The organism is Trichocoleus sp. DQ-U1 (genome assembly GCF_039961925.1).
In the GTDB taxonomy this organism is placed as follows: domain Bacteria; phylum Cyanobacteriota; class Cyanobacteriia; order Cyanobacteriales; family FACHB-T130; genus FACHB-T130.
In genome coordinates this window covers 1-57,671 of record NZ_JAMPKB010000027.1, presented here as the reverse complement: position 1 = coordinate 57,671, position 57,671 = coordinate 1, and the positions used below count along the sequence as shown (strand labels likewise).

Annotated in this window: 51 protein-coding genes and 2 pseudogenes (1 of these 53 running past the window's edge); 25 read left to right on the top strand and 28 right to left on the bottom strand. The window is 47.7% G+C overall.

Going from position 1 to position 57,671, the window contains the following annotated elements; translation table 11 throughout:
- On the bottom strand, positions 1–611 hold the 5' portion of the coding sequence (locus tag NDI34_RS13485) for a DUF928 domain-containing protein (RefSeq protein ID WP_190985035.1). The gene continues 202 nt to the left of window position 1, outside the view; only the first 611 of its 813 coding nucleotides appear in the window; it begins with the start codon at positions 609–611; its stop codon lies off the left edge, out of view.
- A gap of 547 nt (positions 612–1,158) precedes the next feature.
- Between NDI34_RS13485 and NDI34_RS13480 the strand changes: the two genes are divergently transcribed.
- From NDI34_RS13480 to NDI34_RS13470, 3 genes are all read left to right on the top strand, one after another.
- Positions 1,159–3,516, top strand: a complete 2,358-nt coding sequence (locus NDI34_RS13480; protein ID WP_348232900.1) for a CHASE2 domain-containing protein — start codon at positions 1,159–1,161, stop codon at positions 3,514–3,516.
- Positions 3,517–3,633: 117 nt separating this feature from the next.
- Positions 3,634–3,960 (top strand): ArsR family transcriptional regulator, encoded by a 327-nt coding sequence (locus NDI34_RS13475; protein ID WP_348232899.1) that lies wholly within the window; start codon positions 3,634–3,636, stop codon positions 3,958–3,960.
- A 287-nt stretch (positions 3,961–4,247) separates the two neighbouring features.
- Positions 4,248–5,009, top strand: a complete 762-nt coding sequence (locus NDI34_RS13470; protein WP_190412602.1) for a MinD/ParA family protein — start codon at positions 4,248–4,250, stop codon at positions 5,007–5,009.
- Between the two features lie 121 nt (positions 5,010–5,130).
- Here NDI34_RS13470 and NDI34_RS13465 read toward each other — a convergent pair whose 3' ends face one another.
- The 3 genes from NDI34_RS13465 to NDI34_RS13455 all read right to left on the bottom strand — a co-directional run bounded on the left by NDI34_RS13465 (position 5,131) and on the right by NDI34_RS13455 (position 6,933).
- Positions 5,131–5,349: a hypothetical protein gene (locus tag NDI34_RS13465; protein WP_190412601.1), complete on the bottom strand. Its 219-nt coding sequence runs from the start codon at positions 5,347–5,349 to the stop codon at positions 5,131–5,133.
- 215 nt (positions 5,350–5,564) lie between these two features.
- The gene (locus NDI34_RS13460) at positions 5,565–6,497 is read right to left on the bottom strand and encodes an SH3 domain-containing protein (protein ID WP_348232898.1); all 933 of its coding nucleotides are present in this window, start codon (positions 6,495–6,497) and stop codon (positions 5,565–5,567) included.
- Between the two features lie 136 nt (positions 6,498–6,633).
- Positions 6,634–6,933, bottom strand: a complete 300-nt coding sequence (locus NDI34_RS13455) for a hypothetical protein (protein WP_190412599.1) — start codon at positions 6,931–6,933, stop codon at positions 6,634–6,636.
- Between the two features lie 484 nt (positions 6,934–7,417).
- On the opposite strand from NDI34_RS13455, the gene NDI34_RS13450 reads away from it, so the two are divergent.
- Together NDI34_RS13450 and NDI34_RS13445 are read left to right on the top strand one after the other, a co-directional pair.
- The gene (locus tag NDI34_RS13450; RefSeq protein ID WP_190412597.1) at positions 7,418–8,671 is read left to right on the top strand and encodes an FtsX-like permease family protein; all 1,254 of its coding nucleotides are present in this window, start codon (positions 7,418–7,420) and stop codon (positions 8,669–8,671) included.
- A gap of 568 nt (positions 8,672–9,239) precedes the next feature.
- On the top strand, positions 9,240–9,932 hold the full coding sequence (locus NDI34_RS13445) for an ABC transporter ATP-binding protein (protein ID WP_199292335.1): 693 nt from the start codon (positions 9,240–9,242) through the stop codon (positions 9,930–9,932).
- A gap of 202 nt (positions 9,933–10,134) precedes the next feature.
- Here the strand turns inward: NDI34_RS13445 and NDI34_RS13440 are convergent, their stop codons facing one another.
- Positions 10,135–11,151 carry an SDR family oxidoreductase gene (locus tag NDI34_RS13440; RefSeq protein WP_190430524.1) on the bottom strand — a complete coding sequence of 339 codons (1,017 nt, stop codon included), beginning with the start codon at positions 11,149–11,151 and terminating at the stop codon, positions 10,135–10,137.
- Between the two features lie 397 nt (positions 11,152–11,548).
- Between NDI34_RS13440 and NDI34_RS13435 the strand changes: the two genes are divergently transcribed.
- From NDI34_RS13435 to NDI34_RS13425, 3 genes are all read left to right on the top strand, one after another.
- Complete coding sequence (locus NDI34_RS13435) at positions 11,549–12,136, top strand: Uma2 family endonuclease (RefSeq protein ID WP_348232897.1); 588 nt, start codon at positions 11,549–11,551, stop codon at positions 12,134–12,136.
- Between the two features lie 135 nt (positions 12,137–12,271).
- Positions 12,272–12,628 carry a hypothetical protein gene (locus NDI34_RS13430; RefSeq protein ID WP_190412593.1) on the top strand — a complete coding sequence of 119 codons (357 nt, stop codon included), beginning with the start codon at positions 12,272–12,274 and terminating at the stop codon, positions 12,626–12,628.
- A gap of 470 nt (positions 12,629–13,098) precedes the next feature.
- Positions 13,099–13,815 carry a class I SAM-dependent methyltransferase gene (locus NDI34_RS13425; protein ID WP_190412592.1) on the top strand — a complete coding sequence of 239 codons (717 nt, stop codon included), beginning with the start codon at positions 13,099–13,101 and terminating at the stop codon, positions 13,813–13,815.
- 249 nt (positions 13,816–14,064) lie between these two features.
- Here NDI34_RS13425 and NDI34_RS13420 read toward each other — a convergent pair whose 3' ends face one another.
- The 3 genes from NDI34_RS13420 to purS all read right to left on the bottom strand — a co-directional run bounded on the left by NDI34_RS13420 (position 14,065) and on the right by purS (position 16,462).
- The gene (locus tag NDI34_RS13420) at positions 14,065–15,177 is read right to left on the bottom strand and encodes an iron-containing redox enzyme family protein (RefSeq protein WP_348232896.1); all 1,113 of its coding nucleotides are present in this window, start codon (positions 15,175–15,177) and stop codon (positions 14,065–14,067) included.
- A gap of 214 nt (positions 15,178–15,391) precedes the next feature.
- Positions 15,392–16,066 (bottom strand): phosphoribosylformylglycinamidine synthase subunit PurQ, encoded by a 675-nt coding sequence (gene purQ, locus NDI34_RS13415; protein WP_348232895.1) that lies wholly within the window; start codon positions 16,064–16,066, stop codon positions 15,392–15,394.
- 108 nt (positions 16,067–16,174) lie between these two features.
- Positions 16,175–16,462 carry a phosphoribosylformylglycinamidine synthase subunit PurS gene (gene purS, locus NDI34_RS13410; RefSeq protein ID WP_190412878.1) on the bottom strand — a complete coding sequence of 96 codons (288 nt, stop codon included), beginning with the start codon at positions 16,460–16,462 and terminating at the stop codon, positions 16,175–16,177.
- Positions 16,463–16,624: 162 nt separating this feature from the next.
- On the opposite strand from purS, the gene NDI34_RS13405 reads away from it, so the two are divergent.
- Positions 16,625–17,032, top strand: a complete 408-nt coding sequence (locus NDI34_RS13405; RefSeq protein WP_190412589.1) for a Fur family transcriptional regulator — start codon at positions 16,625–16,627, stop codon at positions 17,030–17,032.
- Here the strand turns inward: NDI34_RS13405 and NDI34_RS13400 are convergent.
- Both NDI34_RS13400 and NDI34_RS13395 read right to left on the bottom strand, forming a co-directional pair.
- Complete coding sequence (locus tag NDI34_RS13400) at positions 17,029–18,012, bottom strand: SPFH domain-containing protein (protein WP_190534665.1); 984 nt, start codon at positions 18,010–18,012, stop codon at positions 17,029–17,031. The two genes, NDI34_RS13405 and NDI34_RS13400, sit on opposite strands and share 4 nt — an antisense overlap.
- Positions 18,013–18,057: 45 nt before the next feature.
- Positions 18,058–18,492: an NfeD family protein gene (locus NDI34_RS13395; protein ID WP_348232909.1), complete on the bottom strand. Its 435-nt coding sequence runs from the start codon at positions 18,490–18,492 to the stop codon at positions 18,058–18,060.
- 263 nt (positions 18,493–18,755) lie between these two features.
- Here NDI34_RS13395 and NDI34_RS13390 point away from each other — a divergent pair, with 263 nt between their 5' ends.
- Positions 18,756–20,903: a protein phosphatase 2C domain-containing protein gene (locus NDI34_RS13390; protein WP_348232894.1), complete on the top strand. Its 2,148-nt coding sequence runs from the start codon at positions 18,756–18,758 to the stop codon at positions 20,901–20,903.
- A 184-nt stretch (positions 20,904–21,087) separates the two neighbouring features.
- Complete coding sequence (locus NDI34_RS13385) at positions 21,088–21,312, top strand: ferredoxin-thioredoxin reductase variable chain (protein WP_190412587.1); 225 nt, start codon at positions 21,088–21,090, stop codon at positions 21,310–21,312.
- 63 nt (positions 21,313–21,375) lie between these two features.
- On the opposite strand, the gene NDI34_RS13380 is transcribed toward NDI34_RS13385, so the two are convergent.
- The 6 genes from NDI34_RS13380 to NDI34_RS13355 all read right to left on the bottom strand — a co-directional run bounded on the left by NDI34_RS13380 (position 21,376) and on the right by NDI34_RS13355 (position 26,902).
- Complete coding sequence (locus NDI34_RS13380) at positions 21,376–21,600, bottom strand: hypothetical protein (RefSeq protein WP_190534657.1); 225 nt, start codon at positions 21,598–21,600, stop codon at positions 21,376–21,378.
- Positions 21,601–21,662: 62 nt separating this feature from the next.
- A complete protein-coding gene (locus tag NDI34_RS13375; protein WP_348232893.1) occupies positions 21,663–22,454 on the bottom strand; it encodes an ElyC/SanA/YdcF family protein in 792 nt (263 codons plus the stop codon).
- Between the two features lie 186 nt (positions 22,455–22,640).
- The gene (locus tag NDI34_RS13370; RefSeq protein ID WP_348232892.1) at positions 22,641–22,940 is read right to left on the bottom strand and encodes a hypothetical protein; all 300 of its coding nucleotides are present in this window, start codon (positions 22,938–22,940) and stop codon (positions 22,641–22,643) included.
- Between the two features lie 179 nt (positions 22,941–23,119).
- Entirely contained in the window at positions 23,120–24,700 is a 1,581-nt protein-coding gene (locus NDI34_RS13365; RefSeq protein ID WP_348232891.1) for an AAA family ATPase, read from the bottom strand.
- A 127-nt stretch (positions 24,701–24,827) separates the two neighbouring features.
- The gene (locus NDI34_RS13360; protein WP_190412582.1) at positions 24,828–25,436 is read right to left on the bottom strand and encodes a 50S ribosomal protein L25/general stress protein Ctc; all 609 of its coding nucleotides are present in this window, start codon (positions 25,434–25,436) and stop codon (positions 24,828–24,830) included.
- Between the two features lie 125 nt (positions 25,437–25,561).
- Entirely contained in the window at positions 25,562–26,902 is a 1,341-nt protein-coding gene (locus tag NDI34_RS13355) for an adenylosuccinate synthase (RefSeq protein WP_190412581.1), read from the bottom strand.
- Positions 26,903–27,071: 169 nt separating this feature from the next.
- Between NDI34_RS13355 and NDI34_RS13350 the strand changes: the two genes are divergently transcribed.
- Complete coding sequence (locus NDI34_RS13350) at positions 27,072–28,115, top strand: adenosine deaminase (protein WP_348232890.1); 1,044 nt, start codon at positions 27,072–27,074, stop codon at positions 28,113–28,115.
- 152 nt (positions 28,116–28,267) lie between these two features.
- Here the strand turns inward: NDI34_RS13350 and NDI34_RS13345 are convergent, their stop codons facing one another.
- From NDI34_RS13345 to pheT, 5 genes are all read right to left on the bottom strand, one after another.
- Positions 28,268–31,021 (bottom strand): EAL domain-containing protein, encoded by a 2,754-nt coding sequence (locus tag NDI34_RS13345; RefSeq protein ID WP_348232889.1) that lies wholly within the window; start codon positions 31,019–31,021, stop codon positions 28,268–28,270.
- A gap of 510 nt (positions 31,022–31,531) precedes the next feature.
- On the bottom strand, positions 31,532–33,676 hold the full coding sequence (locus tag NDI34_RS13340; RefSeq protein WP_348232888.1) for an ATPase domain-containing protein: 2,145 nt from the start codon (positions 33,674–33,676) through the stop codon (positions 31,532–31,534).
- A 3-nt stretch (positions 33,677–33,679) separates the two neighbouring features.
- Complete coding sequence (locus tag NDI34_RS13335) at positions 33,680–34,099, bottom strand: hypothetical protein (RefSeq protein WP_190436898.1); 420 nt, start codon at positions 34,097–34,099, stop codon at positions 33,680–33,682.
- A gap of 344 nt (positions 34,100–34,443) precedes the next feature.
- Entirely contained in the window at positions 34,444–34,713 is a 270-nt protein-coding gene (locus NDI34_RS13330) for a YciI family protein (RefSeq protein ID WP_190412575.1), read from the bottom strand.
- A gap of 71 nt (positions 34,714–34,784) precedes the next feature.
- Positions 34,785–37,328 (bottom strand): phenylalanine--tRNA ligase subunit beta, encoded by a 2,544-nt coding sequence (gene pheT, locus NDI34_RS13325; RefSeq protein WP_348232887.1) that lies wholly within the window; start codon positions 37,326–37,328, stop codon positions 34,785–34,787.
- 579 nt (positions 37,329–37,907) lie between these two features.
- On the opposite strand from pheT, the gene NDI34_RS13320 reads away from it, so the two are divergent.
- Positions 37,908–39,548, top strand: coding sequence for a serine/threonine-protein kinase (locus NDI34_RS13320; protein WP_190985020.1), 1,641 nt, complete (start codon positions 37,908–37,910; stop codon positions 39,546–39,548).
- Between the two features lie 94 nt (positions 39,549–39,642).
- Here the strand turns inward: NDI34_RS13320 and glp are convergent, their stop codons facing one another.
- The gene (glp, locus tag NDI34_RS13315) at positions 39,643–40,884 is read right to left on the bottom strand and encodes a gephyrin-like molybdotransferase Glp (RefSeq protein ID WP_348232908.1); all 1,242 of its coding nucleotides are present in this window, start codon (positions 40,882–40,884) and stop codon (positions 39,643–39,645) included.
- A 293-nt stretch (positions 40,885–41,177) separates the two neighbouring features.
- On the opposite strand from glp, the gene NDI34_RS13310 reads away from it, so the two are divergent.
- From NDI34_RS13310 to NDI34_RS13290, 5 genes are all read left to right on the top strand, one after another.
- Entirely contained in the window at positions 41,178–41,720 is a 543-nt protein-coding gene (locus NDI34_RS13310; protein ID WP_190412571.1) for an RDD family protein, read from the top strand.
- Between the two features lie 50 nt (positions 41,721–41,770).
- Entirely contained in the window at positions 41,771–41,965 is a 195-nt protein-coding gene (gene rpmG / locus NDI34_RS13305) for a 50S ribosomal protein L33 (protein ID WP_190412570.1), read from the top strand.
- A gap of 85 nt (positions 41,966–42,050) precedes the next feature.
- On the top strand, positions 42,051–42,266 hold the full coding sequence (gene rpsR / locus NDI34_RS13300; protein ID WP_190412875.1) for a 30S ribosomal protein S18: 216 nt from the start codon (positions 42,051–42,053) through the stop codon (positions 42,264–42,266).
- Positions 42,267–42,395: 129 nt separating this feature from the next.
- The gene (locus NDI34_RS13295; RefSeq protein WP_348232886.1) at positions 42,396–44,456 is read left to right on the top strand and encodes a ribonuclease R family protein; all 2,061 of its coding nucleotides are present in this window, start codon (positions 42,396–42,398) and stop codon (positions 44,454–44,456) included.
- 181 nt (positions 44,457–44,637) lie between these two features.
- Positions 44,638–45,441, top strand: coding sequence for a tetratricopeptide repeat protein (locus NDI34_RS13290; protein ID WP_348232885.1), 804 nt, complete (start codon positions 44,638–44,640; stop codon positions 45,439–45,441).
- A gap of 120 nt (positions 45,442–45,561) precedes the next feature.
- Here the strand turns inward: NDI34_RS13290 and NDI34_RS13285 are convergent, their stop codons facing one another.
- Positions 45,562–45,741, bottom strand: coding sequence for a ssl1498 family light-harvesting-like protein (locus tag NDI34_RS13285; protein WP_190412567.1), 180 nt, complete (start codon positions 45,739–45,741; stop codon positions 45,562–45,564).
- Between the two features lie 183 nt (positions 45,742–45,924).
- Positions 45,925–47,913 carry a glycine oxidase ThiO gene (thiO, locus tag NDI34_RS13280; protein WP_348232884.1) on the bottom strand — a complete coding sequence of 663 codons (1,989 nt, stop codon included), beginning with the start codon at positions 47,911–47,913 and terminating at the stop codon, positions 45,925–45,927.
- A gap of 828 nt (positions 47,914–48,741) precedes the next feature.
- Between thiO and bchL the strand changes: the two genes are divergently transcribed.
- The 3 genes from bchL (at position 48,742) to NDI34_RS13265 (ending at position 51,916) form a co-directional block, all read left to right on the top strand.
- Positions 48,742–49,608: a ferredoxin:protochlorophyllide reductase (ATP-dependent) iron-sulfur ATP-binding protein gene (gene bchL / locus NDI34_RS13275; protein ID WP_190412565.1), complete on the top strand. Its 867-nt coding sequence runs from the start codon at positions 48,742–48,744 to the stop codon at positions 49,606–49,608.
- Between the two features lie 25 nt (positions 49,609–49,633).
- Complete coding sequence (locus tag NDI34_RS13270) at positions 49,634–50,218, top strand: DUF5331 domain-containing protein (RefSeq protein WP_190666968.1); 585 nt, start codon at positions 49,634–49,636, stop codon at positions 50,216–50,218.
- A gap of 291 nt (positions 50,219–50,509) precedes the next feature.
- The gene (locus tag NDI34_RS13265) at positions 50,510–51,916 is read left to right on the top strand and encodes a ferredoxin:protochlorophyllide reductase (ATP-dependent) subunit N (RefSeq protein ID WP_190412562.1); all 1,407 of its coding nucleotides are present in this window, start codon (positions 50,510–50,512) and stop codon (positions 51,914–51,916) included.
- A 217-nt stretch (positions 51,917–52,133) separates the two neighbouring features.
- On the opposite strand, the gene NDI34_RS13260 is transcribed toward NDI34_RS13265, so the two are convergent.
- Positions 52,134–53,036: a hypothetical protein gene (locus NDI34_RS13260; RefSeq protein ID WP_242031415.1), complete on the bottom strand. Its 903-nt coding sequence runs from the start codon at positions 53,034–53,036 to the stop codon at positions 52,134–52,136.
- A gap of 371 nt (positions 53,037–53,407) precedes the next feature.
- On the opposite strand from NDI34_RS13260, the gene NDI34_RS13255 reads away from it, so the two are divergent.
- The 4 genes from NDI34_RS13255 (at position 53,408) to NDI34_RS13240 (ending at position 55,159) form a co-directional block, all read left to right on the top strand.
- Positions 53,408–53,638 (top strand): hypothetical protein, encoded by a 231-nt coding sequence (locus NDI34_RS13255; protein ID WP_190412561.1) that lies wholly within the window; start codon positions 53,408–53,410, stop codon positions 53,636–53,638.
- 56 nt (positions 53,639–53,694) lie between these two features.
- The gene (locus NDI34_RS13250; RefSeq protein ID WP_277878948.1) at positions 53,695–53,820 is read left to right on the top strand and encodes a hypothetical protein; all 126 of its coding nucleotides are present in this window, start codon (positions 53,695–53,697) and stop codon (positions 53,818–53,820) included.
- A gap of 53 nt (positions 53,821–53,873) precedes the next feature.
- Positions 53,874–54,431 (top strand): hypothetical protein, encoded by a 558-nt coding sequence (locus NDI34_RS13245; protein ID WP_190688006.1) that lies wholly within the window; start codon positions 53,874–53,876, stop codon positions 54,429–54,431.
- 83 nt (positions 54,432–54,514) lie between these two features.
- Positions 54,515–55,159, top strand: a complete 645-nt coding sequence (locus NDI34_RS13240; RefSeq protein ID WP_190429385.1) for a DUF3318 domain-containing protein — start codon at positions 54,515–54,517, stop codon at positions 55,157–55,159.
- A 158-nt stretch (positions 55,160–55,317) separates the two neighbouring features.
- Here the strand turns inward: NDI34_RS13240 and NDI34_RS13235 are convergent, their stop codons facing one another.
- From NDI34_RS13235 to NDI34_RS13225, 3 genes and pseudogenes are all read right to left on the bottom strand, one after another.
- Complete coding sequence (locus NDI34_RS13235) at positions 55,318–56,796, bottom strand: esterase-like activity of phytase family protein (protein WP_348232907.1); 1,479 nt, start codon at positions 56,794–56,796, stop codon at positions 55,318–55,320.
- A 198-nt stretch (positions 56,797–56,994) separates the two neighbouring features.
- A pseudogene (locus NDI34_RS13230) lies at positions 56,995–57,549 on the bottom strand (radical SAM protein); the annotation flags it as partial.
- Between the two features lie 26 nt (positions 57,550–57,575).
- Positions 57,576–57,671: pseudogene (locus NDI34_RS13225) on the bottom strand (IS5/IS1182 family transposase); the annotation flags it as partial.

The following is a 57,671-nucleotide window of genomic DNA, read 5'->3' as shown; positions in this document are numbered from 1 at the left end:
GCTGCTTTCGCTAACGCATTGCTCAGGAGGGAACTCGGTTGGACTCGTTGAATCCATCCTTCTACAAGAATATCTGCCCCCCGATCTTCGGGGTCACAAATTAGTGATAACGACCAACGGTATGTTTTGCCAACAACTAGCGGTGGTGCATCCTTTTGAGGAAGGCGAATACTAACAACACCTGCCTTATTCGGAATCGGAAATGTTGTTTCGTATTTTGCCTGCGTACTTTTTTCCCCGTCATACAGCGCAAACTCTGCTTCCTGTGCGGAAGTTCCGGGAACGGCAACAAAGAAGGTCGGGTGAGCAGCTACACTCAAGCCTACATTTGTGCTGGGCAACAATGCCATGAGCGACTTTCCTTGGGCGGTGCAGCTGCTGCTGCTGCTACCACGCGATGCTCCCGGTTCTCTAGTTTTGGGTGCCCCAACCCTTGGCAGCCTAAATCTTAAGCGACCTGCCACACGCATTTCCCTACGGTTCAGGCTGGGTTGTTGAATCGGTTTGCTTTTTGTGGTGGCGGTGGCTGGAAAGCTGGTAGCGATCGCACTAAGCCCCACAAACAAGGCTAAGGAGAGTGTTGTGAAATACACAGAAGACTTGTTCACCATAATCTTTAAGTTGTTGCAGTGGGTTTACCTAGCGAGCAGCAAGCGGAGTGCATACAAAGGGATCGAAACACTTTCCAAAGGGATCGCCTCCATGAGGCATCGTGCTTTGTAAATAAACTCGATCGCGACCGTAGTGGTTTTAGACAACGACTCTTTGATCTTCAACAAAGTTTCCCACTTTTCCTGGTAAATCTCTAGAAATTAGCGATTAATTTTGTCATGTTTCTTGCCTTAGTGGGTACTTAAAAGCGCTGGTTTTTGCTTAGTACAAAATTTGATGTTATAACTACTATAAAATTATCTCTCAAGTTGGCACTTTTTCTTTTCTCAATCAAAAAAAATTATCTATTTGTCCGATTTCTTTTCAAAAGCTTCATAAAGTTTTGTGGTCAATTAATTTTTTGGTTTTTGACGGCTCAAATTGCGGCTTAAACAATTTTCAAGGACACAAGGATACATACAAATTCTTAATCTTAATTTCCTCTGTTTAAGCTACACATTGAGCGAAGATTAAAACTCTAGCCCCTAGAGAGGAGGCGGCAATTATATGGTTTCTCAGCTCAGTTCAAAGATTCGCTCCCTGCTATCAAACACAAACAACCTACGCACAGCAGCTTTAAATTTTGGTGGACAAGTTGTTCTGACCAGTGTGATGGCGACAAGCTTGGTCGTGGGAGCTAGGCAACTAGGGATACTCCAAGGACAAGAGCTGGGTGCTTTTGACCAGCTGACTCGGATGCGTCGTGATGAAGGTCCAGATAATCGCCTGTTGCTGGTGGAGATTACTGAGGGAGATATCCAAACTGAGAAAGGGTGGCCTATCTCGGATGCCACAATTGCCAAAGCGTTAGAGAAACTAGAGCAGTATGAACCGAGAGCCATCGGTATAGATATTATTCGGGATGTTCCGGTCAAAGAGGGGAATGCCAATTTATTGAAGATCCTCAAAGGAAGCGATCGCATTATTACGATCTGCCAACTCAGTGATGGTAAACAGGCAGGATTTCCGCCACCGCCTGGAATCTCACCAGACCAAGTGGGATTTGCTGATTTTGTCAAAGAACCTGATGGATGGGTTCGCCGCAGTCTCTTAGTGGCAAATCCTCCAGTCCCGAACGCTCCCTTAGAGAACCCCCATCTTTGTAGCGATCCCGAAGAGCAACTCACCTCCTTGGATTTGACCCTAGCACTCATGTACCTGCAAGCTGAGGGAATCGAAGCAGAACCTTCAGATGACGGGAACCTGAAGATCGGTTCCACTCTCTTCAAAAGCCCCGACCCGAATGCTGGCGGATACCGGAACGCCGACACGGAAGGGTTGCAGATGTTGATTAACTACCGTTCGGCAAATCTGCCTGCCCAAAAGATAACGCTTACAGATGTACTCAAAGGCAAGATAGATCCAGCTTTAGTCAAAGATCGGGTTGTTTTGGTTGGCTACACCGCAGTTAGCGTGAATGACGACTTCAACACGCCCTATAGTGCTGCTCAAGAAGGCACTCAGAAAATGCCCGGAGTGGTCATTCATGCTCAGGTTGTGAGTCAAATCCTCAGTGCAGTTCTGGATAAACGACCGCTATTTTGGTACTGGAATGAGTGGGGCGAAATTGGGTGGATTTGGGTCTGGTCGTTGGTGGGAGGCTTAGTAGCATGGCGGATTCGGCGTCCCTTGCTCTTGGTGATTGCGGGAGGGGGAGCGATCGCCCTCTTGTTTGGAACTTGTTATGTTTTGTTTCTCAAAGCAGGATGGATACCCCTCGTGCCCCCAGCATTGGCACTGGTGACAACGGCAGTCGGCGTCGTTTTGATAGATAGAGGATACGCCAAAGCCATCTATCAAGGCGTCAAAGGGTTTTTAAAAATCGATATTGAGATTGACCAGGAAAAGAAAGAACGCCAAGTAGCGGAAATTACAGAAAGTGACTACTTCCAAGAATTGCAGGAAAAGGCGAAAAATCTCAGGAGTCGAGAAAGCAATCCTTCTGAAAAAACAACTTCTAAATTAAAAGTCGAGAGGTCAGAAGCGGCTGAAACAACGGCAGAAACTGACTACTTACAACAGTTGCAGCAAAAGGGAAAAAGTTTCAGGAATCGATCCAATGATGGGGAAGCAGAAGCTACCACTGAGTCAACCGTTGAAATCCCAGAAGCCGCTGAAACAACCACAGAAATCGACTATTTACAGCAGTTGCAGCAAAAGGGACAAGAGTTAAGAAATCGCTCCAATGATGGGGAAGCAGAAGCTACCACTGAGCCAACTGTTGAAATACCAGAAGCTACACAGGCAAGCCAAGCCACTGAAACAACAGCAGAAATCGACTACTTACAGCAGTTACAGAAAAAGGGTAAAAAGTTAAGAAATCGGCATCATGATGGGCAAGCAGAAGCTGTTGCGGAATCAAACGTTGAAATACCAGAAGTTGCATTGGCAAGCCAAATTACTTCTCCTGTCGAAGAATTAAGCAATCAGCAGGACGGACAGGGAGAAGCCGCAATTGAGTCCAATACCTCCACCCCAAAAGTCCTCCAGCCAAGCCAAGAAGTTGAAGAAACCGAAGAACTCGACTACTTCCAGCAGTTGCAGCAACGAGCAACCTTGAGAAATTGGGAGGAAGATAGGCGAGCACAAGCTGCCACTGAGTTAAATACCTCAATACCAGAAGTCACACCAGCAAGCCAAGAAACTGAAAGCGAAGAACTCGATTACTTTCAGCAGTTGCAGCAACGAGCAAACTTAAGAAATTCGAGCAGCGACGGGCACGCAGAAACCACTACCGAGTCAAATTCCTCAACAATAGAAGTTCTAGAGATTAGCCAGGAAGCTGAAAGCGAAGAACTCGATTACTTCCAGCAGTTGCAGCAACGGGCAAAAACCGTGAGGAATACAGAGACTGAATCTACCTGATGGCGGCGAGATAAAGCGCTATTAGAGGACATCTATCGATACATCGAACTGAGGATGCTACGCCGGATGCGTAGGCTCGCGATTCACATCATTAGCTGAAGAACAAGGAAGGAAAAGATGAATCAGGATCGAATCGATCAATCACCCACCGATTCCAGCGGACACCAAACTGATATTGGTCTGAATATGCTTGATATGATGAATTTGCCCGATAACCTGCAAAAACTCGTCAACTGGATGATGCGTCAAAAAAACGTGACCTTGCCGGAAGTGGCAGCTCACACTGGCGAAAGTGAGGAAGTTGCCCGCACCCAGTTAGAAGCTCTAGTCGCTCAAGGCGTCGTGCAAGAACTAGAAGAGGGAGAAACACTCCGCTACCGACCTCGCCTTGCCTCTAAACAGCGAAGCAAGCTATCTACAAATATCTGGCAGAACCTGGAGTGAGTAAACGAAATAAGTGTCTATCAAGCTGTGGGAATTAGCCTAAATGCAAGTTTCTATTACCTTGATAAGGTTGTAATCCTATTTGGGTCGTGAGGCGCTAGATTAACACTTCTTCCAGCCCCTCCCTAACGATTGAAAAAAGAGCAGCTGAGAATCTATATGTTGCAACCAAAAGACAAAATGGTATAGCGTATAAGCCGCACGGTTCATTCCCCGCGCCCTTGAGTGGGCTTTCTCGATTGTTTTCTGTTAAGGATGAAGAATCCTCTCACATATTGAGGTAAACCATGTCAAAAATTGTGTCCATCCACTCATTCCGGGGTGGCACCGGCAAATCAAATTCGACGGCGAATCTGGCAGCTTTAGTGGCTCGCTTTGGGTATCGCGTTGGTATCGTTGATACCGATATTCAATCGCCAGGAATTCACGTGCTTTTCGGTTTCGATGAGCAGAAGATGGAACACTCTCTCAATGACTACCTGTGGGGTCGCTGTTTAATTGAAGAAGCTGCTTATGATGTCACCTCAGTTTTAAGAAAAACTGGCGTTAAAGGCGGCAGCATTCATCTGATTCCTTCTAGTATCAAAGCAGGGGATATTACTAAAGTTCTGCGCGAGGGATTTGATTTTGGTCTCCTCAATGACGGTTTCCAAGAGATAATGGAAACCTTAAATCTGGATTACTTATTTATTGACACCCACCCAGGTCTTAACGAAGAAACTCTACTTTCTATTACTATCTCTGATATCTTGGTGCTAATTTTGCGTCCAGACCGCCAGGACTTTCAGGGGACTGCTGTGACGGTGGAGGTGGCTCGGAAATTACAGGTGCCTAAGATGTTGCTGCTAGTAAATAAGGCGCTACCCGTTTTGGATTTTGATGCCTTGAAGCAACAGGTAGAAAAAACCTACAATGCTCCGGTGGCTGGAATTTTGCCGCTTTCAGAAGAGATGATTCAAATGGCAAGCAGCGATCTTTTTTGCCTGCGGTTTCCAGATCATCCCTTGAGTAAGGTGATGGAAAAGGTTGCCAAGATGATTATGGCTTAATAGGTAATTGTCAGTGCAACCGAAAAAACAACTGAATTTGTAGGGACGGGTTTGACAAAATATTGGTGATTAGCTAAGCATATTGATAAACTCCCCTACACTATGGACTTTTGCTATTTAATTAATTGCCCGTAACCATTCGCAAAATAGTTTGGGGAAGTTGGGTTATCTGCTGCCAAAGGTCTTGGGGGCCAATGCCAAAGAAGAGTTGTAAAACGAGAACAACTGCCGCAATTAAAATGGCTGTGCCGATGCTGGCTTTCACTACCTTAATGAGTAAGGTGAAGACTAACCAGGATACAATGAGTGCGGCAATTAGAATGATTAAATCTACTGGCATGGACGTTACTCTCAAAGGTATTCATCAGGCTGGAGAATTTTGACAAGGTAACAGAATCTTTGCTTTGCTAGCTCGAAAATACAGAGATAGTTTTCGTGAAGTCACCTTTGCGAACTTCATTTACCAGGCTTCAAGCTTTAGTCTGTAGGAAACTTGCTTTTAATTCCCGATCGCCTGTCTAATTTTCCCCGAAATAGCGATACTTTTACTTTGATTTACTCTCCACCGGGCATATAAAGCAGACGCCATTGCCCCTTCACTGTGCCAAAGACGGCTTGATATTCAAGGGGAGAATAAGCAAAGCGATTGGAAATGTAGCCCGGTTTTCCATTTGGCAAAATTACCGCAGTCCACCCGTTGATGGAACTGTAATCTTCGCCTCGTTGCGCCCGTTCTCTGGCGCGTTGTTCTTCGATTTGACGATTGACTTTGACGACTTCGTTTGAGAGTAAGCCGACTACTGGACTCTCTACGCTGGGTTGCGATCGCACGTTCACATTTTCACCTACAACGATGACGCGGCTTAATTCGTAGGAAACGCCATCGGCAGAATTCGGTGCGGGATACTGTTGAGCAAAATCGCGCGGTACGGTGTTACAAATCCAACCTGGAGATTGGGGGTCAACGTCCGGTTGCCCCTGGTTAGTGGTTTGAAAACAACCGGCAGCTAGGGCTTTTTCTAGCCATCCCCAGATTGGGGCATTGTGATTTTCTAGCTTCAAATCGGGGAGGGTGCTGATGCCGTGACCAATGCCAATTTGGTTGGGGGGCAAAATGGATTGCAGAAACTCAGCATCGCGCGATCGCACTGCTTCCCGCAACTGTTGCCGAAATTGAGCGAAGTCACTTCCTGGGTTTACTTCATCTACCAGAACGATGCGTTGATGGGGAAAGTTATCCAGCTTTGGCTGTATTGCCACATCCGTTTGAGTCTTTATCTGTGGCGTTGTGGCTTCAACTGCATCGTTGTTGGTTTTAACGGTGGAAGCGATCGCAGTTGCTTGTGAGGTCGAAGTTGATTCCGGTATATTTGTTTCTATGCTTTGTTGGTTCTGTGCCCCAGTTTGGCGACCGGCTGTTGCTAGAGTGGCACCAGTAATTGCCGAAATCGCAACTGCCCCCATAATCAAAAAGTATATTTTTTTCATAACTAATGCCGATAACGTCTTTTTGTTACCTACAGTTGAGACGCTAGGATTTCAGGCAAAGTTATTAAATTTTTGTTTTTAAATACATGAATATGCCGGGAGGCTGATGATTGGCGCTCCCAGCAAAGGTCGTATATTATTTCTCTTCTACATACATTGGAGGCTCAATCGCAAAATTGTTTAGCTGCCCCGCTTCATCCAGGATGTAACCCTCGGTCGTATCTAAACCAGTTCCTTCTTCTTGTTCTCTAGCTGCTTCAACTTGGTGTTTATTCAGCTCTTTGTCCACATTAGATGGAATCACCGCATCTGCTGCATTCACGCCCAATACTGATTGCGATAATTGAACTCCAATGTGGTTGTTTCCTGGTGCCCCTCTTCCCGGTTCTGCTTCGCTGGGATCTTCTGGCAATACTGGATTTTGTTCGTCGCTCATGAATTTTTCTCCTATGTTATTTTAAGTTGAGCGTAGTCTGTTTATTACGATGTTTCTATTTATGAAGGTAGCTTAGTTAGTATCGCTCTTTACTCTTTCGCGGGTATTAAATTGGTAAAGGCAAAGGTAGAGAGCGCAGCGGCATTGCTTGATAGCAGAGGCTTGGCTTGACGCTGGATAGGCGAGATTTCCTCTGACACGGAAAAGACGCGATCGCATTGAACTCCTCTCAGCACGTCGGTAATTATAGGGAAATCGCAGCCAGAACCAAGCTTAATCCTTTCACAGTAAAATAAATTTAAAAAATCCATCTTAGTGCGGATATATCGGTAAGCACAATGAATAGGATTAGCAAATCTGATTGTTCTAAGAAATCGGGTTTGGGGTACTGTAACGCAATTTTCAGTTTATTTCGCTCGTTTTGCGGAAATTGTCTTTCAATTTTCCGGTTTTATAATAAACACGCTAGTAAACAACTCCTTTCATGGCATCAATCGCCCGCAAAAACCTATTTGAGGATATTCCCCGCTTCCTGGCAGCTCAGGCGGGGATTATGTTTGCAGTTAGCTTAGTCACTATTCAAACGGGTATTTTCAATGGATTTACTCGCGCTACGACTTTGCTAATCGACAATTCCAATGCTGATATCTGGGTATCCTCAGCGGATATGATTCACATGGAGCTGACACTACCTATACCCGCGCAGCGAGTTGTTGAGGCTCGACGGGTAGAAGGCGTAGAACAAGCTGAACCCCTGATTGTCCAAGCCTCTTTGTGGCGAGATTCTCGGAACAAGATTTCACCGATGAGAATCATCGGATTCAATCCAGCCGGAGAATTATTTAGTCCAGGGAAAGTTATTCAAGGAAGTTTGAGTGCCTTAAAGCAGCCTTACACGGTGATGCTGGATAAATCTAATTTGCGTCCTTTGAACATCAAACAAATTGGCGATGTTGCTGAAGTTGGCTCATTTAAGGCACAGTTAGTTGCTCTGACGCAAGACACTCAATCAATTACATCGAATACTTTTTTGTTCACCTCGTTGGAGACTGCCAACGCTTACGCAAATTCCCGCGTAACGACGAGTTTAAACTGCAAGCTCCAATCGGGTGACATAAAGTGTACCAGTGCGTCGGCGAGTTTTAATAACCCACCCGCTGCGAATAATCTATCTGCTCCTGCACCCCAGAAATTAACTCCTACTGATTTAATCACCTATGTATTGGTGCAGGCAAAGCCCGGTCAAGATTTACAGCAACTCAAGAAAAAGTTAGAAGCAGCACTACCAGATACCCGCGCTTATACGAAGGCCGAAATGGCATCGCAGACGCGGGTTTTCTGGCAGCAGCGCACGGGAATTGGGTTTATTTTGGGCTTGGGTGCCGTTGTTGGCATTATTATCGGGATGGCGATCGCAGGTCAGATCCTCTACGCTTCTGTATCTGACCACTTAAAGGAGTATGGTACGCTCAAGGCGATGGGAGCTTCTGATTGGAAAATTTACGGTGTGATTGTCGAGCAGGCGCTCTGGATGGCGGTTCTGGGCTATATTCCTAGCATGGTTCTTTGCCAGGGGTTGGGAGCTTGGACGTTTGCTACTCAGGGAATCATCATTTTAATCACGCCTGGAAGTGCGATCGCCATCTTTGGGATTACGACTCTGATGTGTGTTGGTTCAGCTATCTTCGCTATCCAAAGAGTGACTCGTGTCGATCCGGCTATTGTTTTTAAGGCATGATTTCAGAATTTTGCCGCTTTAGGATAATAGTCGATGGTTTTCAGGAACCTGATATACTCAATGACCATCAATAATAAATGTAGATGTCTGTTTTATCCTAACTGATAGTGAGTTGAACTTTATATTGGCAACAGGGCAGAACAATTAGAAATTAAAACATTATACAAACCTATTTTGGAGAGTATGCGTACTTTAAGTAGGTGAGTGTAATTCAATCTCACTTAAAACGGTGAGGGGAGCAGGGTTCGTACTACCTAAAGTCACACCTACTATTTAGTCTCTAATGTCAATCTCTATAAAATAGATTGATTCCTGCTCGCTATTCAATAGTCGAACAGCCTTTATCTAGAGTAGGAGGCATTAATGTTCGGTTTCTTCTTAAAGTCTGCATCTGATTCTTTCCTTCGATGCTTCCGTTGAAATTTTGTCCGGAGTATGGTTACTTAAGACAGATTGCATTTAGTAACTCGTTGTAGTTTAGACCTAACGAATAGAAATTTTGATGATTCTTTCCCAAAGCAACCGTACTCAATTTGCCAGTGTCCGAAATCTAGATGCTATTCCTTCTATGAGTTCGCTTCAGGCTCACAGAAAAGCCATTATCGGCATCGGAGTAGAAATGGTATTCCAGTCGGGAGGATCGCGTTTCCAAGCCCTTAAAAGAGTCAATCTGGAAATCTTCAAGGGCGATATTCAACTATTGATGGGGCCATCTGGATCGGGTAAAACGACCTTACTCTCAATTTTGGCTGGGATTTTGACGCCGACTGCTGGCAGCGTACACTTGCTGGGGGAAGAGATTACAAGGATGTCTCGGAGCCAGTTAGCAAAGTTCAGACTGGAAAATATTGGCTTTATTTTTCAAGGATTTAACTTGTTTCCGGCGCTGACTGCGGCTGAGAATATAGAAGTAGCGCTGAATCTGAAAGGGATTCGGGGACGAATGGCACGGCAACAAGCACAAATTTTGCTAGAACAGGTGGGATTGGCGGATAAGGCGAAAAATTTACCCCGCGATTTATCTGGGGGACAAAAACAACGGGTAGCGATCGCTCGTGCTTTAGCTGGCAATCCTCAGTTGATTATGGCAGATGAGCCTACGGCGGCTTTAGATTCTCACTCCGGACACGCTGTGATTGAGTTACTGCGTCAGCTCGCCAAGGAAGGCGGTTGCACGGTTCTGATGGTGACACACGATAGTCGAATTATGGATGTTGCCGATCGAGTGTTGCATCTAGAAGATGGAAGGTTGAAGGCATAACATCTAATTTGTGAATCGGGTCATTGATAGTTTGTTGCTGTTTGGGAATGGGGAATTGGAAATGACATTAGGCGTGCCTTCTTTCCAATTCCCCATTCCTTTTAAGAATTATGAGAGCGATCGCAACTTTAGATTTAGATGAGAAGGCAGCTGAGGTTGGATGCGATCGCTTCAACCGAGTAGTGTCCCTGATGCGATCGCCTTAAATATTATTTCCTGGGAAAAACTCTTTGACGACTGCGGCAACTCCCAACGCCGCAGCTGCTACAGCGCCCCATTTAACCGGCGGATTCTTATCCAGCCAGTCAGTAAAGGAGGGAATCGTTAGATTGCCAAAATCTCCTTCTACTTTGTCATGGCTGAGAATCGGCTCGTAAAGATTATCTGGCGCATCTTCAGACTTTGGCTCGTTGGTTTTCTGAAAATTGAAGCCGATGAGAACCAAAATTTGATCCACCAGTCCCGGTGAGATGCGCTGAACCACATCTAATAGCTTGCCCACATCCCCCACAATAAAGTCACGAGTGGGGTGTTCGGCTACGTAGAGGATCGCATCAGCAACAAGGTTCGGCTCATAGTACGGCGGTATTCCCGTCGGCTTGACGCCTAATTTTGTGCGACCGTTGTTGTAGAAGGGCGTGTTGATCACGGATGGCTTCACACTCGTCACACTGATGGGGATTCCCTCATGTTGCAGCTCGACGCGCAGGGATTCTAGAAAGCCCTCAACCCCGTGCTTTGCTGAGGAGTAGGCACTCTGGAGCGGTAATGAACGCCTGCCTTCCATTGAAGAGATGTGGATCAGCGCCCCGCGTCCCTCGCGCTTGAGATGGGGTAGCGCCGCCATTGCACCGTATACCTGCCCCATCAGGCTAATATCGATGATCCGCTTAAACTCTTCCGGTGTTGTATTGTCGAAAGTGGCAAAAACGCCCGTGGCGGGGCAATGCACCCAGGTATCGAGTCGCCCGTATACCTGCACGGCTTTATCTGCGATCGCTTTTACTTGCTCGAAATCCGTGACATCAGCAACGACTGCGACTGCTTCACCGCCTTGTTGCTGTATCTCATCCACCAAAGACTTTAACCCTGGTGCGCTGCGAGCTGAGACGACTACTTTTGCGCCTCGGTGGGCAAACTGCAAAGCTGTCTCGCGCCCGATGCCGCTAGAAGCGCCAACGACGGCGACGACTTGCTCTGTGATTGGCTTTAATTGCATTGTTGCTCATCCTTTTATTAAAGTTGCTGACGACAAACCATTCACCTTTGCAGCTCAATTGCATCCAGGAACGTTGCCTTAGTTGTCGAATGTTAAGTTCTATTAACTAAATTAATCGACTCACGGCGGGTTACATCAGTCTCAGGGTTGACCTCAAGGTTGACAATGGGGATGGGAGTAGCGCCCTTTGCCTAGATTTTGCGATCGCTGGATAGCTGACTTTTACAGAAGTCAGCTCCGAATTCGTGCAGGTAGTCCACGACTAAATTTTCCAGAATGAGAAAAAAAGAAAACAATTTATTTAGCGCCAATACAGAAGCAAGAAGAAGCGAACAAATTTTATAACAGAGCGATAATAGACTAAAAAATATAAGCAAGTGAATACTTTAATAACTTTATGAACACAGCAACAATTACTTTACCTTCTACCCTCAAATTAACGATTGACTTGACAGACGAGCAGTTTTTCCAGTTATGTCAGAACAATCGGGATTTAAGATTTGAGCGCACAGCATCGGGCGAATTAATCATTATGCCCCCTACAGGTAGCGAAACTGGAAATCGTAATATCGATTTATCGTATCAACTCCAAGCTTGGAGCCGACAAAACAATTTAGGGCTTGCCTTCGACTCTTCGAGTGGCTTCAAACTGCCGAATGGTGCAGATCGTTCACCTGATGCGTCTTGGGTAAGACGCGATCGCTGGGATGCTTTGACCCCCGAAGAACAACAGGGATTTGCACCGCTATGTCCTGATTTTGTGGTTGAGTTACTCTCTCCTAGCGATTCGCTGAAAATCGCACAGGCGAAAATGAGAGAGTATATGGAAAATGGCGCTCGTTTGGGTTGGTTGAGCAACCGGAAAAACCAGCGAGTAGAAATCTATCGTCAAGGGCAGGATGTGGAGATTTTAGAAAATCCGGCAACTTTATCAGGAGAAGATGTGTTACCTGGGTTTTTATTAGATTTAAAACAAATTATGTAGTTTTAGACAAGGTCGTGCAGTTTTAGTGGGAAAGCGATCGCAGTCGTATGTGAATAAATGTGACCAACAGCCGTGAGTGTTTACAGGCGATCGCAAAAAGTCTTGTAAAATCTTGCCATTCGATATAATGAACAGATGTTGGACTTTAATTCCCTCTCTGAGTTTTCACGCGCCCACTGTATCGCCATTTGCGCGTTTCTGGTTCCAGCCAACTTGGGTGCTACCATCTGGACAATGATTCTGGCTGCACTCTGTCGCCCTCAAGTTCAGGTGTGGCGGAGTGCTGGAGTGGCAACCGTCTTTGCTCTGGTGATGGTGCTACACGTCTTTACTTGGTTCCAGGTTGGGGTAGTGCTGCCTCCCACCTATATCCTGCTATGTTTGGGAAGCACCTGCCTGGTCATGAATATTCTAGCGATCGCCTACAACTACAATACAGTTGTCCTCCGCAAACGCTACCCTAATGCTTCTAGCGCTATCAACCACCCCTAAAACAGCTTCCTATCGTCAGTGTTGCCTCGCCTTTAGTTTGATGCTTGTAGGAACAACGTTAGGCAATGCTGGCTTCTGATAGATGTGCGCTCACACAGATGTCATCCCAGGTTGTGTCAACAAAGATATTTTGTAGCTTGCTAGCCAAACTCCAGGTACTCATCAAAGATTAGTTTATACCTGTGGATTGAATGGCGATCTTAACCAACTGGCAGTAGTTGCTTAACTTTTTATAGCTCCATTTATTACTTTAATGATGACTCATGGTTAATTGCTAAGTGTTGAAAAGCAATTAGCCATTTGTTGTTTTTTGTTCAGAAAAACAGTGTTTTTTAAAAGTCTGTAAAAACACCTTAGAAAATTATAAATAAATGTAAATGCTTGTCAATGCCTTTGGGTATAATTCTCTTGATAGATCACAAAAGCATAGAGGATGAATTAGCTTTGTTATAGTTATCACCGAGAAAACTATGCTAATTTCATCCAGGCCAGTAAAAGATGTATTCTATTGCCCAGAAGAATCTAATTTTTATTCTCAATGTTTAGAAAGTTTAGTTTTAAATGAGGGCGCTCATGGTAAAACTATTATCGAATTTGGTTCAGGAGATGGAACCCCAGTCATTAACTCCTTAATGAGAACCAGATTTGATGGAATTATACATGGATTTGAACTCAATGACTTAGCCTGGAAAACTGCTAAATCAAATATTCAGGAATACGAACTTAGCGCCCAATATATCATTCACAATACTTCTTTCTTTGAGGCATCTCTTCCCAAGGCTGATTATCTGATCTCAAATCCACCATACCTTCCAGCGCCAGATGAGAATATTTATCAACCCCTGTTACATGGGGGTACAGATGGGTCTAAAATTGCCAAACGGCTTTTATCTTTAGATTATGAAAACGTCTTACTAATGCTCTCTAGTTATTCTAATCCGGAGGGCTTTATTAATTATGCAATCATGCAAGGCTACTCGATTGCTAATTTTATCGTCTCCCCTCTAAACTTTGGTTATTACAGTTGTGAGCCAAAGGTTAAAAACACAATTAGAGAGTTGCGAGAAAAGAAAATGGCTTTTTACTCAGCGAACATCTATCTTTTAGCAGGTGTTTTGTTTAGGAAGCAGCAGAAATGTCAAGTGGATTTATCTACTGAGCTGATTCAGATCATGACATCTTTGTAAAAGCTTGAACAGGGAGGGGGAGAGCGATCGCTAAAGAATCTTTCCTAAACCCAAAAGCCACTTTAGACGGGAACGAATCAAGGGTATTGAGAAGTTAACAGTTCTCAATACCCTATTCTTATTGTTTAATTTCTAACTAAAACTAGAAAAATTCAAATTTATTCTCGTTCTCAGGGTTCAACCTAGAGAACGAGAATGGAAGACGACTGACTGTTAACAAGTCGGCAAGTATTTTAGGCAAAATGTATTTTATCGATTGGCCTCTCGATCCGCTTCTTTTGCCGAACGCGCGATCGCTACACCAGCGCGATCGCCCATTAGCTTCTCTTGGTCATATCCCAGGACAATTTCCCAAGCATCATTCGGGTACTTGTCAACCAACGGCATTGCCACATCATCTAACATCCATTGACCGTGACGTTCGTCTTCCCGAATGTGCAGTTCCCAGTAACCCATTGCTGCATCAGAAAGGTTCAACCGTTGCGCTGCGGCTAGATAGGTTTTGTATGCCGCAGGACCTGCCACTTCAAAATAAGTCAATCCACCGCAGTAACGCAAGAAATAAATTTTGCGCTCGGTAACGAGAAAGTTATGATTAGCGCAGGCTAGCACTTCCCAAGGTACTAAATCGAAGTAGCCCTCTGGCTCTGTGTTCATGCCAAACTCGTCAAGCATCTGGGCAAAAAAGGTAGAGTGCTTGCGGGAAAGGCGACCGTTGCCGTACTCTTCCAACAACACTTTGACGAGGGTACATTGTACTGCGTTGGCGGTGCCTCCCAGAATGCGCGACAGGCGGCTGCCTTCAACTAAGCCATCAAAGGAACCAATTGCCAAGATTCGGCGATAACCAGCCTCTGTTGTCTGCTCCCGCAAGTAGCGACTACCTTCCGATAGGGGAGGATCTAAGTCGGCTGCACCCCGCTCGCTCAGCGCTTGCTTAACATCGGCTGGGGAAAGTTTTTGGAGTGCTTCTACATCAAAGTGTGCCAGTTCCCACTGCTGCCAAGCGGACTCGATTTGGTTGCGAACTTTTTGCAACCAAATTGAGCGTTCGTTGGTGTAATGGCGCAGATCGTCATACCAAAACAGCTTGAGCCGATTGATGCGATACAGCACGCGCTGCAAAAAGAGGTGTGCGGCTTCAACTGGCTCATCACCACTTCCTACCTTGTAAGCCGCCTCAATTGCGGTAGCGATCGCACTTTCAACGTCGCTTGCTAGTTCAGGTTGTGCAGCTAGCTTGTTGTCTAAATCTTCCATTTCGAGCAATTTTATAAATTGCTGCTCAGATTCGTTGTAGCTTGTGGCTGTTTCTTGACTCGTTGCCGTATTCGTTGGTTGAAAATCAGTAATCGCGACCATAATTGCCCATGAATTCCGTCTTTGCACTTTTTTGATGCTAGTGCTGTCCGGTTGGAACAATTGTCGGTCTGTGGGGGGAACTTGCCACAGCCAAACGTATTTCTACCTAAATATATAGGTGTTTGAAGATTAACCACAAAGACATGAAGACACAAAGAAAGTACGAAGTTTTCTTTGTGTCTTTGTGGTTCAACAAAACATTTTTGCTATGGCACTATGCGATCGCTGCCACCGCAGACAGTAATCCTTGGAACAACCCAATGCCATCCGTACCGCCTAAAATCGGATCTGAGGCGCGTTCTGGATGAGGCATCATTCCTAGCACGTTGCCTTTTTTATTGCAAATACCCGCAATATTATTTAAAGAGCCGTTATGATTCTCGCCGTGATAACGGAAGAGAATTTGCTGGTTGTCTTCCAGCCTTGCCAAAGTATCGGCATCGGCGTAGTAGCGCCCCTCACCGTGGGCAATCGGGAGGGTAATGACTTGTCCGGTAGAATAGGCTTGCGTCCAAGGGAGATGGGTGCGTTCGACTTTCAGGGGAATGCGATCGCAAATAAAATGCAACTCTTGATTTCGGGTAAGCGCTCCTGGCAAGAGTCCCGCCTCCGTTAGCACCTGAAACCCGTTGCAGATACCCAAGACAAACTTCCCTTGCTGGGCGTGTTTAATCGTTGCTTGCATCACCGGAGAGAAACGAGCGATCGCGCCACAGCGCAGATAATCGCCGTAGCTGAAGCCACCCGGAATCACTACCACATCGAGATCGGAAATATCCGTGTCTTCATGCCAAACCATCCGCGTCGGCTGATGTAGCAAATCGCGAGTCACATAGGCGACATCGCGATCGCAATTAGAACCCGGAAACACAACAACCCCAAATTTCATATTGCTAATCGCTAATGGAAGACTGGCTAGCCAGAAGTCATCAGTAGCGATTGGTTCTTCACAAATGACCCATCGCTACTAACTACCAACTACCTAGCCCCTATTATCCTAAAAGAATATCTCCGTCTCTATCTGACCCGACATCTCAGTTAGGTCAAACCGATAGTTTTCGGTTACCGGATTCGTCAACAACTGATCGCACATCCGATCTAATTGATGCCGCGCCTCATCCTCACTCTCTGCCATCAGAGTCAGTTCAATATACTTTCCGATTCGCACCTGTTCAACATTGGCATATCCCATATGCCCCAACCCAGACTGTACCGCCGTGCCTGCTGGGTCTAAAACTGAAGGGCGCAGAGTCACGTAGATTTTCGCTTGATATTTCCGATTCACAGCCATTCCTATAAATTATTCCCTTAGATAGGTGATATTTGTTTTATTCTAAGGGGGGAAGGGTGTGAGCTGCGTGAAGTTCTCGCAATTTAAGCTGGAAAGAGATAAAGGTATCAGCGACAACCTGAAACATATTAAGGATATCTTGCAAAACTGAAGACCATGAAAGCCCAACGCACCCGCAGTCAAGAGCGTATTTTGAATCTGCTCAAGACGATGAACCGAGCTGTCTCAGCTCAAGATATTTATGTAGAACTTCGCAATCGTAGCCAAAGCATGGGACTAGCAACCGTCTATCGTTCCCTGGAAGCCTTAAAACTGGATGGTGTCGTCCAGGTACGGACATTGGCAAGTGGCGAATCGCTCTACAGTTCCGTGCAACAAGACAAGCACCACCTAACTTGTTTGCAGTGCGGAGACTCGATTCCCATCAATCAATGTCCAGTCCATGAGTTGGAGAGCCAGCTGCAACAATCGCACTCGTTTAAAATTTTCTACCATACTCTGGAGTTTTTTGGACTGTGCGATCGCTGCTGTGTTGCTCAAGTTGCTAGCGATGCCTTAGATTAACTATCGTCGCCTAAATCTAAAAATTGAGCTTGGTTCGTGTCTCCGACAATCGAGCGAATGCCTTCCAACGTAGCTGGGATAGTGCGCGGGTCCATAAACATCACCTTGCTGCTACCGCTCTTGCCAATCGCCATCCCCATTTCTAGATAATTCTGAGCGAGTAGGTACTGAAGAGCTTCCTGGGCGTTGGGGTCGGTTTTGAGCGTTTTAGAAATCACTTGGAGCGCTTCAGCAGTAGCCTGAGCCTTGAGAACTTGCTGCTGCCGTTCCGCCTGCGCTTTGAGAACAATCGTCTTTTGTTGCCCTTCTGCCTCCAGAATCGCGGATTTTTGACGGGCTTCTGCCTCCAGAACTTGCGCCTCAGCCTTCCCTTTCGCAGAGTTCACAGCTGATTCGCGTTCGCCCTCAGAGGTAAGAATTGCCGCCCGCTTGCGACGTTCCGCCGACATTTGCAATTCCATCGATTCTTGTACAGCCTTGGAAGGAACGATATCTCGCAGTTCTACCCGCGTCACCTTCACTCCCCAAGGATCGGTAGATTCGTCCAGTTCTCTGAGCAAAAGTTCGTTAATTTGAGTCCGGGCAGTAAAGGTTTCATCCAGTTCCAGTTTGCCCATTTCCGAGCGAATCTGCGTCAGCACCAAATTCACCATTGCTGACTGGAGATTTTCCACTTTGTAGTAGGCTTTCTCCAAATCCAGAATGCGCCAGTACACGACAGCATCAGCGGTAATCGAAACGTTGTCGCGGGTAATACATTGTTGGGGAGGAATATCGAGAACTCTTTCCCGGACGGTTGCTTGGTAAGCGACTCTTTCGTAAACCGGGATCACGAAATTCAGACCGGGTTTTAGTTTTTTGCCGCTATATTTACCTAAAGTTTCGACTAAAGCTTCGTTTCCTTGAGTAACCACTTTGACGCCTGAGAGGGCAGATCCGCCTAAAACTAAAGCAATTAGTAACCCAAAAAATCCTTCCATTGTGAACCTCGTTTTTACAATATCGCAGATTGATAAACCCTAAAATTAGGATTTCAATAGGTGTTCTGGAAGCACGATGAGAGTTGTGCCTTCCCGTCTGACGACGTACACTCTTTGATTGGGAGCGATCGCCAGTTTCTCATCTTCACAGCGTGCCTTCCAAGAATTTCCTTCGTAGAGTACCCGCCCCATCTCTCCTGGCAAAATCTCTGTTAAAGTCTGACCCTCGGTGGCATCTTCAATCGAAGATACCTTTCGTCTTGGCATCAAGCGATGACCCAGGTAAACGAAAGCAATTGAAAACACTAACCAAAGCACCACCTGTAAAGCCGCCGGTAATGGGAGCAGCATGACTAACAGTGCCACCACGAAGGCGCTGATTCCCATCATGAAAGCAGTAAAAGCTGTTGGTACAACTAGCTCTATCGAGCAAAGGATCGCTCCTACCAGTAACCACAACAAAGTTGGGCTGAATCCCAAAGGCTGGAGCGCCAGCTGGATGAGAAAAAGAGAATCCAACAACCCTGCTAGAAACCAAATCGTCATAAAACTCAATCCCTTCTTGATATCCCGGTAAGGATAGTTATCAAGGTAAGATGAACTATTCCAATGAAAGCCAGTTAGGATTGGGAAGGCATCTTGCCTGTTTGTTTACTACAACATTTCAGCTATAAATTTCCCAGAAACCAGTGGAATTTTTCCTTAAGAATCTCTTGGAAGCTTTTTTATAAAAATTTCGGTTTATGAACAGTTCCCAGTTGAAGAGCGATCGCTATCTTTGGGCAACTGGCTCAGTTGCTGCAACGATCCCGGTCGGAGAATTCGTGCAAGACAGATATCAAGTTGTTGCACCTCAAGTTTGGCTCGATACTCAACCGACACAGCCGCCTCAGATCCCCGAACAGTTCCCGGAAAATCTTTACCCTTACCTGCGCTTATATCCCCAGCGGTTTCATCTCCCCGAAGTCTATGGATATGCAGCAGTGGGAAATTCTCCATCCCCGACTGAGATTCTGTTGCTAGAAAATGTCCCGATGGATGCCACAGGCAAGCTATTTCCTTCCATTTTGGACGCTTTGCCCCAAGCATCGGCAGTACGCCAGATTTACTGGCTCTGGCAGATTCTAGAACTTTGGACGCCCCTAGAGGAATTTGGGGTAGCTTCTAGCCTTTTAGTTGCGGACAATCTCCGAGTGGAAGGGTGGCGGTTGCGGCTGTTGGAACTTTACGCCAATCCCGTCAGCGACCCAGAGATGGAAGTTGCCCATACAAACAATGGGAATGGCATCTCCGACCACAGGCAAGTTGGAGGAAGTCGGCGGGAAGAGAAAAAATTTCTGCCTCTCACCTTGAGCCTTGAGCCTTTTGCCGCTCACGCCTTAGCGGAACCGACCGGGGATCAAATGGTCGCGGGGTTTGGCCCAAGTCTCCGGGATCTGGGCCTTGTTATCGCGAGTTGGTGCCGATTAATCCAGGCATCAGCGGTGACGCCACTGTTAGAAATTTGCGAACTGATGCAAGCCGAAGATGCGACCGAAAGCGCGATCGCCGAACGGCTAAATCAGCTATTACTGGAGCAGGCAGCTGAACTCCCCTTGCGCTTGCGGGTTGCCGGTGCCACCGATACGGGTCCCCAACACGATCATAACGAAGACACCTGCTATCCCACGGCGCGGGATTTGCTAGCAGCAGACTTCACCCAAACAACTGACCCGCTGATTCCCCACTTGAGCATCGTTTGCGATGGGATTGGCGGTCATGAAGGTGGAGAAGTTGCCAGCCAGCTAGCAGTACAATCCCTGAAACTGCAAGTTCGGGCGCTTTTGGCGGAAGTGGCAGAGCAAACGGAAATCGTGCCACCGGAACTGGTGAAAGAGCAACTCGCAGCAAGTATCCGGGTAGTCAATAACCTCATTTGTGCCCGCAATGACGAACAAGGACGAGAGTCTAGGCGGCGGATGGGAACGACGCTGGTGATGGCTCTCCAGCTGCCCCAGAAGGTGACGACGGCTAACTCTGGTGTGGGGAATGCCCACGAACTCTATATCGCCCATGTTGGGGATAGCCGCGCCTACTGGATTACCCCCCATTCTTGCCAGCTGCTGACCGTAGACGATGACGTTGCTGCCAGGGAAGTGCGAATGGGGCGCAGTCTCTACCGGGAGGCGTTACAGCGACCCGATGCCGGGGCCCTCACTCAAGCGCTAGGCACGCGGGATGCCGAGTTTCTTCGTCCGAATGTGCAACGCTTCATTGTGGAAGAAGACGGACTGCTGCTGCTGTGTTCTGATGGTCTGAGCGACAATAACTGGGTTGAGCGTTCCTGGGTAGATTATGTGGAGCCGGTGCTTCAGGCTAAAATTCCCCTGGAGGCGGCAGTACAGTCCTGGATTGACTTAGCGAATCAGAAGAACGGTCACGATAATACTTCAGTCGTGATTACTTACTGCCGCGTTTCCCCAGAGTATCCGGTGCTACTCAATTTTGGCGAGATCGGGAATCTCACCTTGATGCCGAAAGCTAGTCTGCAAGCTGAAGCTGAAGACGTGAAGTATGCTGAAGCGGTGCCGGTAGAGATCGTTCCGGCAAAGCCAAACCGACTGCGCCGAGGGAAAGGGTTGGTCGTCGCACTGGGAGTCTTCCTCCTACTGCTGGGGGGCAGTGCTGCTGGGTTATATGCTTGGTGGAAATACAATCCTCAAGGGTTCCAGCAAATACGCGATCGCTTGTTCAACCCCACACCGTTGCCCGTTCCAGTCCCCGAAACTCCATCTCCCGCGTCGAGTGTGCCACCATCGCCGCAGAACTCTCCTTCTCCATCCACACGAGTGCCGCCCCCTCCCGAAAATTCAGCGTCACCAGTTCCGTCAGCACCCCCTCCAAGTCCATAAAGAGGAAGTTACCGTCCTGTGCAAGAATATTAAGGTTGTTCACAATAGCACAATGCTTGGGTACTGGTAAGAGCCAAGCGTCTTGATAGGCAACGCTCCCAGCTCACCACGCTTGGTGGAAGCAGTTATTCCTCAAAAGAAGGCTGCACCAGTTTGACTCAGATACCCAACCGGAGATCAAGAAATGAAAGTAGGCGATCGCGTCCGCGTTATCAAATCTGTGATTGTTTACCACCATCCTGAAAATAAGGGTAAGCCTTTTGATGTCAAGGATCGGGAAGGAGAAGTGGTCTCAATCATTCACGAATGGCAAGGCAGACCCGTCAGCGCCAACCTTCCAGTTTTTGTCCAGTTTGACAAAAAATTTAAAGGTCACTTCCGCGAGGATGAGCTAGAAACTCTAAATTAGGCTCATGGTCAATGGCTCATATTCGCGATTAGCTATGAGCCATTGACCATGAGCCATTGACTATCATCGCCTACCGCGATTAAACCAGCCGAATATATTGATGTCACCCCGCATTCTCTGCAACTCTTGCCGGTTAGCTTCTGCTGTCATGTGATACCACTGGCAGTAACGCTCAAGTTCCTTTCGGTACTCGGCTTCCCGGTAAAAGTCATGAGTCATTTGGTAGGTGGCAAAGATGTCCGCTACGGGGGGAGGTGCTGGAATAAAGTGTGGGAATTCTTTTGGCATTTTTGAAGGTTGGAAGGTTGAAGGTTGGAAAAATAATCGCTTCAAACTACTGTCTAAACTTTTTAAAGCCAGCCTTTAAGGCGATAGATCCCTGTTCCAATGTATTCCTTTAACGCTCTGGTTGACCTGTGTAACCGCTCGGCATCTGGTAAAACATTCAGGATTCGAGCTTGCAGGCTCCTGTTGGATTCGAGAAGGTCGGCTTCTGTCACCAAAAAGTCGGTGGGTGCGGGGATGGCTTGAATTCCCTGACGCTTGAAAATCAGGAGCGATCGCGGCATATGCATTGCCGAAGTCACTAATAATACTCGGCGAATCCCCTGCTTTTCTAAAATTTGCCGCACATTCACCGCATTTTCATAAGTGTTTAAAGAGCTAGGATCTTGAAGAATGGCAGATTTAGGGACGCCTAATGTTTCTAAAATTACAGCCATATCCGCAGATTCCGGTGCCCCACTGCCCCGCCAGTCGATGCGTCCGCCGCTAGCAATCACGACAGGAGCTTTGCCTTCGCGGTATAACTGGGCACCATAGAAGACGCGATCGCCTTCTTCGCTCAAATCTACACTCGGTCGAGGCGGCGAAGCCGATTTCGTAGCACCGCCCAAGATAACAATCGCCTCAGCAGTTGGGAGTTCGGCTGGTGGGAGATTTTGCCATTCTAGCGATCGCAATAACGAGTTCTCCACCCAGCCATTACTCCCCACCAGCAAGGCAATCAATGCCAAAACAATCGGCACCGCCGCCCAACGAGGGCGTTTCCACAGCAACACCAGTGCCACAATCATTAGCACGCAGGCAATTCCCAAGGGATAGATAAATAGCGGTAGCAGTTTTGAGAGAAACAAAAACATAGAACAAGGTAATTAGTAATTGCTATACCATTTCACCTTAAAGCCGCTAAAAATCCATGCCTCGGCGTGTCTATGGACACGCCCAGTACGAGCCAAAATCTAAAATCCAGAATCTAAAATCCAAAATCTAAAAGAGGATAACTTCCTGTCCCCCTTTTGCGCCTCTGCTTTTCATCCCCAGCAGAATCATTCTTCCCGGTTATCTTCTGTGTTGTCTTCCCGGCTATCTTCTGTGTTGTAGGCTGTATTGTTTTGTTGGTTATTTCCTAGGTTGCTCCGGTCGCGACGACCACTTAAGCCACGATATTGTTTTTTGGGTTTACCATAGCGTTTTCGGTTTGCCGAATTATTCCGATTCCGCCCATTGGAACCTTCTTTCGTCTCCTCTGAGCGTACCTGCCGGGGTTCATCTTTGGCTTTTGACCAGGCAACCACCCATGCCCCTGCAAAACCCCCAACCGCCCCTAGAAAGATGCTCAAGGGCACCCGATACCCCAGCATTACAAAGCAAATCAGAAAAAACAACCAGTACTTCAACCCAGCAGAGAACCCACTTGAGAGTCCCAGGGATCTGAACCCATTGCCTTTGTTCGTCATAAGTGTCTGGCTAATCCAAGAGTGGCTAATCGAAGAGTGGTTGAATCCTTCAATTAGCCACTTTTCGATTAGCTATTTAATTGTGACTCCCAATCCTGAGTCGTGTCTAAAGTTTTCACGTAGGCTTGTTCGGATTGAGTAAAAGGTTCAGCAGTGGCTTGTTGCTTCGCTAATAGGTCAACGGTAGCATCAGAAACATCACCAGTACGGGAGGCGAGACGATTCTGGCAAACTTCCATTGGTGCCGTGCAGTGGAGGATTTGCAAAGGGATTTGGTGAGCAGTGGCTTGAGCGATCGCATCTTCTCTCAACTTCTGCCGATCGTACTTCGCATCCAAAATCACCGACCAACCTTGGCTAGTCAGCATTATCCCCAATTCCAACAACCGGCTGTAGGTCTTCTGAGTCATCTCATCGGAATAAAGGTCTGCCCCTCCTGGTTGTTCTAAGGGAACGCCGCCTAAATGTTTCCGCAGCGCATCCGAACGGATGTGAATTGCCCCCAAGCGTCGCGCCTGGAGCCGCGCTACCGTACTCTTTCCAGAACCCGATAGCCCCGACATCAAAAACAGCTTTCCTTGGCGGGAGGAGCCGCTAGAGGAGCCACTAATAGTGGCATACGCTGGGGACGGCGATCGCGTGTATTCCCACGCCAGTTGGTAATATTGGGCAGCAGTGGCGGCGGCTTTTTCCTTATCCGCTGCGGGAACAGCCGGATCGTTCAACAAGAAAGAAGTCACCTTCGCCCGTACATAAGCTTGACGGCTCAAGTACAAAGGCAACACCTGCAACCCCTCCCAATCTCCCATCTGCTCGACATAAGTATTCAAATAGGCATTGCCGAGGTCTGGACGCGATCGCGCATCCATATCCATCACCGCATAGGCAATGTCGAACATGACATCGACAAAGCGAAACGGCTCGTTAAATTCAATGCAATCAAATAGCAGAATCTTGTCTTGCCAGAGACAAATATTTCTCAGATGCAAATCTCCGTGGCATTCCCGAATCCAGTTATTTTGAATTCTGCTTTTAAATAACTTCTCTCGCTCAGCAAAGAACGAGTCTGTATACTGCCTGGTTTCCTCGTAATGTTCCTGAGTTTGCGGCCCACCAATATAGTTTTCAGTTTGCCGATAATTTTCATCAATGGCATCCCGAACTTGAGTTACTTCTCCAAATTTACGAATATAGTCATCTGTGTGCGCTTTTTCATGGAATTTGGCAACAACCCGTCCCAAATCCTCCATGAGTTTTTCCGTCAGCAAGTCTTGCTCAAACAGATTGCTGAATAAGCCATCTTGGGGAAACTGGCGCATTTTCAGCACATATTCCACCGGCTCGCCCGAGCCATTTAAATGAAATTGGTCGTCTGTCTGAGTAATGGGCAAAATTTCTAAATAAATTTCCGACGCACCGCGCTGATTCAGGCGGATTTCTTCATTACAAAAATGCTGCCTTAGCTCTAAGGTTGAATAGTTTAAAAAGCCAAAATTCATCGGCTTTTTAACTTTATAAACCAAATCACCCGTCAACAACACATAAGAAACGTGTGTTTGAATCAGCTCAATTGGTTGCGTCACCGGATGAGGATAAAAACTCGGCTGCAACATCTGCTGAATTAAAGGGGGAAAAGAAGCTTCTGTCATATTTTTTGCGTTCTATAGCGCGATCGCGCATGGCTTCACTAATGTGTCTTTACGGTTAAAAAAAAGCCAGGGGCTTAACCCCTGGTTTTCAAGGCAATGAGAAACAAACTGGCAAAAAGCCATCGTCTCATGCTTCAGATTCAGTTTCCGACTCAGTTTCTTGATCTTCAGCTTGGACTTGAGGTTGGAGGACACTTACAGTCACTTGATCTGGCTCACCAAGCGCTGTCACCCCAGGTGGCAAAACGAGTTCGCCGATATGCAATTTATCTCCAATATGTAAATTAGAGACATCAATCTCAATCGAATCAGGGATGCTTTCGGGCGCACACCGTACCTGAAGTTCGTTGAGTACGGGGTCTAATACGCCGCCTTCTTGCTTAACACCATAGGCTTCTCCTACATAATGCAGGGGCACTTGCACATCCAGATCGCCATGAGCCGCGACCGCAAAAAAGCTGAGGTGATACAGGGAGGTTCTTTTCCAAGGATGCGTCTGCACTTCTTTGAGCAGTGTTTTACCACTCCAAGAAATCTCAGGAATGTTGAGCTGAATCAAGGTGTTATTAACAGAGGCACCTTTGAGTAAGGTTTCAGCCTTTTTGGCTTCCAAAGTCAACTCAATAGATTCAGTTCCTTTGTGCCCGTATAGGACGGCTGGGACTAATCCACTGCGACGAAGGGCATTCGGCTTGCTCCCTTCAGGGCGCTTTTGACATTCAACTGTATGTTCCATCTTCGTTGTTTGTGAGTTGCTAATAGTGACTTGGTAATTGGCATCTTCATGAAAAATTAGAAATTAAAAATTAGAAAATCGTCTTTCTTCAATTTTTAATTTCTAACTTTTAATTTTTTCGCCTATTACCGATGTGATGTTACCGGCGTGCCATTGGCGTGCAATAGCGCCCGCTTGGGTCCGTGGATCGGATCTTCTACTATAATCGTTTGATCGCGGCTAGCACCGAGGGAGACGATCGCAATTGGGACATCCATCAGCTCTGCCAGGAACTTGAGATAATCCAACGCCTGCTGGGGTAAGTCTTCCAGGGTACGGCAGTCAGCAGTGGATTGTTTCCATCCGGGCAGAGTTTTGTAAACCGGCTGACAGCGGGAAAATTGACGAGAGTTGGTGGGGAAGTCTTCGGTGCGATCGCCATCAATTTCGTAGGCGACGCAGACCTTAATTTCCTCTAGTTCGTCGAGAACATCTAGTTTGGTGATCGCGAGACAGTCGAGACCGTTAATTCGCACAGCATAACGACCGATCACCGCATCAAACCATCCACAGCGGCGCTTGCGCCCTGTGGTGGTGCCAAATTCCGCCCCGCGATCGCACAACATTTCTCCGACGCTGCCATTCTGTTCGGTGGGAAACGGCCCTTCTCCTACCCGCGTCGTGTACGCTTTCGCCACCCCAATCACGCGGTCGATCATCGTTGGTCCCACCCCAGCACCCACGCAAGCTCCCCCGGCGACTGGGTTTGAGGAGGTAACGTAAGGATAGGTTCCGTGATCTAAGTCTAAGAGCGTTCCTTGGGCACCCTCAAACAAAACATTGCGCCGTCGCCCAATCGCGTCGTAAATCTTTAGGGAACTATCCACGATATGCGGACGCAAGCGCTCGGCGTACCCCAGGTACTGCTCGATCACGATTTCTGCATCCAGGGGCGGTAAGTTGTAAAGCTTTTCTAAAATGACGTTTTTATAATCGATCGTCCATCGCACCTGTTCGCGCAACCCTTCGGTATCCATCAAGTCTAAAACCCGAATGCCGGTTCGCTCTGACTTATCTGCATAAGTGGGGCCAATCCCGCGTCCGGTGGTACCGATTTTATAGCTACCGCGTCGCTCCTCGGATGCCTGGTCAATTAACCTGTGGTAAGGCATCGTGACGTGGGCATTCTGAGAAATCAGTAGATTACGGGTAGATATCTTCAGAGCTTCTAATTGATCCAGTTCTTCAATCAGAACCTGCGGATCGATGACCGTCCCACAACCAATAATGCACTCGGTGTCCGGATATAAAATTCCAGAGGGAATCAGGTGCAGTTTAAAGGTCTGATCCTCCACCACGACGGTGTGCCCAGCGTTGACACCCCCTTGGTAACGTACTACGACATCTGCTGATTTACTCAGTAAATCAGTTATCTTACCTTTGCCTTCATCGCCCCACTGGGCACCGATCACAACTACGTTAGCCAAGGGTTTATTAAAAGAGCTAGAGTTTTCACAAATTACAATTATTAACAGATGGTGCTACCGCTGTCAACTTCAGATTAACAATTCGCAGCTTCACATCTACAAGGGGCGCACCGCGCACCCTTAGCAACTAACAAGATAACAACTCCACAATTACTGGCAAGAGGTTCCTGTGTCTTTATATGCTGAATTACATCGCCATCTTGGCGGTTCTGTTGTGCCTCGCATTCTTTGGCGGTATTTCCATCGCAGCGATTCTGAGCTGGCTCAACGATTTCCGAATTACCCAGAGTTTGAAGAATTTTACACGCGACCCCGCAACACGCTGGATGAGTATCTAGAACTACATACGCTGGTGGAAAGTACGCAAACGGCAGAAACTTTGCCCTACTTCATTTATCGGCTGATTCGGGGTGCTTATATCTTTGAGAATTTGGCTTATTTGGAGCTGCGATATACACCGTATCTGCGAACGTCCGAGCATTTAAGCCAATCAGAACGAATTGACCAAATGGCGACAATTGTGGATATTGTCGGCAAAGCCAGTCGGGTGCCTGAGTATCCGATTGTAACCAGTCAAATTCTGTGTATGCACTCGCGGCTCCCTTATGAGGTGAACCGGGCGATTGTTGATTTGGCAGCACAGAAGAAGGAGTATGTCTGCGCGGTGGACATGGCGGGAGGAGATGCCCAAATTTCCGAGCGTTTGGATGAGTTTGTCCAATTGTATAAGGATGCGCGATCGCTCGGTGTTAAAACCACGGGTCATCTCTACGAAACCCCTTCTGGCTGTTATCCGGAACTGCTGCCGTATTTGATGCGAATTGGTCACGGCATCCAAATCCCCCTGCAATACCCAGAATTATTACCACAATTGGCTCAACAAAATCAGTGTTTGGAAGTATGTCCTACCACGTACTTAAAAACAGGCACGTTGGAGGATATGCGTCAACTCAAACTGGTGTTTGACCGCTGTTTTGAAGCGGGTGTAGATATTGCCATCTGTACTGATAATGCTGGATTACACAATGTGCGTCTGCCTTTTGAGTATGAGAATCTGCTGACACTGGATATTATTGATTTTGAACAGTTGCAAGCTTGTCAAGAGGCGGCATTCCGTCATGCCTTTGCTTGGCCTTACAGCCAACGTCCGGCATCACTTTTGACAGGATTGCTGCACCCTGCATCCACGAATGTTTTAGCAGCCAGTAGTTAGGACATTAATCGAGAAATCGATAGCAATTCTCATTTGAATTAAATACGGCACAAGAACCTAATTTATTCTTCTTCTCGATGCTGACTTATCTCCAAATCGCTAAAGTCGAGTTGTCAGAAATGAGTGAATTCAATACTTGCGAGTTGGAGGAATCAATGAGTGTTTGAGCTGGCGATAAGCGATCGCGCCGTGTCAGCATCGACCGGCTTCGAGAAGAAATATCCTTGAGCGTATTCACATTGAAGCGATCGCAGTTGAGCCAGTTGCTCTACGGTTTCCACACCCTCTGCGATCGCATTCATTCCCAGATTGTGAGCCAGCATCACGATTGTCCGGACAATCTCCAGACTCTCATTATCCCCTGCCATCTGGGTGACGAAAGATCGGTCAATTTTCAGCTTATCGATTGGAAACCGCCGCAGGTAACTTAAGGATGAATAACCTGTTCCGAAGTCATCCATATACAACTGAACGCCCAGCTTTCTCAGTCGCCAAAGCATCGCTGATGCAGATTCAACATTTTCCATAATGGCGCTTTCAGTAATTTCTAGTTTTAAGCTGCTAGCATCCACGCCAGTTTCCGCGAAAATCTCAGCGATGCGTTCCACTAAATCTGGTTGAGAAAACTGTTTACCTGAAAGATTTACGCTGATACTCAAAGGGATAGAACTCGGAAATTGCGTCTGCCATTCGCGCAATTTGGTACAAGCTTCGCGCAGTACCCACCAGCCAATCCGAGTAATCAATCCGGTTTCTTCTGCAACCGGAATAAACTCTCCCGGAGAAACGAGACCGCGTTCTGGATGTTGCCAACGTAACAGCGCTTCAAAACTAACAACCTGGTTAGTTTGCAGAGATACAATCGGTTGATAGTGAAGGAGAAATTCTCCCCGTTCAGTCGCTCTTTGCAAATCAGTTTCTAACTGAAGCAGCGCCACTGCACGGGCGTGCATATTTTTATCAAAGACCTCATAACGAGCCTTTCCTAGTGCCTTCGCTCGATACATGGCGATATCGGCATCGCGCAGGAGATCCTCTGGCTGGTCATAACCCGCATAGTCGGGGTAAGAAGACCCCGCCCCTACAGCAATGCCAATACTGGCGGTAGTAAATACTTCATGCCCGTCTAAATTTAACGGCAAGGTTAGTTCCTGATGGATGCGATCGGCAACGTGGGTAGCATCGCCGATCCCATTGATATTTTCCAGCAGAATCGCAAACTCATCTCCACCCAGACGCGCTACCGTATCGCCGTGGCGAAGGCTTTTTTCTAAGCGTTTAGCGATCGCTATCAGCATTTGGTCGCCGACAATATGCCCAAGACTGTCGTTGACATTTTTAAATCGGTCAAGATCCAAAAACAGGACGGCAAATAAATAATTCTCAGAATGCTTTGCCCGTTCTAGCGCCCGATGCAAGCGCTCCATGAACAAAGCTCGGTTAGGCAAATCCGTGAGAACATCATAAAACGCATTGTGCAGCAGTTGCTCTTCCGCTTGCTTGCGCTCTGTAATATCCATTTGAATGCCGACAAAATGAGTCACAACGCCCTCGCTGTTGTAAATTGGCGAGACATTTAACTCATTCCAAAACGGGGTGCCATCTTTACGGTAGTTGCGTAAAATTACACTCGAAGTTTTTCCCAACCGCAGCGCCGTCCGCAGTTCCTGTAACCCTGATTGATTGATGTCCTCTCCTTGCAGAAAACGGCAGTTTCGTCCGGTGACTTCCGTCGCCGTATAACCTGTAATCCGTTCAAAAGCCGGATTCACATAGATAACAGGTAAATCGGGCAGTCTGGCGTCAACGATGACAATTCCATTACTACTAGCAGCGATCGCGCGATCGCGCAATCGGGAAGTTTCCTCGACCCGCTGGCGTTCTGTCACATCCCGAATCACCAACACCCAATTGCTCGTTCCTAAACCTGCCTTGGCGATCAACGGTTGAGCAACGACTTCAAAAACTTGGCGCTGTACCCCCTCCAGCACAACCTCATGGCAAAACTTCCCCTCGCTGGGTGGCTGTAGCAGCATCTCCAAAGACTGCTCTCCTAAAGAAGTCACAATATTGCTCGGACTAGAACTCTGATTTTGGAGGAGTGCCAGATACTTCCAAGCCGCCTGGTTTGCCAGAACAATCCGCTGATTGGCATCCAGTAGCAGCACTCCCTCCGGCAAATTTTCTACCAAGCTCTCTAAATGCTGTTGTTCGGCAGCCAGCAGCGTCCGCAAGCGCTGGATAGAGACCGAAGCCTGGTTCGCCACTGTGTACAACAATCGTACCTGCTCTTCAGTAAATGCTCCCTCCGCTTGAGCCGCTACGAATAGCAGTCCCACCACTTGGTTGCCTTCAGAATTAATAATCGGAACTTGGAAAGACGAACCAATACTGCGAATGGGCGATCGCGTTTCATCAAATCCCTGTGGCTCTATCGTTGTAATTGGGCATTGCTCTGCCTCTAGTTGAGTATTTTTCCCCCTCATGCGGACAAAAGTTTTGAGCAGCCGCTGTTGAATTTCCTCCTGAACTTCCGGCGCGAGGGTGCAATTCGGTTGTATGAAAACATGGCACAAGTCCTCAGTCATCAAGATGCTCGCTGAGACATCATGAGGCACGGCACGATGCAGGTGTGCCAACATCAGTCGCACTAATTCTTCGTAGTTTAAGGTGTAACCCAGTTGCCAAAAAAGCTCGTACAGCATCTCCAAAGTGCGGAAGCGCATCTGACTCGCCTCCAACTCCCGTGCCTGCTGTTCCAAAGCACTGACCAAACGCTGTCGCTCCATCACGGACTCTATATACTTCAACTCGGAGCCATCCACGGGTTGCAAGGCCCGATAATCCTGAATTTCTATTGGATCTATCTTTAGGAGGAGGTCTTCCTCATCGATTTTTTTCAACATAATACGAGGATTTTTATAATTTCAGCAAAAATTTTAAGGAAAGCAGCAAAGCTACAAGCAGATAGTCCTCAAGCAAGTAAGAAACAGCGTCAAGGGCGCTCTTTACTAGATGCGAAGAAAGCGATCGCCAGTCCGCCAACTTACTGGAAATCTTGGCTAGCAATAGATGCAGCCAAAAATCCCAGAATTTAGCAGACAGCCTTGGCGTTGTCTTTACGGAATAACTCCCCGATCGCGATATTTATCCTGGCAGGTACTCCCTTAGCGCTTTCCGGGATAGCCTACCAAAGGCTTTTTATTGATTTTGGCGCTTCAACAATCTGACCACGGTCAATTTGTCTAATGATATTGTTCCCTGTTTTGTAGTATTCGTCGATACACTACGTCAAGAATGGGGGTTTCTACCCATACCGGAGTTGATTGGGTTGGGCGACAGGTATACAACCTTTCCAGTCCTCTTTGTCGTTACCCGTAAGAAAGCGCTCTTACTAAAAGCAACCCGATATCAATTCAAATGTCTCCGTAGAAGCCTTCTTGGACGCTAATACCCTTGCCTTGGCGAATCGTGTAGGGATAGGGGCGGGTGTCAGCGTGAGTGCCTCTAGATTTACGGACTTGAAGTACCCGAAAACCTTGCCCCGTCTGCCCCATCTCCCCCCAGTTCGGAACGTATACATCCAAAACGACATCGTAACTATTGAGCAGGCTGTAAAGAATGCTCTCATTGAGTGTTTTGGGGAGAATCGTGTCAAATAATGCCACATCCAGTTGCCGCAGCAGACGGTTCTTGCGTTCGATGAAGGCAATCAACTCATCCGGAGCATACTGGACAGCAAGCGGGGTGAGAGAATCTGTAATCAACCGACAGGGTTTGGGCATTGCCCGTAGGTGACGCTCGATATCGTAGAGAAAGCGTTCCATATCAGTCAGGTCAATATATTCTTCGCTAGAGAAAGGATGAGTATCTAAAATACGCAGGTGTTGCGATCGCAAATAGGACTCGATCTCGACTCCGAACACTTCCATTTGTTGGCGTAGCAAGTAGCTAGGAGCCTCTGTAGCAATGAAAAGAGCGCTTTCCCCTCGTTGCAATCCCTCAATGGCAAACTGCTGGGCAAGCGTCGTCTTACCGACTCCCTGTTCCCCGCGCACCAACCAAGCAGAACCGTAGAAAATGCCCTCCCGCGCGATCGCATTTAACGGCGAGAAAGCCAGTAGCGGCGGTGTCTTCATTCCGCTAGTTTTCTGCTCAGTCGGTGTCAGATATAACACCTCAATCCCCTGATGGGTAATTTCCATCCGGTAGCGACCCGGCACATGGTCAGCGGCACGCATTTTGTAAACTTCAATGTAGCGTCGGCGCTGAAGACCATTTACATCTGTGGAAAGAACAATCGTGCCATCCACTACGGTTTCTTCCACCCCAAAGCGAGAAAGGCGGTTCACCTCGCCTGCGGGAATATTCGAGATCAGGAAACCCACCGCACCAACGCGCTGCACTAGCGTAGACAATTGGAAAGTTTTTTCCCGCTGTACTGCCAAATCTTTCACTTTGTGCAGGAAGACAGAAAAAGAATCGACGACAAAGCGTGAAGGCTGGAAACTGGCGATTTCCTGAGCCATGTACTCTAAGTGTTCCTCGACCCGAATCTCCGTCTGCGGAATAAAAATGATCCGTAACAAGCCTTTAGCTTCCAAATCTTTAGGGTTCCAGCCGAAACCCTCAGCCATTCGGAACAAGCGATCGCGCGTTTCCTCAAAAGAAAACAGCAGTCCCTTCTCTCCCTGAAGAGCGCCATTAACTAGAAACTGCATGGCAAGCGTCGTCTTACCCGTTCCAGAGACGCCAGAAAGGAGGATAGAACGCCCCTGCGGGATGCCGCCCCGAAGAATGCTATCGAGTCCAGTAATTCCTGTCGATGCCGTCTCGCTCTCCCGCTCCAAACTTGTCTCCCGACGTTTGAGCGTCAGCATCGAACCCAAAACCCGAACCCCCCCATCTGTGAGCGCAAACGGGTAAGGCACCATCTCCGTCGCTCGACCGCGCATTTTATATACCTGGAGAAAACGCTGCTGTTCCCCCTCCTGGAGTGCAATGTTCAGATAAACAATGCCATCAGCTACCGCAAACTCTGCCCCTTCGCCAATATCCGAGCGGTCATACTCCCCTAATAAAAAGGCGGTACACCGCGCACTCGCTAGACGAACGGAGAGGTCATAACAGAAACGACGAAAATCACTCACGTCGTCAGACAAATCGCGGATGGCTTTAAAGGAATCAATCGCCAGAATTTCCGGTTGGTGTTTTTCTACCCTGGCGAGAATCTCGTCAGCTAATTCGGTCAGGGAATGCTCGCGGATAAAAGGCCCGATATCCTGAAAAAGTACCTGTTCCCCAAAAACTTCTACATCAAAGAAGCTGAAGCACTGCATATAGCGCACCACCTTCAACGTCGGCTCCGAAAGGGTTGTCAGGTAAAGAACTTTGGCAGTGCTGTGATTCCGGATGTGGTTAAAGAGCATTTGCTGCACCAGGATTGTCTTACCTGTCCCCGGTTGTCCAGCAACAATATTTAGTGAATAAACAGGGATGCCTCCGCCCATTACGGCGTCTAAGTTGGGAACACCTGTCGGCATTAGTTTAATATTGCTCATCCCTCAGCCCTTTTCCAGTTGTTGTTTTAACTGCTGCACGAGGGGTTCCACCTTCCGCAACAGAATTCCACCCGTTAAATCGATTAGTAGAGCCATTACGTTATCAGTAAAAGCCATCAGTCCGGCTCGGACGGCTGTACGCTCGAAGGCATCCAAATTGTTCTTCAGTTGCTTAAGGCAAATTCCATTGCTATCGATATTAATTTCTTGGCATAGCGGATGGTCGCGACTTGCTTCTAAGAGGGCACTCCGAAAAACAGCAACCGTCGCCGTCTCGCCAATTAAACCGACAATGCGTTCCCACAGCCGCTCTAAAAGTTCGCTAAAGATGTCTAAAGTCTCCTGTTTGCCTGCTTCTAGCATCTCTGCTTGGGCTTGACGCAGTGTTGTCTTTTGGCTATCTTCATCCGTGGATTCTGTCATCTCCAACCTTCTCACGGCTCCTGTTCGCCGACGCCAGACTCTCAAGTAGACTCCTGTTCAGTCTGCTTGAGAGTCTACAGAACCCTAGCCTGGTGGCGTTTTTGTAAAACTTACCGTGCTTGTTATTACTGGTTTCTACCATAGTCCTCACCGCTAGGGTTAATTTAACGGTGATTTCTTTATTTTATGCTCAAAATTCTATCGGAAATGGCAACTGGCGGTGGTTGTGGGGCTGGCTTTGCCTGAGTAAGGAGAGGTAGAAACCCCTCAATTTCCTACTTCTCAGGAGAATTGAGGAGCTTCTCAGTAAATCTGCTCAATTGAGATGCGCTTGATTGGTGGAATTAGATGGCTTGAATCCACTCTTTGACATCGTATTCAGTCCAGATGCCGTTTTGCCAGTAGGGGTCAGCTTCAATTAACTGGCGCACGGCGGCTTCATCTTCCGCCTCATAGATGCCGAAGACTTTAGTGATGTCCTTCGTCGGGCCAATCGTCATCAGAATACCCGCTTCTTTTTGGGCAGCAAGACCGTCTAGATGCGCTTGCCGGTAAGGCGATCGCTTTTCTAAAACATCTTCGCAATAGCTTCCCCACATTACGTATTTAGGCATGGTTAATAGCAGTAAAGTTTTGAGTTTTGAGTTTTGAGGGTTAAATCAACATTCAACCCTCAAAACTTTATTTAACTTCTCAGATTAACGCCGAATTTTTCGACGAGAGCTTCGCGGACTTTTTGATGCACTGGCTCGACATCTTCATCGGTAAGCGTGCGATCGCTTGCTCTGTAAACTAAGCGGAACGCTAAGCTGCGCTGTCCTTCTGGGACATTTTTACCTTGATATTCATCAAACAACTCGACGGATTCTAGTAGGGATGTCCCCTTGTGTTTGTCTGCAATGGCAGCTTTCGCGATCGCTCGTTTCAAGTCTGAGACAGAAACCTGAATCGAGGCGAACAAAGCCAAATCTCGGCTGGATGCGGGGAAGGTAGAGTAAGGCTTGAACAGAGGCGTCCGGTTTTCCTCTGCATCCAGGTAATCTAAAACCACATCCAAATCCAACTCGAAGACGTAGACTTCATCCGGCAAGTCCCGTTCTTGGCGGAGTTGCGGGTGGAGTTGCCCAAACGTTCCTAATCGGTTTCCCTGCACCCATAAAGACGCCGTGCGTCCAGGATGCAGCCGTGGATCGCGGCGGTCTGGTTGATATTCGACTGGCAGGCTGAGTTGCTCAAATACACTTTGCAACACTCCTTTGGCTTCAAACCAAGTCATCGGTTGTGGCTTTCCTCCCCGCGTCCAAGTGCCTTGGGTAAAGGTGTCGCCTCCTAAAATTCCAGCAACGGAATCAGCTTCGATCAGTCCATCCTCTTCCCGCCAGAAGATCCGACCCATTTCAAACCCGTTCAAGGGGCCGTTACCTTGTTCTAAGTTGTACTGGAAGGAGTCAATCAAAGCGGAGATTAGCTCAGTTCGCAGAGACGAATATTCTGCAAACATGGGATTTGCGATCGCGACTTCTGTATCGTTCTTAGTTTTCGCGACTGAGTAAGAGTAGTGCATAACTTCTGTCAATCCGGCTGCGCGGAATGCTTCCCGCATCTGACGCATCAGCATCTGATCGACCGAAAGATACCCAGGTTCAGTCTTGTCGGGTAGGGTATCGCAGAATTTGTTATAGCCGTAGAGGCGAGCTACTTCTTCAATGAGATCGATTTCTCGCTCCAAGTCTCGGTAGCGATAAGGCGGTACTTTCACCGTCCACTTCAGGGATTCCGAAGGCTGAAGCTTAGAATCTTCTCGATCCGTCCGCATTCCACCTTCATCCTGCTTCGTCACTGGCTGTAGCTGACACCCTAGTGCCGTTAGGATGCGCTCAACATCTTCAGCGTGAACTTCCCCTGTAGTTTCAGTCTCTCCCATCTCTACCGGGCCTAAAACGTGATTTACCCGGTCTAGACGCAGTTCAATCGAACGACTCCAAGTTGAGGGGTCGGGTCTTGTGTCGGCAATTTCTTGTGCTACGGGAGTGCCCCCTGCAAACTCCGAGAGCAGCGCGATCGCTCGTTGACAAGCAATTCCCAATTCTGCCTGATTGACGCCCCGCTCGTAGCGCCCAGAGGCTTCTGTCCTTAAGTTTTGGCTGCGTGCCGACCGGCGGATTGCCACCGGGTCAAACAAAGCGGCTTCTAAAATTAAATTTTCAGTCCCTTCATACACTTCGGTTTCTTCACCGCCCATGACTCCAGCGAGTGCTACTGGTTGGTCGTTGGCAGTAATCAGCAGATTTTGCGGTTGCAAGGTACGGGTTTGACCGTCCAGGGTTTTGAGGGATTCCCCTGTATTGGCAAAGCGTACCCCGATCTGTAGCGGTGAGGTTCCCCCGCCACCACTTGCCACGGATTGCAAGCGATCGCGGTCAAAGGCGTGGAGCGGCTGACCCCATTCCAGCAAAATATAGTTGGTAATATCTACCACGTTATTGATGGGTCGGACTCCAGCGGCTTGTAATCGCCCCTGCAACCATGTCGGAGAAGGCGCAATTTTGACCTTTTCGATGACCGTCCCCATATAAGCCGGACAAGCTTGACCCGAAGCAATTCGCAACTTCAGACCGCCATTCCCCTTCGGGATTGACACTTCTGGCGCTTGTGGAAGTCGCAGGGCGGCACCCGTCAGCGCCGAGACTTCCCGTGCAACGCCAACCATACTCAAAGCATCAGCACGATTCGCGGTAGATGTCAAGTCTAAAATTACATCATCTAAGCCTAGGAGCGATCGCACATCGCTACCCAGTTGAAGATTTTCTTGCCCAAAAATATGAATTCCTGCGGACTCTTTTGCTAAACCTAATTCCGCTAAAGAGCAAATCATCCCCTCGGAAGGAACCCCCCGGAGTTTAGCCGGTTTAATTTTCAGGTCAACAGCAGGCAAATAAGTCCCGATGGTGGCGATAGGCACATAAATATCTGCTCTGGCATTGGATGCCCCACAGACAATATTCAAGGGAGACGCTGCCCCTACATCGACCGTACACACCCTGAGTTTATCTGCATTCGGATGGGGTTGAATCTCTAGAACTTTCCCGACCACCACCCCATCCGCCCAAGTGCGGCGGTCTTCAATATCTTCTACTTCAAACCCAGCCATTGTTAGCGTGTGCGCCAACTCCGCCGGAGTCATCGTCAAGTCAACCAATTCTTGTAGCCAGTTCAGAGAAATACGCATTTACGCTTAAGCTTTTACTTACCTCAGCCCGATCATTTTACCGTTTTGTACAGCTGAAGCATTCCGGCGACGAGTGGGGAAAGCCAAAGATAGAAATGCCCGCAGACGCAGCCTTCTAGGAGGGCCTTCGGGGAGGGTGAGTGCGATCGCTTCTCCAGGTGAGCGTGTTGCTTAGCACCATCCCCCTCAGCTTCTTTGCTCCTTTGTTCTGCTGTTCTGCCAGAATTTTGCCCTCACTTCCAGATGGCATGAGTGTTTTAGGGGTAACACCAATCACATCTAGCGCTTCTGGATGTGCTATCAAAGATATGGAAACAATTTTTGTGCTTAATCCCGACCCGCTTCTTCTGTTCGCTAGTTGTTTGATTACAATTTAATACCGTCTCTAACTGCAATGTTTGAGAAAAATCTTGGCAGTTGCAGGAGTACATCGTTTTTCAATTCTTTAAGCAAAGATTAATCGTCTTTAGCAACTCTTTAAAGAATTGTCCGTAAATGTACCATGCTTATTGTTTATTAATGCCTCGATAATTTAAGTTAGGGTAGCAATATCCGGTTTCAGCATCCCGGTGAGTCTGAATGAGCTACTGCCTCAATCCCGCCTGTCCAAATCCGCAAAACCACGACCACGCCGAAGTTTGTCGGTCCTGTGGCTCAGAACTCCTATTACGAAAGCGCTATCGAGTCAGTCAAGCGCTGGGGCAAGGAGGTTTTGGAGCGACCTTTTTAGCTGAGGATGAGTCTTTGCCTGGGGAGCCAAGTTGCGTAATCAAGCAACTAAGACCAGCAACGACTGTAGCCCACGTTTTACAAATGGCACGCGAGCTATTTGAACGAGAAGCCAGAACCTTGGGGAAAATCGGCAATCATCCCCAAGTGCCACGGCTGCTGGATTACTTTGAAGACAACCAGCAGTTTTACTTAGTGCAGGAGTATATCAGCGGCTTGACGCTACAGCAGGAGGTTAAAGGATCGGGACCTCTAAGCGAAGCTGGTGTCAAGCAATTCTTAAGCGAAATTTTGCCCGTCCTGCACTACATCCACAGCCAGCAGGTGATTCACCGGGACATTAAACCCGCCAACTTGATTCGCCGCGAACAAGACCGCAAACTGGTTCTGATTGACTTTGGAGCAGTGAAAAACCAAGTCAGTCCGACAACGGCAAACAGTAGCTCCGAGCAAACCGCTTTGACGGCTTACGCAATTGGAACACCCGGATTTGCCCCGCCCGAACAGATGGCAATGCGCCCGGTTTATGCTAGCGATCTGTATGCATTGGGGGTCACTTGCGTTTATCTGCTGACTGGAAAATCGCCAAAAGACTTAGATTACAACCCGTCAACGGGCGAAATGCTCTGGCGAAAGCAACTTCAGATCAGCGATCATTTTGCCGATGTTCTCAAGAAATTGCTAGAGGTTTCGGTTCGTCATCGCTATCAGTCTGCTGAGGAAGTGTTGAGAGCGCTTGACCTTGAACCGTATCTCGACAGCTTGGAGCAAGGCTTAACGACTAAACCCAATAGCTCCCAGCGACAACCACAAACAGGCAATCGCTACACCAACTCTGGAGACTTAAGCAGTCCAACGCTTTCCTCAGCCCCTTCGACTGGCACTTCCGCCTCAGAACGTCTGGCGATGGCAATTCGAGCACGTCGAGAAAAGTTAGGCATGACCGGACCGCAAACCGGGGGAAGTATGTATAAACCAAGTCCTGCTACCGGCTCTGGTTATCCGCCGACGATGCTCAAAAATAGCGGTTCTAACGGCAATGCTAAGTCAAAACTTCCTCCCAAGTTGGATGCTGTTGGCGTGTTAACTGCCTACACCAAAGGTAGACGAGACTTTGCCTCTCAAGATTTAAGCTCGCTGAACCTGCAACGGGTTAACCTATCAGGAGGCATTTTTCATCAGGCTAAGTTAGCTAAAACCAACCTTCAGGGCGCTGACTTGTCTAGTGCCGATTTTGGCAGGGCGAATTTAGTTGGGGCAATTCTGAAGGAGGCAAATTTGGGCAGGGCTTACTTCAGCACGGCAAATTTGGAAGGAGCTGACCTACGCGGTGCAGATTTGAGCTTTGCCTATCTCAATCATGCGAATCTCCGAGGTGCAAATTTGTGTGGCGCTAATCTCACGGGGGCAAAAGTTAGCGAGGAACAGCTATCGCAGGCAAAAACGAATTGGGCAACCGTTTTACCCACTGGCAAAAGAGGTTTTTGGTAATTGGAAGGAACTAAGCGCAATAAGTTTTGAGTACGAAGAGAGTTCTGTAATTCAAAACTCAAAACTTTAAAGTTTTTACCAATGACTCTTTGGGTTAACCAATTGGTAAAACTTGCACCGGATCTCCAGATGCAATGAAGGTTTGACCTGCTGGTAAAACAGCCAGACCATTAGTTTGAGCAAGATTAATTAAATTACCGGAACTGTGACTACCGCCAGCCAAATGAAATTCATAAGCACCGTTTACTAAATTCATTTTGCCCCAAAGGTAACTTTCTCGTTTACCGTCTGAACGCAAATTGTGATGCGATCGCGCTTGTACAAACTTTGGCTCCCAGCCATCAGCTAGACCAGCAAGTTTTCTCACGGCTGGCTGCACAAATCGCCAAAAACTCACCAAGGAAGAAACTGGATTTCCCGGTAGACCAAAGTATAGAATCGGACGCTGGGCGTTGGGAAATCTGGCGACGGTTAAAGGTTTACCGGGTTTAACCGCAACAGCACGGATATGAATCTCAGCACCGAGTTGGGCAAGAATTTCATCCACATAATCGTAGTCGCCTACGGAAACGCCGCCAGAAGAAATGACCACGTCAGCGGTAGCGATGGCTTGCGCGATCGCTTTCTTGAGTGCCTCTGGTTCATCCCTGACAATCCCCAGCATCTGAGGTTCTGCGCCCGTCTGTGCCACTAATGCAGCGAGGGCGTATTGATTGGAGTCCACGATCTGACCGGGCTTCAGGGGTCGATCCGGTGTCACCAATTCGTCGCCAGTGGACAGAATTGCCACGCGAGGGCGTCGGTAAACGGGCAATTGAGTACACTGAGCCGCTGCTAAAATAGCGATTTCCGGAGCATTGAGTCTAATTCCCCCTGGCAAAAGGGCAGTTCCCGCCTGGTAAAAAGCTGCCCGGTGACGCACAAAGGCTCCTAATTCTGCTGGCGCAGCGAAGATAAACACTTGCTTTTCCTCCCGCCGCGTCACTTCCTGCATCACTACAGTATCAGCGCCCTCTGGCATCACCGCACCTGTCAAAATGCGGGCGGTTTGCCCAGTTTGGAGCGATCGCTGCGGTTGATATCCGGCTGGAATCTCTTCTACAATTTCCAGCACCACTGGCTGTTCGGCGCTAGCTCCCTGCACATCGGCAAATTGCACCGCATACCCATCCATTGCTGAATTCGTCCAGTGGGGAAAATCCAACTCGCTCGTCACCGCAGCCGCTAGAATCCGACCATTGGCACCAGAGAGGTCTACAACCTCAGCATCCATCTGGTTATCTAGAGGTTGCACTAAATCGAAAATGATTGCCTCTGCTTCTTTAACCAACAGCATCGCCATCAATCCAGCCTCTTCTCAAGAATTGTCTAAAAAAATGTCAGTTAGTAGAGACGCTGATTCATCGCCTCTACAGGTTAGTTGCATTGCCTAGCGGCTCTTTTAACCAAGATATCGGTGAGTCGCTTTTGTCTATCCAATGAAACCCGCCGATGCCAGTTAGTTGGTGGGCACTGTTTGGAGAGCCGTACCCCTAGAGTCGTCGCTATCAACACATTCACGGACAACAGACAAAAAGCGGTTAGGTGAAAGCTTAATATGGAAATAGACCGTCGGAAAAGCTATTTTTCATGCGTAACGAACTGACCAACCGCCGATTACCTAAGGTGCCAATTGAGCGACGGTGTATTGCTTTTGCGATTGATTTTCTAATTATTTGGCTCTTTAGCTTGCCCTTTGGGGCAAATACTCCGGGTATCCCGATTGCACAAATCTTAGTTTTCATTATCGCATGGCTAGCTGGGCGAGTGCTTCTGGTTGCGCGAAATCAGGGACAGAGTGTGGGACGCTGGGCTTTGGATATGAAAGTCGTCGATCCCAAATACCGCAAAACTCCTGGGCTTTTTGAGTTATGCAAGCGCGAAGGGATTCTGGGATTCGCTGCTGTTTTGGCGATGGTGGGACTGACCATTGGGGTGTCGAACGGGGTCTCTTTACTGCTGCTGATCAGCCCTCTAGCAGTGGATTGTGGAGTGGCTTTTGCAGATGCTGAGTGGCAACAAGCTTTTCACGATCGCGTTGGGCGAACTTGTATCGTGCAGACGCGCCGAGGTTATTCTTTAGATATCCGCGTCAAAAAATTACTTGCTCAAGTGACTCGTCGTATGAAATAATATTGGTTTGTGTTTAATTTTGTCCTCTTGAATTTTGTAGAAATAGCATTATGGCAAGTAAGAAGGGGGCGCGCCTGATTGTGACGTTGGAATGCACCGACTGTCGCACCAACATCGCCAAGCGATCGCCGGGTGTTTCCCGATACACAACCACCAAGAACCGCCGGAACACGACGGCGCGGATTGAACTGAAAAAGTTTTGCACCCACTGCAACCAACATACCGTCCACAAAGAAATTAAGTAATCATCAGTCCTGAGTCATTAGTTTTGATTAATGACCAATGACTGCTGAGTGCTGAGTGCTGACAATTAACAACGAATCACCAACGATGACTTACTTCCGTCGCCGCCTTTCCCCAATTAAACCTGACGAACCTATCGACTACAAAGATGTCGATTTGTTGCGGAAATTTATTACAGAGCGGGGTAAAATACTGCCTCGCCGAATTACAGGTTTAACAGCAAAGCAACAACGAGATTTAACCGTAGCAATTAAGCGGGCACGCCTTTTAGCTCTGTTGCCCTTTATTAACCCTGAAGGTTAACTCAATTTTGGATTGGGGATGGGTGGATTTTGGACTTAGATCGAAAATCTACAATTTACAATCGCCACGCCGCTAAACTGGTAGATAGATGGGCTGTCCAATGAATGCTACTGCGTAAGCCAAAAACTTGTGGAGAAAGGAACGTTAATTGAGTTTCGGCTGCATGGAGAGCGGCGTCTTGCTGTTGCAGAACGTCAAGAAGGCAAAACGCACTGGATTGTGGTAGACGAGAAAGGTCAATCCCACACCATCCATCCCCGACAAATGACCTATAAGATTGCAGGTGAAAGCTATAAACCTGCACAAATTTCCAGCTTCCTCCAAGAGGTACAGCGCTATCTGGACCCAACTGGCTTGGAGGTAGCATGGGAATTATTGGTAGAGGATGGAACGAGCGTTACAGATGTGGAAATGGCGTCAGTGCTGTTTTCTGACAAAAGTGCCCCCCTATGTTACGCAGCGTACTATTTGCTATCTGAAGATAGACTTTATTTCAAGCAAAAAGGCGAGCGCTACGAGCCGCGTCCTGCTACTCAGGTAGCAGAACTAAAACATCAGATAGAAGTCGAAAAAGAACGGCTCTTGCGGCGACAAGAATTTGTAGAGCGCGTGCAAAAGGCGCTGGCTGGCGAACAGGTAGAGTGGGAACGCCGCGAACGTCAACGCCTGGAAGCCATTGAAAAATATGCGGCTCTATTGACAGATGTCGTTCGTGCTGGACTCAATCAAGAATCTCTGAATCGCGCCTATCCCCCTCCAGCACCTGTTTTGGAAACAATGAGCGAGCTTGGACGCCCCGGAACTCCCCAAGCTGCGTTTCAACTGCTGGTGGATTTGGGATTGTGGAGTCCTCACGAAAATCTATATCTGCGGCGCAGTCAGATCCCCGTTCACTTTCCAGACAAGGTGATAGAAGTGGCTAAGCAGTATGCTGAGTTCGCGCCGAACGATTCGGATGAGCACCGATTAGATCTGACTCATTTGAAGGTGTACACGATTGATGATGAAAGTACAAAGGAAATAGACGATGGATTGAGTATGGAAACCCTCGCCGATGGGCGTCAGCGGCTTTGGATACACATTGCCGACCCCTCGCGCTTGGTTTCCCCAGGAGATGAATTAGACTTAGAAGCTAGACGGCGTACCACAACGTTGTATTTACCGACGGGGATGATTCCGATGTTCCCGCCGAGTTTGGCAACCGGGCCGATGAGCTTAGTCCAAGGAAAAATTTGTTGGGCGCTGAGCTTTGGCGTGCTTTTGGATGAAAAAGGTGCCGTAGAGGACTATTGCATCAGTGCCAGCTTAATTAAGCCGACCTATCGCCTGACTTACGACGATGTGGATGAGATGCTGCAATTGGGTATCCAGGCAGAACCAGAGATAACAGCGATCGCTTCTTGGGCGAAACGTCGCCAATCATGGCGGCAGTCCCAAGGCTCGATTAACATCCATATGCCAGAGGCGATGATTAAAGTCAATGGTGATGAAATCATCATTGAAATTTTGGAAGACTCACCCGCACGGCAATTGGTGGCAGAGATGATGATTCTCACGGGTGAAGTGGCTGCCCATTACGGCAAAACTCACAATATTCCTCTGCCCTTTCGCAGTCAACCCCAACCCGAACTTCCCTCAGAAGAGGAACTATTGCAGCTGCCCGCAGGACCTGTGAGATTTTGTGCAATGCGGGGATGTATGCCCCGTAGCGAAATGAGCCTCACGCCGGGACGACACGCCGGTTTGGGGCTGGAAACCTACGCTCAGGTAACATCTCCAATCCGCCGCTACAGCGACTTGCTGGCGCATTTCCAAATAAAGGCGCATTTACGCGGCGAACCCACGCCATTCTCAGCGCAAGAGTTACAAGAAGTTATGCTGGGTATCGGCACCGCCTCCCAAGAAGCAAGGTTAGTAGAACGCCAGACAAATCGTTATTGGGGGTTAGAGTACCTGCGGCGTCATGGCGATCAGGTTTGGCAAGCGCTGATGCTGCGATGGTTGCGAGAAGATGACCGATTAGGATTAATTTTGTTAGAAGATTTGGGATTAGAGTTGGCGATGCGGTTCACCCACTCAGTGGCACTTGGCGATCGCTTGGAAGTCCGAGTCAGCCATGCCGATCCCCGGCAAGATGTCATTCAGTTCCGCCAGCTTATCGATCAGGAAGCTCAGCCAGCTGGCACGTAAAAAAATAGTGCAAAGGATTGATTCGACAGGACTGAGTGAGAAAATAGTGCTGAGGACTACCTCAAGAGGAAGAAACAGAAAATAGATTTCGCGTTTCCCCTGATGTTTATTTTTTACCTCAACGATCGGTCTTCAGCTTTCAGTCCTCAGTCCTTTCCAGCGGGGCGAGAAAAGACAAGCTATGAATAACATTCGCAAAACTATCGCCATTGTCGGAATCACCACAGTAATTGGTGGAATTCCTACTGCTGTCTACGCTCAGTTGCCGCCCAGCCAGTTACTGAGTGCTGCTGATAATAATAAGGCAACGATGAGCGCGGTTGATTTATACAACCGGGGCGTTGATAAACTAGACGCCGGTGATTATGAGGGGGCGATCGCAGACTTTGACGAAGCGATCCGTCTTGCTCCCCAGGATGCAGAGTCTTATTACAACCGGGGGTATGCCCGTCACATCCTCGGAGCTTATCAGCAAGCAATCGCAGATTACACTGAGGCGATTCGGATTAATCCTGAGTACGGAAATGCTTACGGCAACCGGGGATATTCCTACTATCTTCTCGAAAACTATCAACAAGCGATCGCTGATTCTACGGAGGCGATCCGACTCAATCCCAAAGATGCAAGTGTCTATATTAACCGAGGCAATGCTCGCGACGATCTAGGAGAAACTCAAGCCGCAATTGCCGATTTTAACCAAGCTTTACAAATCGACCCCAAGAATGCCAGAGCTTATTACAATCGGGGTTTAGCTTACAACCGGCTAGGACAACATGCCAAAGCGCTTGACGATTATACTCGGACGGTAAATTTAGATTCTAAATTTGCTGAAGCCTATTACAACCGCGCAATCACCTACTTACGATTGAATAATCGTCAAGCGGCAGTTGCAGATTTTAAGAAATCCGCAGACCTTTTCAAGTCCCAAGGAAGAACAGAAAGTTACCAAGACGCCCTAGAAGCGACAAAAAACCTTCAACGGTAAACCTACGTTCAATTCAAAGTAGAAGGCAAAAGACAAAAAAACGAAATTCTGTTTCTTTTTACGTTTAACTTTTTACTTTTGCCTTATTTCACCCGTTCCTGAAAAGTATCAGGTGGGTGCTTAGCCTACATTGGATGCCGAAATAGCAACAAATATTAAGCTGCTAAGCAAAGCGATCGCGCCAATTCCCATGAAGAGATAGTTGCGCTTTTGATCCTGGGTTGGCGGTTCTGCTTTGTAAACTTTTGGTTCTACTGCAAAATTGTTCAAACGTCCGCCGTCTTCGGTTGTATATCTCATGAATGATATCCTTATCTGGGATTTATTTTGTAAATAATTGTAACAAAGAATCGGGTCAATGTACTCTATCTTTTGCATGAATTATTTACACTACTTCCGCCAGAGGAGAGAATCTTGGTACCGACTAAGTGCAGGAGTGCCAAGGAGAGGTTGAACTTACATTCTCCTCAGCCCCTTTAGCCTTTAACTGGTAATCGTGCCAGTCAGGGGAGAACTGGGGTTGGCGTAGACTTTTACAGGGATTCGTCCGGCTTGATAGGCGAGACGCCCAGCCTCAACACCCAGAGCCATTGCGCGACCCATCGCGGCAGGATTTTTCGCCCCAGCGATCGCACTATTGATCAACACGGCATCAGCCCCCATCTCCATTGCCTGCGCTGCCTCACTGGGCGTAGCCAGTCCGGCATCCACCACCACTGGCACCCCAGCATTCTCAATAATGATTTCAATATTCGCTGCATTCTTGATGCCCTGTCCGGAACCAATCGGAGAACCCAAAGGCATCACCGTCGCACAGCCAACCTCTTCCAATCGTTTAGCCAGTAACGGGTCAGCATTGATATAAGGCAGAACTGCAAAGCCTTCCTTCACCAGTTGCTCTGCCGCTTCCAAAGTGCCAATTGGGTCGGGCAGGAGATACTTTAAGTCAGGAATCACCTCTAACTTGACAAAGTTATTGTCTTCTTGACCCAAAAGTTTTGCCATCTCCCGCCCCAGACGTGCCACTCGAATCGCCTCTTCAGCCGTTTTACAGCCAGCCGTGTTGGGTAGCATCCAGATTTTTGTCCAATCCAACGCTTCAGCCAGCCCTTCATGTCCGGGCGCTTTTGTTTGTACCCGGCGCACCGCCACCGTAACAATTTCGCAACCGCTAGTCACAATACTTTGCTGCATTTCTTCGATGCTGCGATACTTGCCGGTACCAGTCATCAGGCGAGAGCGAAAAGTCCGACCCGCAATAATTAAAGGATCGGATGGCAGGGTTTCCAAGGAATGATTCATCTGTAGGGACGAGCCTTGAATTCTCCCGGATTCAGAAGGATGGCTTATTTGAAGCATTTTGGGGGTTGCATTGATGGGTTTAGATCCAGCGTAGAACCTGGAGTAGTGAAAATGGTCTAACAGGGGATCGGACTTTTGCTCCCAAATCAGGTCTGCCACTAAGGAAGCCGTCACGGGTGCCAGCAAAATTCCGTTGCGGTAATGACCCGTTGCCAGCGTTAAATTCTTGCAGGCGCTAGAACCGAGAATCGGCAACTCATCGGGTGTCGCCGGTCGAAATCCCCACCAAAATTCCTGGATGGGAAAGTTCTGCAAAGCGGGATAAAGGCGAATCGCGTTTTCCAATAAGGTTTTGATTCCGGCTGGAGTGTTATGGGGTGTGAATCCCACATCCTCGCTAGTGGCTCCCACGATCAGTTGTCCATTCCGACGCGGCACGATGTAGATTTCCTCACCAAACAGCACCCGCTTGAGAGGCAATCCCTCCTGGCTGCCACCAGGCACTTGCACGGACAACATTTGACCTTTTTTCGGGCTGACCGGAATTGGCAATAATTCATTTGACCAAGCCCCGGTGGCTAAGACATAGTGTTGAGCGCGAAAATCCCCAGATGCTGTTCTGACGCAGTTGATTCTCCGGTTCTGTTGCTGGAGGGCTTCAGCTGCCACGCCTTCATGGATATCTACACCTAATTCCCTCACTGCCACCCGCAAGGCTTGAACTAAAGCCCGATTGTCTACTTGACCATCTTCGGGATACCACCAACCACCAACAACGTCTGAACCCAGTCCGGGTTGAATTTGATGAATTGCATCTTTATCTAACCAATGTGCTAAGGAGTGAGGACTGAGGGCTGAGGACTGAGGATTGAGATAAACGGGTGCCAAGATGCCGCTAGGCCAATAGCCGATAGATACCCCTGCGATCGCTTCCAGTTTGCTTGCCCAGTCCGGATACAAATCCCGACTCCGCAGACATAAATCCAGCATTGCGCCCGTCGGAATCCCTTCTGCTTGGGGTGCTAGCATTCCAGCAGCAGCATGAGCCGCTGCGGAGTTGAAGTCGCGGCACAAGACGGTGACGGTTGCCCCCCGTAAGCGAAGTTCGAGGGCGATCGCTAAGCCAATCGCACCGCCGCCGATGATGAGAATGTCACTTTCTGTATTCATATAGATATAGTTGCTTTAACTAAAATCCGACTCTAAGGCTTTCCATAAATCAACGCATACGCCTTAGAAAAAGATGGCGTCCTAATTTAAGCCTAGTCAAGAAGCGTTGCCAATGAGCGGTAGCGATCGCTTTAGTCTTGGTCATGACGACGGATTGCTTCGGAACACCAGGCGCTCCGCAAAACCATCCCTCCTCCCCTTTCGGTGATTGATGTTAGCCTCTTCCCGCCCCTCTGCGATCTTCTCCCTGACTGTGAACTCAACTCGGATTCCTAGAAAACTGTCTCTCAAAAATTAATAATTATTCATCAAAATCCCCACTTTACTTGCAGATGCCTCTGTGACCCTTTTGATTAGCCATCTGCTTCAGGCAGTGTAGCCGATTAGGCGAAGTCAATCCGAGTTATAGGTACAGTTTAAGACTTTCTCGACGAGCGACGTTGTTCGCAGAGTCCTAAATAGCCTCAAATTATCGGTTTCACGTTGTAGCGTGAGCGTCTTCTCTTCGCCCCGAGCTTTTTGTCTTTTGTTCCCCATTCTTAATTAAGAGAGTACAAAACCTCTTAAATATTTAAATTGCAGCTTTATCAGCATTTTTAGCAAAAGAAAAACATTAAAGAATTATCTATTTTCTCAATAATCGCGATTAGTACCTAATCCATTCCTCCATCCCCTTTATTTTCTGCGGCAGTTGGACAATAATGCAGTTCATACCCAGATAAAAAGCAATCTACGGCTGGCTTTCTTCGGCAGCGACTTTATTCATGCCCTGCCTAACACCAAAGACAACCATCCTGGTTTGAAATGAAACTATAGGAGACGAAGCGCGTGAAACTGTCAGTATACGGAAAAGGCGGAATCGGCAAATCCACAACCAGCTGCAATATCTCTGTGGCTCTAGCCAAGCGCGGCAAGAAAGTCCTGCAAATTGGCTGTGACCCCAAGCACGACAGCACCTTCACCCTGACCGGCTTCCTGATTCCCACAATTATCGACACGCTTCAAGAAAAGGACTACCACTACGAAGATGTCTGGGCTGAAGATGTCATCTACAAAGGCTATGGCGGCGTTGATTGCGTAGAAGCAGGGGGTCCCCCAGCTGGTGCCGGTTGCGGCGGTTACGTGGTAGGCGAAACCGTGAAGTTACTCAAGGAACTGAACGCCTTCGATGAGTACGATATCATTCTGTTTGACGTACTCGGTGACGTGGTATGTGGCGGCTTTGCAGCTCCCCTCAACTATTCTGACTACTGCTTGATTGTCACTGACAACGGCTTTGACGCCTTGTTTGCAGCCAACCGGATTGCCGCTTCTGTCCGTGAAAAAGCTCGGACTCACCCCCTGCGTCTCGCCGGATTGATTGGCAACCGCACTGCTAAGCGCGACCTGATCGAGAAATACATTTCTGCGGTACCGATGCCAGTGCTAGAAGTGTTACCGCTGATTGAAGACATTCGCGTTTCCCGCGTTAAGGGCAAAACTCTGTTTGAAATGGCAGAGACTGACCCCTCGCTCAACTACGTCTGCGATTACTACCTCAACATTGCCGACCAAATTCTGGCGCGTCCAGAGGGTGTTGTGCCTAACGATGCTCCAGACCGCGAGTTGTTCTCCTTGCTGTCTGATTTCTACCTCAATCCCACCAAGCCAGAGGTGAAGACTGAAGAACAAGAGCTAGATATGATGATGGTTTAGGGATCTAAGGATGGAGAATGGATCAATGCTTTTAGTGTCAATCTTGACGTGCGTATTGTTATGCACCATTCTCCAAACCAAATTATTTTCACCAGCATCAGCATCAAGCCCAACTGTGAACACCGAGCAGCTATGTCCTGAGCAGCTACGTCCTGAGCAACTACGTCCTGAGCAGCTACGGGAATCGGTCAGAGCCAAATGGCTAGACTACTATCGAAAAAATCACCACTGGCTCAATCATCTGCAAGTCTGGGTGACATCTGAAGGACAAAGACGCCCTACCTCCAGCTTCATTTTGGCGACGCTATCGACTCTAGACCCGCAATTTAATGAGATGCTTCCCCTGATTGTGGACCTCAATGCAGACCCCGACCGAATTGTGGCGAGCTTTGGGCTAGACTTCGATCCCGACGATGAGCTAGAGGCAATACCGGCTGCTCCCGACGATGAGCTAGAGGCACTATCGGCTGAAAAAACAGATACAGAGGAAGTCAGAATGCTACCTCCGGCTGCTCTCAATGTTGCTCAATCAGCCAGTCGTATCGCTGCTAAGGTGGATGAATCTTGCGAGGGAGTTTATAAAAAGCATCGCTTTCCTTGGCAGCGTTAAAAGTTAACATCAGTATTGGCAGGATGAGCTAACAGAAAGTATGACTTTATTTTGAAAACTTTACATCTGCTTTGAAGCAGAAGTGCTTGGAATATTTTCAAGCGAATCGTTCCTGGATCGCTCTGCAAATGAAGCTTAAGGATGCAGAGATTATCGCTCTAATCCCAGCTCCTGAGTAATTTGTCAATAGTTATGAGTCATTAAGTCAGAATTTCTTGGTCTCTGGAATGACTAATAACTAATCACCTTTTGACTAACAATCAATTAAAAATTTGAGAGGAAACCTTTACTATGACCCTTGCGAATACAGAACCGGAAGCGCTTAATTTTGAGTGTGAAACTGGAAATTATCATACATTTTGTCCCATCAGCTGCGTAGCTTGGTTGTACCAAAAGATAGAAGATAGTTTCTTCCTAGTTATTGGTACAAAAACCTGTGGCTACTTCTTACAAAACGCGATGGGGGTGATGATTTTTGCGGAACCCCGCTATGCGATGGCTGAGTTGGAAGAAGGAGATATCTCCGCTCAGTTGAATGACTATGAAGAGTTGAAGCGGCTGTGTTTGCAAATTAAGCGCGATCGCAACCCCAGCGTCATTGTTTGGATTGGCACCTGCACCACCGAAATCATCAAAATGGATTTGGAAGGCTTGGCACCCAAGCTAGAATCCGAAATTGGCATCCCCATTGTGACGGCTCGCGCCAATGGTTTAGACTACGCCTTTACCCAAGGGGAAGACACCGTACTGGCGGCGATGGCTGCCCGTTGTCCCGATAAAGCACCCGTGGTAGAAACTGAGAAGAAAGAAAGGAATGCGATCGCTTCTCTGCTCAACTTCGGCAAGAAAAAAGAAGATGTTGCCGCCGATGAATCGGAATATGTCAAGCATCCGCCACTGGTTCTCTTCGGTTCTCTCCCCGATCCAGTTGTTACCAATCTGACACTGGAACTGAAAAAGCAAGGCATTAAAGTTTCTGGTTGGTTACCATCCAAGCGTTACACCGAATTGCCAGTTCTGGAAGAAGGCTACTACGTCTCTGGCATGAACCCCTTTCTCAGCCGCACCGCCACTACGCTGATGCGTCGCCGCAAGTGCAAACTCATCGGCGCACCCTTCCCCATTGGTCCCGATGGCACCCGCGCCTGGATTGAGAAAATTTGCTCGGTGTTTGGGATTGAACCCAAAGGGCTAGATGAGCGGGAAGCGCAAATCTGGGAAAATCTGGAAGACTACGTCCAGTTGATTCGCGGCAAATCTGTCTTCTTCATGGGCGATAACTTGTTGGAAATCTCTTTAGCTCGTTTCCTGGTGCGCTGTGGCATGACTTGCCCGGAAATCGGCATCCCCTACATGGATAAGCGCTATCAAGCCGCTGAATTGGCGCTGCTAGAGAAAACTTGCCACGAAATGGGTGTACCAACGCCTAGAATTGTGGAGAAGCCGGACAACTATAACCAAATTCAGCGTATTTACGAACTGAAGCCAGATTTGGTGATTACTGGTATGGCGCACGCCAACCCACTGGAAGCACGTGGTATCAATACTAAGTGGTCTGTTGAGTTCACTTTTGCTCAGATTCACGGCTTTACAAATGCTCGTGACATTCTGGAGTTGGTGACTCGTCCGCTGCGCCGGAATAACAACCTTAAAGATTTGGGTTGGGATAAGTTAGTGAGAGAAGAAGCGAAGATTTAAGAACCTCGCCCCTTGTCCCTTTCCGCTTTTCGGTGAGGGGCGTAATAGATAATAAATAGTAGGAGCGATCTAGATGCGATCGCTCCTATTACTTTTATTAGTAAAGTTAGGTCATCTTGATAGAAGGGTCGAATTGCGATCGCTTTTTTACCCAACTACAGAAGACGCGAAGGAAGAGAGGAAGCACTCGCAAACACAGGATAACTATATGAGTTCTTTAACTAATAACTACACCAAACTTCAGTAATATTCTGGGCAGGCAATCATCCAAATTCTTGATATGTTCATCCGATAATTCGATTAAGTTGAGCTGGTACTTCTGATATAGCTCCTGCTTAACTCGCTTACGTGCCGCATACTCTTGATCGTTGTCGTATCCCCAATACTCGATATACACTCTCCCTGATGGAAGATAAAAGTCACAGTACGCTTCTTCCTCAATGGGTAGTCGTCGTTCGTAAGCATGAACGATTCCCGAAACATACAACCAATTATCAATCAGAGCTTCAGCCTTTGATCGAACCCAATGCCCATCAGTGGTGCGATGCTGTGCGCTAGCCCGAAACTTCTCGCGAAACCCTTGTTCGCTGGTTGCTTCCTTGGTACTTGCTTCTAAACTATCACCATTGATACTTTGGATAGTCGTGAGGAACGCTTGATTCGTCAGAATCGACTCAGACCAGAGAACGTATAGCATGCCGTCTTGCGAATAAGTTTTTTGCACCGCACCGAAGTTAATTCCTAACTTGGTAGCAACCCAGCCGTTCTGGTCTTTGCTCAACAATCCTAATTCAGCCAAAATGGGGTTAACTTTGTGCTTGGGTATTGCCAGTTTCTCGCTGATGCTGGTAGCGGACAACAGCGATGGGGAAGACGATGGCTGAGGCTTCGGTTTAGGTTTTGGTGTGGGTGACGCTTGAGTGTTGTTAGCCTTCCAATGCTCGTAACACAATTTATGACCTGGTTTAGAAACTTGTTTAGTACATTTTGGTTCAGTACAAATTTCCATTGATGAAAGTTCATTAAGCTTAGATACGGCATTGGCTAGCTTCATGAGCGATCGCTCTAAGTTCATATCAATATACACAGCTAAACTGCTGGGTATTTTAACAGTCCTCAAAGACGCTCCGATTCAGGAGTAATACTGAATTTCAACCTAATTGTATGGCACCATCAATAAATGCTTTCCAAGTTTTTGTTAGTTCTTCAGTTTTCAGTTGGTAGTTTGACTGTGCGAATTAGATAGGAAAAGGCATTTTTGTCAGAAAACGTACTGGCTTGAAATGCTACAAAGGCTTCCGGAAGGGTTGTGCAGTTACAAAAACCACTTTAGTTTTAGCTTGTCTGAGTTAGAGCGATCGCACTCCCCTTTTTTTGCACTTGCGTAGCATTCCACCCCAGTTTAGTCAGAGGCAGCTAGAATTAAATGAAACTTTGCGCGATCGCTCAGGATCGTTCCCTGCACTAAAACGCGGTAGGAGAAAAAACTGTATGAAAACAAAATTATCTTTGGTTACGATCGCTTCTAGCACTGCGATCGCTAGTAGCATTTTGTTGGGTTCAGTCAGTTCCGCTCAACCCTGTTCGCTTAGGTCTACTTATTATCGAGAACGGTACGAGCAAGCGAGTTGGTTACGTTCTCCATTAGCAGCAGTCATTACATTACCTGGAATCGCCCTCGCAGCAGCACTCTATCTTGGCGGTCGTTCCTACCAGCGCTAGGCAAATTTGAACTGTACCGCAGGCATCTGGCATTGGGTTTTTCGGAGCAAAATTGCTTGAGAAACAAAAGACGCGATCGCTATCCTAGCTCCAACCCAAACCCCGATCGGAACAGCGTTAGAAGCAAGCGATCGCCCCAAGCCCTAACTAAAGAGGGCTTTCTCTATGCCGTTGTCAGATAGCACGTTATACTGTGTCGTGTTATTCCTGCTCCACCTGACGCAGCGAGGCTGTCATGGGCGCTACTTTACGACAGATTGCCACGTATCTAGACAATCAAGGTTGGAAATATCATATTGACGAAGAAGCGTACCGGATTCTGACGGGTGTACAAGCTGAAAACGTAGACGAATTCTTGATTGTTGTCCAGCTGGATGAGGATGGGGAATTTTTCAAGGTATTTGCGCCCCAAGTTATATCTGGAGTTAAAGATCATCCTTACAAAGAAGCGATCCTCCAGACAATGCTGTGCATTTCCTGGGAAACCAAAATGCTGCAATGGGAATATGACCCAAACGATGGCGAAATTCGTGCCATCATTGAGTTTCCCTTAGAAGATTCAAGTCTTACCGAAAAACAATTCAACCGTTGTTTGTCAGGTTTAATTCAAATTATTGATAATGTAGCGATGCCTCGACTGAAAGAGGTGATGGCAACCGGCAAAGATCCAGGCGATCGAGAATTGGGAGAAAGGCTACTGCTTACCCTTCAAGAAGAAGCTCCTGGATTACTGCAAATGTTGGAGAGAGCGATGGAAGCGCGTAAGAAGCGGGGACTATTCCCATCTGAGTGAATCTGAATCCGGGCACGAAGATCGCTATACTCCAAAGTAATAACCTTACGATTGAAAAGCGAATTTCCTGGGGCTGGACGACTATGACATCCTATGCAACCTCTTCTGCTAGAGCTGAGATGAGCGAACTCCGGCGGTTAAAAACCTTACTGCCGCCAGAATTGCAAAGCTGGGTAACAGTCGAAGGAACGACTGAAGTGAATCCACCCCTGATCCGCTGTGAAGAAATTGGCAAGGATCAAATTGAGGTTCAAATTGATCTAGTGAAATGGGATCAGCTAGCACTCGATCAGCGGAATTTACTGTTTTGGCACGAAGTCGCCCGAATTCAAAACGACACCATCCCTAGAGATGGCTGGGAAATGGCAGCGCTTGCAATTGGTTTAGGCGGTGCTGTCGGCGAACTGTGGGTGCAGGATGGCTTGCTGTTGATATTAGCCTTAGCCTTGTGTGGTGTCTCAGGCTGGAGATTGTATCAAAAAAACAGTGGGGAGAAGCAGGTAAAAGAGATGATTGAAGCGGATGAAAAAGCGATCGCGCTTGCTACCCGCTTTGGTTATTCCCTCCCCAACGCCTACAAAAGTTTGGGTAGCGCTTTGAAAGCTTTGCTGGAGCTAACCCCAAACAAACGGCAACGGAGCAAATACGAAACGCGGCTTTCTGCCCTCAAGCGTAGCGCTGCTAAAGCTAAAGCTAAAGTCAAAGGCGCACGCGAGGACTCAATATAAAGACTCTTCCGATGCGATCGCATCCAAATCTTCGTTACCAGGCGTAAGCTGAGTAACGAGATTGAAGAATTCTTCTGTTTTACATGAGTGCCTGTCTTTCCCCAAATTCGGGTGTACCTTTGGTACACCCGAATTTGGGCACTGTTTACATTGCCTTTTTATTGCCGCCGCTTAAGCAACAAACCGCCAAAACCCAGTAGCATTAATCCAGCCGTTGCCGCTGGTTCTGGCACCTTTTCCGGAGGTACAAACCCCTCTAACTCTGTAGCACTAGCTTTGAACGAGTAGAGGTAGCCTGGAAGTAATTTTTGTCCGGCGGGACAGCCGCTATCAATAGATACGAGAGTAAAGGCTGTACCATCTGTGCAAACATCCTGCTGACCAGCATTCCCCTGAGTCACACTAAAGTCGTTATCCGTGCCAAGGATAATTGCGTAGGAACCATCCGTTAGCTTAGGCCCGATTGTCAAACCTTCCAACTTCTCAGGGATTACTTGACCACTCGCCTTCAGCTGCGCTGCAACATCTAAAAACAGAGACTTGCTAACAGGTATTACGCCAGATGGTAAAGTATTTGTACCTATCAAGCTGATGTTGCTGACATCTGTGGCACCTGTGAGATCAATTTTGTAAACCCGCTTACTGGCGACTGGGGCTTCACTTAGAGGATCGGCTTCGCCCACGCCGCGATTATCGCGTTCCAGTACTAGGAACTCATTGTTATTAAGGGCGGTAATGGCGCTAATGCCAATATTACGACCTTGAGAATTCTGCCCAAAATCGTCATCAGTTCCGGGAATGCGATCGTTAATAGCGGCAAGACTTTCTAGCTGGTAAATATATTGGGCAACGCTATCACCTGTTGCCGTATCAAACTCCACAATTCTCAAGTTCTGGCTGCGTCGTCCATCGGGACTTCCCTCAGTTACGAGCGGGTCTTGCAGCATCGCATACAGTTTTCTACCGTCTGGGCTAAGAGTCACTCCCTCAAAGCCTCGGTTATCCTGGCGACCGCTAGTAAGGATTGGGCGACCATCGACATAATTGGGAACGCTTCCAGCTAGAGGAAGTATGTTGCTTGGAGTGGCAAAGGCCCGGATGAACGAACCAGTCGAAGTGAACTCATAAACAGAGGGGCCATACTCGTCTGAAACGTAGAAGTTGCCGTTGGGTGCAACTGCAAAGCCTTCTGGATCGAAGCTAAGACCCAGAATTCCGGTATCGCCGTTGAGTAACTGGGGGTTCAACCCGTTGAAGTTCTCACCGTCCTTAGTAAATAAAATGGTCTTCAGCAGCTTGAAGTTGCTAATCGTCCCCGTGTTTGGGTCAACATCCAGCGAAAATTTCTGAACTCGGGTTTCGTAGGAAAGTACACCGCCTCCTGGACCGCGATCGCCCAAACCGTAGTACACATTCTCGTAGCGATCGTAATATAGATCCGAGAAAAAACCTAAGCGATTGATGTTAGCACCACCATTGCCGCCATTAGTCGGGAATAGATCCGTACTTTCCCCCGGAATCGCCAGAGTATTAACCAGGGAAGCGGCATAAGTACAGGTGGTATTTGCCGTGATAGAGAGCGTAGATAGTGCCAGCGAGCAACTAACCGTCCAAAGCCAATGCTTTGCTTTCATAATGTCTTAGCCTCAGAACTTTTACTATCACGAGCATCAGACGGTTACTTTAAAAGCTGGTTAAAGATAACTTTAAAGCGGTCTTCCACACAGTAATTTCACATAAGTATTCCGGTTCTTCATCAATTCTTTATTCAACTACACAAATTTACTAATCAGGATTCGTAGTTCCTGAGAATTCCTGATGAACCATGAATAATTCTAAAGTTGACCCAGCATTTTGTGAGTCTGTGGCACAACTCGCACTTGTTTGAGACTTCGCTTCATTAATGCCTGCCACTCCAGAACCTGCGCGGGGGTTGGGGCAAACACTGGCAGATGATGGGGCATTTGTAGGGGTGTTACTGGCTGTAAAAACACCGGGATAGCAGGGCTAACTGCTGCCACCAATTCAGATGCCTGTTCCAGCTCAGATGGCTCAGTTTGGCTAGAAATAATTAATTTGACAAAACTATCAACCCGTGAGTCATGGCAAAGCTGGAGAAATTCCCTGTGCGCTTCCCACCTTTGTTCTCCACTGACGCTAGGCAGCTTCATATCCATGCCTACAGAGTCCAGGAAGGGCAAAATCGGGGCTAGTTGTTCTGGACGATGACCACCAGTTTCTAGGTAGAGTGGCAACCCTGTGGAGTGGCGCAAAACAGGCAGAAATTTAGCTAGGAAGGGAGCATGAAGCAGCGGTTCGCCACCCGTGAGGCTGATGCTGTCGTGCAAACCGGGTTGATTTTGCCGTTCAATCCATTCTAGTAACACCGAGCTAGACACTAGACCTCCTGCATGAATCAGTGAGTATGTGCCAGTTCGTAGTTCAACAGTCCCGCAATCAAGTTGAAGCGTAAGCCAAACCGCTTTCTACGATTGCGATAGCGTCCCGAAAA

Bases quoted from the DNA above. Each gene is read 5' to 3' on its own strand.
- NDI34_RS13480 (WP_348232900.1), top strand. From the start codon at position 1,159: ATGGTTTCTCAGCTCAGTTCAAAGATTCGCTCCCTGCTATCAAACACA.
- NDI34_RS13475 (WP_348232899.1), top strand. From the start codon at position 3,634: ATGAATCAGGATCGAATCGATCAATCACCCACCGATTCCAGCGGACAC.
- NDI34_RS13470 (WP_190412602.1), top strand. From the start codon at position 4,248: ATGTCAAAAATTGTGTCCATCCACTCATTCCGGGGTGGCACCGGCAAA.
- NDI34_RS13465 (WP_190412601.1), bottom strand. From the start codon at position 5,349: ATGCCAGTAGATTTAATCATTCTAATTGCCGCACTCATTGTATCCTGG.
- NDI34_RS13460 (WP_348232898.1), bottom strand. From the start codon at position 6,497: ATGAAAAAAATATACTTTTTGATTATGGGGGCAGTTGCGATTTCGGCA.
- NDI34_RS13455 (WP_190412599.1), bottom strand. From the start codon at position 6,933: ATGAGCGACGAACAAAATCCAGTATTGCCAGAAGATCCCAGCGAAGCA.
- NDI34_RS13450 (WP_190412597.1), top strand. From the start codon at position 7,418: ATGGCATCAATCGCCCGCAAAAACCTATTTGAGGATATTCCCCGCTTC.
- NDI34_RS13445 (WP_199292335.1), top strand. From the start codon at position 9,240: ATGAGTTCGCTTCAGGCTCACAGAAAAGCCATTATCGGCATCGGAGTA.
- NDI34_RS13440 (WP_190430524.1), bottom strand. From the start codon at position 11,151: ATGCAATTAAAGCCAATCACAGAGCAAGTCGTCGCCGTCGTTGGCGCT.
- NDI34_RS13435 (WP_348232897.1), top strand. From the start codon at position 11,549: ATGAACACAGCAACAATTACTTTACCTTCTACCCTCAAATTAACGATT.
- NDI34_RS13430 (WP_190412593.1), top strand. From the start codon at position 12,272: ATGTTGGACTTTAATTCCCTCTCTGAGTTTTCACGCGCCCACTGTATC.
- NDI34_RS13425 (WP_190412592.1), top strand. From the start codon at position 13,099: ATGCTAATTTCATCCAGGCCAGTAAAAGATGTATTCTATTGCCCAGAA.
- NDI34_RS13420 (WP_348232896.1), bottom strand. From the start codon at position 15,177: ATGGTCGCGATTACTGATTTTCAACCAACGAATACGGCAACGAGTCAA.
- purQ (WP_348232895.1), bottom strand. From the start codon at position 16,066: ATGAAATTTGGGGTTGTTGTGTTTCCGGGTTCTAATTGCGATCGCGAT.
- NDI34_RS13405 (WP_190412589.1), top strand. From the start codon at position 16,625: ATGAAAGCCCAACGCACCCGCAGTCAAGAGCGTATTTTGAATCTGCTC.
- NDI34_RS13400 (WP_190534665.1), bottom strand. From the start codon at position 18,012: ATGGAAGGATTTTTTGGGTTACTAATTGCTTTAGTTTTAGGCGGATCT.
- NDI34_RS13390 (WP_348232894.1), top strand. From the start codon at position 18,756: ATGAACAGTTCCCAGTTGAAGAGCGATCGCTATCTTTGGGCAACTGGC.
- NDI34_RS13385 (WP_190412587.1), top strand. From the start codon at position 21,088: ATGAAAGTAGGCGATCGCGTCCGCGTTATCAAATCTGTGATTGTTTAC.
- NDI34_RS13380 (WP_190534657.1), bottom strand. From the start codon at position 21,600: ATGCCAAAAGAATTCCCACACTTTATTCCAGCACCTCCCCCCGTAGCG.
- NDI34_RS13375 (WP_348232893.1), bottom strand. From the start codon at position 22,454: ATGTTTTTGTTTCTCTCAAAACTGCTACCGCTATTTATCTATCCCTTG.
- NDI34_RS13365 (WP_348232891.1), bottom strand. From the start codon at position 24,700: ATGACAGAAGCTTCTTTTCCCCCTTTAATTCAGCAGATGTTGCAGCCG.
- NDI34_RS13360 (WP_190412582.1), bottom strand. From the start codon at position 25,436: ATGGAACATACAGTTGAATGTCAAAAGCGCCCTGAAGGGAGCAAGCCG.
- NDI34_RS13345 (WP_348232889.1), bottom strand. From the start codon at position 31,021: ATGTTGAAAAAAATCGATGAGGAAGACCTCCTCCTAAAGATAGATCCA.
- NDI34_RS13340 (WP_348232888.1), bottom strand. From the start codon at position 33,676: ATGAGCAATATTAAACTAATGCCGACAGGTGTTCCCAACTTAGACGCC.
- NDI34_RS13335 (WP_190436898.1), bottom strand. From the start codon at position 34,099: ATGACAGAATCCACGGATGAAGATAGCCAAAAGACAACACTGCGTCAA.
- NDI34_RS13330 (WP_190412575.1), bottom strand. From the start codon at position 34,713: ATGCCTAAATACGTAATGTGGGGAAGCTATTGCGAAGATGTTTTAGAA.
- pheT (WP_348232887.1), bottom strand. From the start codon at position 37,328: ATGCGTATTTCTCTGAACTGGCTACAAGAATTGGTTGACTTGACGATG.
- NDI34_RS13320 (WP_190985020.1), top strand. From the start codon at position 37,908: ATGAGCTACTGCCTCAATCCCGCCTGTCCAAATCCGCAAAACCACGAC.
- glp (WP_348232908.1), bottom strand. From the start codon at position 40,884: ATGCTGTTGGTTAAAGAAGCAGAGGCAATCATTTTCGATTTAGTGCAA.
- NDI34_RS13310 (WP_190412571.1), top strand. From the start codon at position 41,178: ATGCGTAACGAACTGACCAACCGCCGATTACCTAAGGTGCCAATTGAG.
- rpmG (WP_190412570.1), top strand. From the start codon at position 41,771: ATGGCAAGTAAGAAGGGGGCGCGCCTGATTGTGACGTTGGAATGCACC.
- rpsR (WP_190412875.1), top strand. From the start codon at position 42,051: ATGACTTACTTCCGTCGCCGCCTTTCCCCAATTAAACCTGACGAACCT.
- NDI34_RS13290 (WP_348232885.1), top strand. From the start codon at position 44,638: ATGAATAACATTCGCAAAACTATCGCCATTGTCGGAATCACCACAGTA.
- NDI34_RS13285 (WP_190412567.1), bottom strand. From the start codon at position 45,741: ATGAGATATACAACCGAAGACGGCGGACGTTTGAACAATTTTGCAGTA.
- thiO (WP_348232884.1), bottom strand. From the start codon at position 47,913: ATGAATACAGAAAGTGACATTCTCATCATCGGCGGCGGTGCGATTGGC.
- NDI34_RS13270 (WP_190666968.1), top strand. From the start codon at position 49,634: ATGCTTTTAGTGTCAATCTTGACGTGCGTATTGTTATGCACCATTCTC.
- NDI34_RS13265 (WP_190412562.1), top strand. From the start codon at position 50,510: ATGACCCTTGCGAATACAGAACCGGAAGCGCTTAATTTTGAGTGTGAA.
- NDI34_RS13255 (WP_190412561.1), top strand. From the start codon at position 53,408: ATGAAAACAAAATTATCTTTGGTTACGATCGCTTCTAGCACTGCGATC.
- NDI34_RS13245 (WP_190688006.1), top strand. From the start codon at position 53,874: ATGGGCGCTACTTTACGACAGATTGCCACGTATCTAGACAATCAAGGT.
- NDI34_RS13240 (WP_190429385.1), top strand. From the start codon at position 54,515: ATGACATCCTATGCAACCTCTTCTGCTAGAGCTGAGATGAGCGAACTC.